Below are 57,671 nucleotides of genomic sequence, written 5' to 3'. Positions count from 1 at the left end.
TGAAAAAGAAGACCGGCTGGGCGATTTTAAATCCGCTGCTGGTTGCAATTATAGTTGTGATTGCATTTTTATCTGTTTTTCATATAGAATATAAGGAGTATAACCGCGGTGCGGTGTATCTGGGCTATTTCCTGACACCGGCGACGGTCTGTCTGGCGATTCCGCTGTATAAGCAGCTGGAGCTTTTGCGCCAGCACCTGATTGCGGTTGCTTCTGCAATCGTGGCAGGGGTAGCGGGAAGTGTCGGCAGTATCTATGTGATGTGCCGTTTCTTTCAGCTGGAGCATACGCACTATGTGACATTGCTTCCAAAGTCCATTACGACGGCGATTGGCATGGGCGTCAGCGAAGAAGCGGGCGGTATCGTGACGCTGACGGTTATCAGCATTATAATTACAGGAATTTTGGGAAATATTATAGCCGACTGGCTGTTTCAGATATTTAAAATTGAAGAGCCAATCGCGAAGGGTCTGGCACTTGGAACGGCAGCTCATGCGATTGGAACGGCAAAGGCGCTGGAATTAGGCGAGATCGAGGGTGCGATGAGCAGCTTGTCAATTGCGGTCGCCGGTCTTTTGACCGTAGTGGTAGTACCACTGATGTCGGGACTGATTTAAAGGTGGTGCTGAAACGGTCAGAATTTGTATAGAAATTGGAATGCACATAGAGAGGCAGAGAAAAAGATACTGCGGGTCATGCGCATGATAACGGCAGCAAAAAGATAGGAGGGGAGCAGGTATGATGAATTTGTATGAGGCGATAGGATGTCGCCATTCAGTTCGAAAATACACCGATCGGGAGGTCACGGAGAAGCTGCGTGGGCAGATCCTGTCCTATTTTGATAAGACCTCCCGGTTAAATGACCGGATCCGGGTTGAGGCAGTGATATTCGACAATACAAAGAAAAAAGCCGATGTCCACGGACTCTGGAAGGTGGATGCTCCCTACTATCTGGCGATCTATTCGGACCAGGAGGAAGGCTGCGAGCGCAATGCCGGTTATCTGATGGAGCAGATGGTGCTCTATATGACGGCAAAAGGGCTTGGAACCTGCTATTTGGGCAGCGTGCAGCCGGCGCAGAAGGTGCGCGGCGGCAAACGCTGCCTGATGATGGTCGCATTCGGCTACCCGGAGGGCAAGCTCTACCGTGAAAGCCCGCTGGCAAAGCGCCTCCCGCTCAATGAACTCTGTATTTTCAAGGAAGAAGCCGGAGAGCAGATGAAGACGATTCTCCGTGCGGCGCGTCTCGCACCGTCCGCGATGAACACCCAGCCGTGGCGCTTCATCGTCTATTCCGACCGAATCTATGTGTTCGCCCTAAAAACCCGCTTTCCGGGCAAGAGCTTCCATGCGATGCGCGAATTCAGCATCGGCATCATGCTCTCCCACATTATGCTCGCCGCCGAAGAACTCTGGATGGAACTTCAGACGGAGACGGAGGAACATTTTGCGGCTAAAAGTTACAAAAATGGAGATTATGTGGCGACGTTGACGCTGCATTAGATGCATTGATTCATTGTATTAAATGTTGAAATAGTTTATATTTGAGCAAGAAAAACTAATTTTGCAATTTTAAAACCAATTATTCAAAGAAACGATACACTCAAGAAAGAAGCGCGCCAGCCGTCCGATGCCGTGACAGCTGGCGCGCTTCTTTCGGGGCAATCAAAAGGGCATAAGCAAAAACCCTTTTTTCCTTGCTCCGTGCCCTTGAAAGCGCCCTCCACTTATGATAAAATAAGTTGATTATTTATGAGAGATACTCTGGAGGAGAACGTGATGGTTAGTAAATTGATTGAGAAGATTCAGAAGACAAAGGCACCGATCTGTGTAGGACTGGATCCGATGCTTGGATATATTCCGGAGCACGTGAAGGAAAAAGCATTTGCGGAGTTCGGAGAGACCCTGGAAGGAGCGGCAGAGGCGATCTGGCAGTTTAACTGTGCGATCGTGGATGCGACGGCTGATCTGATTCCGGCGGTCAAACCGCAGATTGCGATGTATGAGCAGTTTGGCATCGAAGGCCTGAAAGCGTATGACCGGACTGTCAAATACTGCCAGCAGAAGGGTTTAATTGTCATCGGAGACATCAAGCGCGGCGACATCGGTTCCACATCGGCTGCCTACGCAACCGGTCATCTCGGCAGCGTGAAGGTTGGAAATACGACCTGTTCCGCGTTCAATACCGAGTATGTGACGGTCAATCCGTATCTGGGAACCGACGGCGTGAAACCATTTGTGGACGAGTGCAACGCATCCGACCGCGGTATCTTTGTACTGGTAAAGACTTCTAACCCATCCAGTGGCGAGTTCCAGGATCGTCTGGTGGACGGCCGCCCGCTTTATGAGCTGGTAGCGGAGAAGGTCGTTGAGTGGGGGGAGGCTTCCATGGATGGCGACTACAGTAATGTAGGCGCAGTTGTGGGCGCAACTTACCCGGAGATGAGCAAGATTCTGCGTAAGCTGATGCCGAAGACTTACTTTCTGGTTCCGGGTTATGGCGCACAGGGCGGTACGGCAGAAGACTTAAAATACTGCTTCAACGAGGATGGACTGGGCGCGATCGTCAATTCTTCCCGCGGTATCATCGCAGCATACAAGAAAGACGCATACGCCAAATTCGGTCCGGAGCATTTTGCGGACGCATCGAGACAGGCTGTCATTGATATGATTGCGGACATCGGACGCGTACTGTAAGGAGGAGCTCATGGCACAGAAGAAAGAGACAGCAGTTGTATATAGTCAGGAAGAACTGGCACCTGGCATTTTCAGTATGTGGATCGTGACGGACATAGCGGACGAGGCAAGACCGGGACAGTTTATCTCGGTCTACAGCCAGGACGGTTCCAGACTTCTTCCGCGCCCGATCAGTATCTGCGAGGCAGATCCGGATGAAGGACGCCTGCGGATCGTATACCGGATTGCCGGTAAAGGAACGGATGAATTTTCCAAATATGTTTCCGGAGACTCGATCGACATCATGGGACCTCTGGGAAATGGTTTCCCGCAGGAGGGCGAAAATGTATTTCTGATCGGCGGCGGTATCGGTGTTCCGCCGATGCTTGAGATGGCGAAACAGTTAAACTGCGAAAAACAGATCATTTTAGGATACCGGGATGAAAATCTCTTCCTCCGGGATGAATTTGAGGCATATGGAGAAGTCTTTGTGGCGACCGAGGACGGAAGCGTCGGCACGAAGGGCAATGTCCTGGACGCGATCCGGGAGCAGAACCTGACGGCGGATGTGATCTACGCCTGCGGACCGACCCCGATGCTGCGCGCCATCAAGGAGTATGCGGCAGAAAAGGGAATCAAGTGCTATATTTCCCTGGAGGAGAAGATGGCATGTGGAATCGGCGCCTGTCTGGCATGTGTCTGCCAGTCGAAGGATGTAGACCACCACAGCAATGTACACAACAAGCGGATCTGCAAGGATGGTCCCGTATTTTTAGCCGAGGAGGTAGAATTATGAGACAGATGGCAGTCAATCTTGCGGGTGTAGAGCTTAAAAACCCGGTCATGACGGCATCCGGAACCTTTGGTTCAGGGGCAGAGTACGGCGAGATGGTCGATCTGAACAAGCTCGGCGCGGTTGTGACCAAGGGTGTGGCAAATGTGCCGTGGCCAGGCAATCCGACCCCGCGTATTGCGGAGGTGTACGGCGGCATGATCAACGCGATCGGCTTACAGAATCCGGGGTATGATTTATTTGCATCGAGGATATCCCGTTTTTACGTCAGTATGATACGAAGATTATCGTCAATGTATGTGGAAAAACGACGGAAGATTACGTCGATGTAGTGGAAAAACTGGCGAGCCAGCCGGTCGATATGCTGGAGATCAACATTTCCTGCCCGAACGTCAAGGAGGGCGGCATCGCATTTGGACAGGATCCGAAAGCAGTGGAGGCGATCACCCGCGAGGTAAAACGCCATGCGAAACAGCCGATTATCATGAAGCTCAGCCCGAATGTTACCGACATCACGGAGATGGCGAAGGCAGCCGAGGCAGGCGGTGCGGATGTGCTGTCCCTGATCAACACACTGACTGGCATGAAGATCGATATTAACCGGAGAACCTTTGCGGTAGCCAACCGTACCGGCGGTCTGTCCGGTCCGGCAGTGAAACCAGTGGCAGTCCGCATGGTTTACCAGGTGGCGCAGGCGGTCAAGCTTCCGATCATCGGCATGGGCGGTATCATGAATGCGGACGATGCGATCGAATTTATTCTGGCAGGCGCAAGCGCGGTGGCAGTCGGTACGGCGAATTTCCATAATCCGTATGCGACGGAGGAGATCGTGAAGGGCATCGACGCCTACATGGAAAAATATGGCATTGAAGATATACATGAACTGATTGGTGCGGTTCGGTAAGATAGGAGAGTATGATGGAACAGTATAAGCAGGAATTTATCAATTTCATGGTAGAGAGCGAAGTGCTCAAGTTTGGCGAATTTACCCTAAAGAGCGGACGTAAATCTCCGTTCTTCATGAACGCGGGTGCATATGTAACCGGTACGCAGCTGCGCCGTCTGGGCGAGTATTACGCAAAGGCGATTCATGACAACTATGGTCTGGATTTCGATGTCCTGTTTGGACCGGCTTACAAGGGAATCCCGCTGGCAGTTGCCACCTCGATGGCGATCAGTGAGCTGTACGGCAAAGAAGTACGTTACTGCTCCAACCGGAAAGAGGTCAAGGATCACGGCGATACCGGCATCCTTCTGGGAAGCAAGTTAAAGGACGGCGACCGCGTCGTTATCATCGAGGATGTAACCACTTCCGGTAAATCCATCGAGGAGACCTTCCCGATCCTCAAATCCCAGGCAGATGTGGAGATCAAAGGCCTGATGGTATCTTTAAACCGTATGGAGCGCGGCAAGGGAGAAAAGTGTGCGCTGGATGAGATCAAGGAACTGTACGGCTTCCCGACCGCAGCGATCGTATCGATGTCAGATGTCGTAGAGTGCCTGTACAACAAGGAGTGCCAGGGCAAGGTCGTGATCGACGATACACTGAAAGCAGCGATCGACGCATACTATGAGCAGTACGGTGCAAAATAGAGATTTGGTTCACGGAGCGGCATGCTTGAAATGGGAAATGCCATGCGACGGAGTGTAAGAAGGAGCGGATCGATATGGAAAAGATCTACAAAACGATGCAGGGAACCGGTGTGATTAATATCGTGATTGGAAGTGTGATCATCACGGTAGGGCTGGCAGCCGGTGTGATGGCGATCGTCAGCGGTGCGTTTTTACTGAAACGCAAATCAGATATTACATTCTAAAAATTGGATTTGAAACAGGGCAGATATGCCCAGTCGAAAGAGAAAAACCGTATGACCGGGGACGGTGTACGGTTTTTCTCATTTCTGGCAGTTTATGTGGGGAATTATGTGGAAACGGACAAAAACGCATCAGAAGGTGTGCTGGATATTCTTTGTCGCATACCTGGTGCTTCTTATATATTTTATGTTTTTTTCGGACGGATTCGGGCGCGCGCCGCATGTGGAGTATGCCTATAATCTCGTTTTATTTAAGGAAATCAAACGGTTTTATATTTATCGTGATATAGTGGGGACGGAAGCGTTCCTGTTAAATACGGCTGGCAACGTGGTGTGCTTCATGCCGTTTGGATTTTTCCTGCCGATCATCAGTTCGAGATTTGGAAAATGGTACCTGATGTTGATTCTGAGCTTCCTTCTGACTTTGAGCATCGAGACGATTCAGCTCGTATTCAAGGTGGGAAGTTTTGATGTGGATGATATGTTTTTAAATACGTTAGGTGGAATTGCTGGCTACCTCTGCCAGTGGATTACACGTGCAATTGGGAGGTGTCTGCATGGGACGTCAAACAGATAACCGGATTTCTTATATCCGCAAGCCGATGGCAGAACACGGCTATCTCTGTCTGGGACTGGCGGGAGTCGGTCTGCTGCTGTGCGTGGCAGGGATGGCATTCAGTGTCCGCAGCCAGGGCAATACGCCGGTCGGCGCGCTGTCGATGTGCTTTTCGAGCATATTATTTTCCGTGGCGTCGCTGATGTACGGATGGAAATCTTTTAAAGAAGAAGAAAAAAATTATATATTCGCGAAAATTGGTACGATTTTGTCGGGGCTTCTGGTCATCTGGTGGATTGTGACGATTTTGATTGGCATCCGGGGCTAAGAATGAATGGTTTTTATGCGTGGCTTGCCTGGAATGCCGGACCAATGGAACGCCGGTAAGAGCCTTTGCGGCGGGCGTGGTTTGAAAGTGAAATTTGGCGATGGCAGAAGGAGGGAAATATCTGAACATGAAATATTGGGAACTTTTGAAAGAAGAAAATGAGGCGGTTGCGGAGCGCCATGAGCTCGCGATGGAGCGCATCGGCCATATGAAAGAAGAAGCGACGGTTGGCGAGCCATACCGGGCATTTTTTGAGCGCACCGTCCAGTTTATCGAGCTGATAGAAGAAACCTTCCAGAAACAGATGGATGGGACGCTGGCGGCGATGAGCCAGGAAGAGGCGGCAGAATTTAACCGGACACTTTATGCGGATATACTTCCAGGGGCGTATGGGAAGAGCTTTGCGAACCCGGACTATGCGGCAAAAGAGCTGGGAGAGAACTATGGTCCGTGGCTGTCATTTCTCTATACGGAGATCCGCAGCGCGATCGTTTACGCCTATGAAAGCCGTCTGGTGGATGTGACGGTGTTGGAGGAACTGTTTATTGAGGTTTACAATCTGTTTGAGGGCGGGACGCCGGAGCTGGCGGAGCTTCGCGAGCCGCTTTATTATTTTGTCAGCGATTACTGTGACCGGATGCTTCCGTGGCGGGTGCGTGAGACGCTGGATCCGTCGCTGGATTTTGGAAAATCGATCATCATGGACAGTGATTTAAACGATCTGCGTTATCTGTACCGGTTTGGCGAATATATCTCGGAGACAGAGCTTGCGACGGCACGTTTTATGAATGAGCTGCCGGAGGAGACGGTACGCCGGATGGCAGATACCTACACAGAAGGCTACCGCAAGGGATTTGCGGCGACCGGACGCAGCTATGAGGGCAAGAAAACGGTGCAGATCCGTTACCACATCGGATTTGAGCGCATGATCCGGATGGCAGTGGAAAATTTCCGCGAACTCGGTCTGGAGCCGATCATTGCCCGCGCCTCCATCGGCACGGTGAACCGGATGGCGGCGCGCACGAACGGTTACTATGGCACACCGGCAAACCGCCAGTACGAGTATGATCACCGCTACGACAATGCGGTTTACCTGGACAAGGCCTTTCGTGAGCGGAAACTGTCTATTTTGAAGGTGGCATATGAGACATACAAGGATCTGGCGTCGGTATATGCCGGTCCGGCAGTGGTGGAAACCTTCGGCGAGGCCGGATTTGAGCCGGTCAATGCAGCAGCAGCCTTTTCTTTAAGTGAAAAACAGGAGAAACTGCTGTTATCCTACAGCAATGAGGCGATGCAGATTGTGGACGCGTATATTCCGGGAACGGAGACGAGCTTCACAATCATTGCATTCCCGCTTCCGGAGATCGGAGCGGAGTTTGAGGCGATTTTTAAGGAGACGATCCGCATCAATACGCTGGACTATGAGCTGTACCGCGACATCCAGCAGATCATGATCAACGAACTGGATCAGGCATCGCAAGTCCACATCAGCGGACGCGGCGGCAACCGTACCGATCTGACCGTACAGCTTCACACGCTTGCTGAGCCGACGAAACAGTCGAATTTCGAAAACTGTGTGGCGGATGTAAATATTCCGGTTGGAGAAGTCTTTACCTCCCCGCAGCTTGCTGGGACAAACGGGCTTCTGCATGTCGGCAGCGTCTATATTGGGGAATTTCAGTTCAAAGATCTGGAAATCCGGTTTGAAAATGGTATCGCTGTCTCCTATACCTGCAAAAACTTTGAGACGGAAGAGGAAAATAAGGCGTTAGTGAAACAGATGATCCTCAAAAACCATGAGACGCTGCCGATGGGCGAGTTTGCGATTGGCACCAACACAACTGCGTATGAGGTAGCGCTGCGCTACGGCATTCTCGACAAATTCCCGATTCTGATTGCCGAGAAGATGGGACCGCACTTTGCGGTAGGCGATACCTGCTACAGCTGGATGGAGGACTGCCCGGTCTTCAACCCGGATGGACGCGAGATGGTGGCGCGTGAGAATGAGATTTCAGCAAAACGCAAAGAAAACCCGCAGGAGGCATATTTTGGCTGCCATACAGACATTACAATCCCGTACTCCGAGCTGGATACGATCGAGGCGATTCATCCAGATGGAACGAGTGTAAAGATCATCGCGGGCGGACGGTTTGCGCTGCCGGGGACGGAGAAGCTGAATGAGCCGCTGGAAAAATAAAAAGAAAAAGTCATAGAAAACAGGTTTATTCTCATATAATCTCCTGAAAAGGGATTCCGGAGCAGCCGGATGGGAGATAGAATCAGAAAATGGATAGCCGTTCTGCTGGCAGGAAGTATACTGGCGATGATTCAGTTGGTTCCGGCCGGCGGGGCGGTTTTTGTTCGTGAAAACATAGAAAATAAAGAGATTCTGGGAGAGAAAGAGACTTCTCTACAACAGACCCTTCACGCCCGCGCCTGGGTTCTCATGGATGCGGACAGTGGGCGTATTCTGGCGGAGAAAGATGCGGATACCGCTTATCCGATGGCAAGCACGACGAAGATTCTGACCTGCATTCTCGCACTGGAACAGGGAAATCCCGATGACTGGGTCGGGGTATCAGAGAAAGCGGCCTCCATGCCGGATGTCCAGCTCAATATGCGGGCGGGGGAGCGGTACCGCCTATCGGATCTACTCTATTCCCTGATGCTGGAATCCCACAACGACAGCGCCGTGGCGGTGGCGGAGCACATCGGGGGAAGCGTGGAAGAATTTGCGGAGAAAATGAACCGGAAAGCGCGGGAGATAGGATGTAAGAATGTTTGTTTCGTGACACCGAACGGTCTGGACGTTGCGGATGCGGATGGAAACGAACACAGCGCTTCGGCGGCGGATATGGCGCGGATCATGCGCTACTGCGCGTTCCAGTCGCCGTGCCGCGAAACATTTCTGGAAATTACCCGTACGGCATCACGGACGATTCAGGATGAGTCGGGAAACCGTTCATTTTACCTGGCAAACCACAACGCGCTTTTAAGCCAGTGCGCGGAGGTGCTGTCGGGCAAGACAGGATTTACCGGGAAAGCCGGGTACTGTTATGTAGCGGCGTTAAAAAAAGAAGGAAAAGCATTTACGGTGGCGCTTCTCGGCTGCGGGTGGCCGCCGCACAAGACGTACAAATGGGCGGATATGCGGAAACTCGATCAGTATGCATTTGATACATATAACTGGTATGATATATTTGACCGGGAGAAAACATTTCCGGAGGTGGAGGTGAGGCGGGGCGTGAAAGGAACGACGGCGCTCACACTGAATCTGCCATCGGAAAAACAGACGTTTCTGATGCTTCTGCGCGCGGACGAGAAGCCAGACATCCGTTATGAGTACCCGACCGAGCTGGAAGCACCGGTTCATGAAGGACAGGAGGTCGGGCAGGCATCCTATTATATTAATGACGAGCAGGTGGCTGCTTATCCGATCTATGCGGCAGAAACAGTGGAGAAGATTGATTATGGGTGGTGTTTAAGACGATGCGTAACTTATTTTGAAAGAGAATTTCAGTCAATGTGGAAGACGTGGGGAGTTTGAGTTGTTATTACTGGGCACGTATGCGTGAACAGCAACGACTTGTTCACAATACGTTTACAAAAATCTGCTTTATTTTGCTGGTTAATTTTGTTATAACTATAGATAGTGTGAATTACTGAGAATCTTGAAAAGAATGTATTTTTTGCACAGAAAAATATTTCCAATCAGGACTCAAACAAGGATCTGGACACGGAAACGTGGAAAGAGAAAGAGAGGCACGGAGGATGAAACAGACATCACTGAGCAGAGAACAGGGGCTTGCGCTCCTTCGCAAGTATAATAAAGAACCATTTCATATTTTACATGGATTGACCGTGGAAGGCGTCATGGAGTGGTATGCCGAGCAGCTGGGATACGGGGACGAAAAAGCATTCTGGGGCATGGCAGGACTGCTGCATGACATTGATTTTGAACTTTATCCGGAAGAACACTGCGAGCGGGCACCGGAGCTTCTGCGCGACGGAGGCGCAGAGGAAGATTTAGTCCATGCGGTTGTCAGCCACGGCTACGGCATACGGGTGGATGTGGCTCCGGAACATGAGATGGAAAAGGTGTTGTTTGCAGCCGATGAGCTGACAGGGCTTATCTGGGCGGCGGCGAAGATGCGCCCGTCCAAGAGCACCAAGGACATGGAGCTTTCAAGTCTTAAGAAGAAATTTAAGGACAAGAAATTTGCGGCTGGATGTTCCAGAGATGTGATCCGCCGCGGGGCTGATCAGCTTGGCTGGGAATTAGACAAACTGATGGAACAGACGATTCTCGCCATGCGCTCCTGTGAGGATCGGGTCAAAAAAGAGATGGAGGAACTGGAGTTTTGAGAGAAAATAAACCAATGAAACTGTTGTCGGTAGCGATTCCGTGCTACAATTCGGCGGCATATATGCGTAACTGCATCGAATCCCTGCTGCCGGGCGGCGATGAGGTGGAGATCCTGATCGTGGATGACGGTTCCACAAAAGATAATACGGCGGAGATTGCCGATGAGTATGAGAGAAACTATCCGGGGATTTGCCGGGCGATTCATCAGGAAAACGGTGGTCACGGCGAGGCCGTCAATGCGGGACTGCGCAATGCGACGGGCGTCTATTATAAGGTCGTGGACAGCGACGACTGGGTCAACGAAGAAGCGTACATGGAGGTCCTGGACACGCTGCGCAAATTCGTCCATGATAATGTGACGCTGGATATGCTGATCACGAATTTTGTCTATGAAAAACAGGGCGCGAAGCACAAAAAAGTTATGAACTACAACATGGCGCTCCCAAAACGCCAGCTCATCGACTGGAACGGTGCAAGAGGCTTCCGTCTGGGACAGTATATCCTGATGCATTCGGTCATTTACCGTGTGGAAATGCTTCGGAACTGCGGCTTGGAACTGCCAAAGCATACGTTCTACGTGGATAATATTTTTGTATATCAGCCGCTTCCACACGTAAAATCCATGTACTACCTGGATGTGAATTTCTACCGCTATTTCATCGGACGCGACGATCAGTCGGTCAATGAAAAAGTCATGATCAGCCGTATTGATCAGCAGATACTCGTCACGAAGCTGATGCTGGGATATTACGATGTGACCAAGATCAAGAATCCAAAGCTGCGCCACTACATGGTCCGCTATCTGGAGATCATGATGACAGTTACTTCAATTCTGGCGATTCGCTCGGAGACAGAGGAGAATCTGAAGAAGAAAAAAGAACTGTGGCAGTATCTGAAACAGCAGAATTTCACGCTGTATATGCGCCTGCGCTGGGGCTTCCTCGGACAGGGCGTAAACCTGCCGGGAAAAGGCGGACGGAAGGTGTCGATCGCCTGCTATAAGATTTCGCAGAAGTTTTATGGGTTTAACTAGAAATTCATTATAAAAATTGAAATAATATGGATTAGAAAACGAAATCAAATCTATCATAAAAGTGAAATTAAAAGATCCGATCGTCTGGAAAGTCGAGTGTTTCCAGATGGTCGGATTTTCTGATTCTATGTCAATCATTAGATATGATTCGATAAGGGATTACCACGTGATGAATGTTAGAGACCTAGTTTTCGTAATGGCTGCGGCAGGGGGGATTTATCGCAGATAAAAAGCTGGCACCTGTCATACTTTGGCGCCAGCTTATGTTTACTTGTCTTGAGAAATCCTTTAGCGAATATATTCTGGTTCGTTCTCTGTCTCTTCCTGCGTGCTTCCCGCATATACTAACGGATAGATAGCTGCGCTTAAAAGAATCGCGCCTGCGACGTCCAGAACCGAGTGCTGTTTCAGCGAGACAGTTGCCATGCAGATAGCGACCATCAGGATACCGGAAAGAATCCGGATTACTTTGTGCTTTTTCAGAGACTCACTCTTCATGACCGCGATGTGGGTTCCGATGGAATTGTACACGTGGATGCTTGGAAATACATTCGTGTTCGTGTCAGCCTGGTGGAGCATATAGACCAGACGGGAACAGAGGTTCTTGTCCGGGTTTACGGCGGTCCGCAGGTCAGTTCCATTCGGGAACAGGGTGCAGATTAAGAGTGACAGCGTCATACCGGTAAATAAAAATGCACATAACCGGTAATATTCTTCCTTGTTCTTGAAGAACAGGTATGCAATCGCAGCGGTCACATAGGCGAACCACAGTAAATATGGGATGACGAAGTATTCATTAAACGGAATCATATCATCCAGCGATGAGTGCATGATATGGTAATTGGAGGTCACGGTTTTTTCCAGATGCATAAACCACGGAAGATAGATAAATCCGTATCCCAGAATCCATATATGCCCGTATTTCTTCAGGAGTTCCTTCAGAAAATGTTTCATATCAATCAACCTCGATTTTCTTTTTATCATAAATAAATTAACATTATTTTAACATCTCTCCAAGTTCGTCTGATTATAGCACACTCACCCGCCAACTTCAAGGCTAAATAGGGATTGTTATAAATATTAAGAAAAAGGTTATGGAATGTGAAATTTGTTAAACAAAAATTTTATGGATGGACAGGGACTTTGGATTTATATATTTTATGCGGCTGTATATATGTGTCAACCGTGAGGGTATATGCGCTATCGCCTTTCACATAGGAAGTTAGTTTTAGAGTGAATTTAGGCAAAATAAAAACAGCTTGCTCAACTGCAAGCTGCTTCATCAATAGCGAGAGGGGGATTCGAACCCTCGACACCGCGGGTATGAACCGCGTGCTCTAGCCAACTGAGCTATCTCGCCATATTAAATTTTAAAAAGTGGGACCTACAGGGCTCGAACCTGTGACCCTCTGCTTGTAAGGCAGATGCTCTCCCAGCTGAGCTAAGATCCCAGATAAAATAGCGAGAGGGGGATTCGAACCCTCGACACCGCGGGTATGAACCGCGTGCTCTAGCCAACTGAGCTATCTCGCCATATTAAATTTAGAAAAGTGGGACCTACAGGGCTCGAACCTGTGACCCTCTGCTTGTAAGGCAGATGCTCTCCCAGCTGAGCTAAGATCCCGCTGACACTCGCACAAATCACGACTGCTTTGCAAGTATAATATAAATTTTCAAGATTGTCAACACTTTTGAGAAAATAATTTATAGAAATTTTCTTATCATTTAAAAGGAAGTATGGTATACTTATCTCATGCAAAATTGTAATGGCGCTGTATCCTGTGACAGGTATTCTGGCAGGGTAAAAGATAAAATATAACGCCCCGGCAGGGGAGTTTCTGTATTTTCGGAAAGCAGGGGACGTTATGGCAAAATATGAGGATGGAGTAATGTATTATTTCATTATTAATCCCGCTTCACAGAGTGGCCGCGGCTATAAGATATGGAAGAAAATAGAGCAGCGGCTTGTGCGGGACGGGGTTGAGTATCAGCATATTTGACAGAATATGCGGGGCAGGCGACAGAGTATGCAAAGAAGCTGACGTCCCACTGCAAGGAGGCACGGGTGATTGTGGTCGTGGGCGGTGACGGGACGATGAATGAGGTCGTGGACGGAATCGTTTCCTGCGACATGGTGACGCTGGGCTATATTCCGGTGGGGACAGGCAGTGATCTGGCGCGCGGGCTCCGGCTTTCGAGAAGACCGATGCGCGGACTGCGCCGGATTTTTAAGGCGCGGCGGATCCGGCAGATCGATTATGGTGTGATTGCATACGGCGATGATGTGCTCCGACATCGGCGTTTTATCGTCAGCGCGGGGATCGGGCTGGATGCGGAAGTGTGCCAGCATATGCAGCGTTCGGCGATCAAAAATATCTGCAACCGGATTCATCTGCGGCGATTGTCGTACCGGATACTGGGATTTATACAGTATTTGAAGGCGAAACCGATCCGGGGGTATATTTTGCTCGATGGAACGCGCCGGGTGGAATTTAATTATATTTATTTTATCAGTGCACAGATTCAACCCTGCGAGGGCGGCGGATTCTGGTTTGCGCCGAAGGCGGACAGCAGCGACGGCAACCTGGAGGTCTGCATTGTCAGCCATGCCTCGAAGCGGCAGGTGCTTGGAACCCTGCTCCGGGCGTTGTTCCGGCGCTCCCACAACCGGGGGCTTCGGTGCTTCAGCTGCCGGGAGGTCCAGATCTACACGGAACGCCCGATGGCAGTTCACGTGGACGGCGAGGGCTGTCAGTACCAGAGCAATCTGGAAGTCCGCTGTATTGAGCGTAAATTAAAAATTGTTGGATAAGTGTATATTTTTCAAAAGTATAAAATAATTCATCAAATAAAGTAACTGCGGGCAGTCCGGACAGTTACAAAATGATCAAGAAAGGAACTGGAATACGATGAGAATAGGACAGGGATATGATGTGCATAAACTTGTTCCGGATCGGGAACTGATTTTAGGCGGCGTGACGATCCCGTATGAGAAGGGGCTGTTAGGACATTCGGATGCGGATGTGCTGGTGCATGCGGTGATGGATGCGCTCTTAGGGGCGGCGGCACTGGGCGACATCGGACAGCATTTTCCGGACACGGATCCGGAATATGAGGGTGCGTCGAGCATCGAGCTTCTGAAAAAGGTAGGGAAACTTCTGCAGGAACGCGGCTATGTGATTGAAAATATCGATGCCACGATCATTGCGCAGCGCCCGAAGCTGGCTGCATACCGCCCACAGATGGCAGAAAATATTGCAGATGCGCTGGGGCTTCCGGTCAGCCGCGTGAGTGTCAAGGCGACGACCGAGGAAGGGCTTGGTTTTACAGGCAGCGGCGAGGGCATTTCCTCACAGGCGATTACCCTGTTGACGGAAGTGGAGAATTACTGTTATGATAGTGAAATGATGACGCAGGCAGCGGCTTGCGGTGGATGCGGCGGCTGTGGCGGCTGTCAGGCAGCACCGGAAGCAGATTTAAAATAGAAGAGGAGTAATGAGGTTATGAAAATTTTCAACACATTGTCCCGCAGAAAAGAGGAGTTTGTGCCGATCGAACCGGGCAAGGTTAAGATGTATGTGTGCGGACCGACCGTTTACAATTTTATTCATATTGGAAATGCAAGACCGATGATCGTATTTGATACGGTCCGCCGGTATTTTGAGTACAAAGGATACGAAGTAAACTATGTATCTAACTTTACTGATGTGGATGACAAGATCATCAGGAAAGCCATCGAGGAGGGCGTGGATGCGGAGACGATCTCCAAGCGCTATATCGCAGAGTGCAAAAAAGATATGGAGATGATGAACGTCAAACCGGCGACGAAGAATCCGCAGGCGACTCAGGAGATCGGCGGTATGATCGAGATGATCAATACGTTGATCGAAAAAGGACATGCGTATGTGGCAGCTGACGGCACGGTTTATTTCCGCACCAAATCCTTTAAAGAGTACGGAAAACTGTCCCATAAAAATCTGGACGATCTGCAGTCCGGCTTCCGTGAGATCAAGGTAACCGGCGAGGAAGGCAAGGAAGATCCGACCGATTTCGTTCTCTGGAAACCGAAAAAAGAAGGAGAGCCGTTCTGGGAGTCTCCGTGGTGCCAGGGCCGTCCAGGCTGGCATATCGAGTGCTCCGAGATGTCCAAGAAATACCTTGGCGAGTCCATCGATATCCATGCAGGCGGAGAGGATCTGATCTTCCCGCACCATGAAAATGAGATCGCGCAGAGCGAGTGCGCGAACGGCAAGACCTTTGCCAACTACTGGATGCACAACGCATTCTTAAATATTGATAACCGCAAGATGTCCAAATCTCTTGGAAACTTCTTTACCGTGCGTGAGATCAGTGAGAAATACGATTTGCAGGTTCTGCGTCTCTTCATGCTGAGCGCCCAGTACCGCAGCCCGCTCAATTTCAGCGCGGATTTGATGGAAGCTTCGAAAAACAGCTTAGAGCGCATCCGCACTGCGGCAGAGCATCAGGCAGACTGCCTGAAAGCAGCGAAAGAGGGCGAGATGACGGCAGAGGAGAAGCAGAATCAGGCAGCAGTCGAGGAGTTGGTTCAGAAGTTCGAGACGGCGATGGACGATGATTTCAACACCGCAGATGCGATTTCAGCTATTTTTGAGATTGTACGCCTGAGCAACTCCACGATTTCGGAAGCATCGACGAAGGCATATGTTTCTTATGTCAAAGAGACGATGGACAAACTCTGCGATGTGCTCGGTATTATCACGGAGAAGAAGGAAGAGATTCTGGACAGCGAAGTAGAAGACTTGATCGCAAAACGCCAGCAGGCGAGAAAAGACAAGAATTTCGCACTGGCGGATGAGATCCGTGGACAGCTTCTCGATATGGGAATTATTCTGGAAGATACGAGAGAGGGCGTCAAATGGAAACGGGCTTAAATGCGTTTAAGGAAGCGCTGCATTTAAAACATGTTGAGGCGGGGGAGTATTCCCCGCTGGCGCTGGCGTATATCGGCGATGCGGTCTATGAGCTGGCGATCCGCACCCTTGTCATGAACCGCGGCAATATGCAGGTCAACAAGATGCACAAGAAGACGGCGAACCTGGTCAAGGCGGACGCACAGGCACATTTTTATCTGCTTTTGGAGGAAGAGCTGACGGATGCGGAGAAGGCGGCATACCGACGCGGACGCAATGCGAAATCTTTTACGATGCCGAAGCACGCGACGATGAAGGATTACCGGATGGCGACCGGATTTGAGGCGCTGATGGGCTATCTCTATCTGACCGAGCAGTTTGACAGGATGGCAGAACTTCTGGGAAAAGGGCTGGAACAGATGGGAGAATTAATATCGTTATAAATCATGATGAGGAAAATAGATGGAACAGGAAAATAAGCAGGAAAATAGATTTGAAGAGACGATGATCGAAGGCAGAAACGCCGTTTTAGAGGCATTCCGTTCGGGCAAGACGGTGGATAAGCTGTTTGTGCTGGATGGCTGCCAGGATGGACCGGTCAAGACGATCACGAGAGAGGCAAAAAAGCAGAATACGATCATCCACTATGTGGCGAAGGAGAGACTCGACCAGCTTTCTGAGACCGGCAAGCATCAGGGCGTGATTGCACAGGCAGCGGCATACCGCTATGCAGAGGTGGAAGATATGCTAAAGCTGGCAGAAGAGAAAGGTGAGCCGCCGTTTCTCTTTATTCTGGATGGCATTGAGGATCCGCACAATCTGGGTGCGATCATCCGTACTGCCAATCTGGCAGGCGCACATGGCGTGATCATCCCGAAACGCCGCGCAGTGGGACTGACATCGACGGTTGCGAAGACCTCGGCGGGAGCGCTGAATTATACGCCGGTGGCGAAGGTAACCAATATTTCAGCCACGATCGAGGAGCTGAAAGAGAGAGGACTCTGGTTTGTCTGTGCCGATATGGGAGGAGAGAGCATGTACCGCCTCGACTTAAAAGGACCGATCGGTCTGGTGATTGGCAATGAGGGCGAAGGTGTCAGCCGTCTGGTGCGGGAAAAATGTGATTTCATCGCATCGATCCCGATGAAGGGAGATATCGACTCCCTGAACGCATCGGTGGCAGCTGGCGTGCTGGCATATGAGATTGTGCGTCAGAGAATGATGTAGGGTAAGTGAAAGGTATCGGGCAACCGATTCCGCTGCTCCCCTCCCCGTTGGAATCATATAGAAATATGAAAAGATAGGAAATGAGAATCGGATGTCTGCGAATGAAAACGGAGGCATCCGATGAAAAAAACGGGAAATTTAAAAAAATAAAAAAAATTCAAAAAAACCGTTGACAAAACGATTGTATCATGATAAACTAATCGAGCTTAGAGATGAGCCGAAAACAAAAAGATGCTGCTGTAGCACAGTCGGTAGTGCGTCGCATTGGTAGTGCGGAGGTCACGGGTCCGATTCCCGTCAGCAGCTCTGCTAGAAAAGAACGGAAGCCTTTGATTTACAAGGGTTTCCGTTTTTTTTATTCTCTACTTGCAATTCATTCCAGTTGTGCTATAATGATAACAGTTTGGACGGGGACATAGCTCAGCTGGGAGAGCGTTGCGTTCGCAACGCAAAGGTCGCGGGTTCGAATCCCGTTGTCTCCATGATAGAGAAAGCCTTGAAAACACTGGTTTTTCCTTTGTTTTCAAGGCTTTTTTGTGTTTTTAAGATTTCAAGCGGAACAAAATATTCCGTTATAGGTACACACGTTTCGGTGCAAGGATTACACGAAAGATTACACGGACTTTCAGTATCGATGAATTTGCCGCACATTTTTTCTAAAAGAACTTTCGAAAAAATTCAAAAAAATAAAAAAAACTCTTCCATTTTGAACTACCCTATGTTATAATAAACTCACTTGTGAGTCAGAAAGACAAGCAAGCGGGCATGGCGGAATTGGCAGACGCGCCAGATTTAGGTTCTGGTACGAGAGTGTGCAGGTTCAAGTCCTGTTGCCCGCACTAGAAATTACGCAGAAGTGGCGGAATTGGCAGACGCGCACGGTTCAGGTCCGTGTGATGGCAACATCATGAGGGTTCAAGTCCCTTCTTCTGCATGATTAGCTGTAGAACCTGAGTGCAGCGTGGAACTCCCAGAGATGATTTCTCCGGGAGTTTTTCTTTTTCTATAAAAGGAATCAAAAAGGGGCAGACGCGCAAGCGAAAGCCCCTTTTGTGATTCGGATTTGTAATATAAATCAAAAAATTAGAATTTCTGAAATTCTTCTACATTTATTACAAAAACGGTTGCTCCGCCGACTTTCATGTTCATCGGAACGGTCATATTGACGGTCGGGCAGCAGTTTCCGGCCATGGTCGGCGGCGTGTATACAAGCTGCTCGCGGGCACCGGACATTTTTTTGATGATGGAAATGGCGTCCTCGACGCGTTCATCTTCGACACCGAGCATCAGGGTTGTACTTTTCTTTTTCAGAAAGCCGCCCATCGTGGAAAGCTTGGTGACAAAGAAGGAGTGCTGGTTTAATTCATATACTAAATCATCGGCGTCCTCACTGCCAATGATTGCGATAATCATTTTCATAAGCGGTACCTCCTGAAAAATTTTCTATTATTGTACCATTAATTTATGAAAATGGAAATAAAAAAATGAGAAATTTATGTTAAAATATAAATGATTATGATTGCTTGCAGGTGAGAATTTTTTGGACTGAAAATTCCATCTGACGCAGGAATGGCGGCAGATTTGCGGGAATAGAGAAAGGCAGAAGTATGATTCGAAATATAGTATTTGATATGGGAATGGTTTTACTGGAGTATGATCCGGTCAAGGTGTGCTGGGAGTACACAGATAATCCGGAGGATGTGGAGTGGATGCGCCGCGAATTGTTTGATTCGAAGGAGTGGTCGCTTTTAGACGAGGGAACGCTGACGGATGCACAGGCGCTGGAGCGGGTTCAGAAACGCCTGCCAAATGAACATTTGCGCTGGCTGGCGAAGGAAAGTCTGGAACACTGGCATGAGTACAACATCTGGCAAAGCCGGGGATGGGAGAGCTGGTGAAGGAACTGAAAGAAAAGGGCTGCGGCATCTACCTCTGCTCGAATTGTTCCGTGCGCCTGCGTGTGTTCGAGCAGGAGATTCCGGGCATTGAATATTTTGATGGCACGCTTGTCTCAGCGGAGGAGAAGCTGGCGAAGCCGAATCCGGCGATCTATGAGAGATTGTTTGAAAAATTTCATCTCAAAGCGGAAGAATGCTTTTTCATCGATGACCGTCAGGATAACATCGACAGCGCGAAGGGCTGCGGCATGGATGGTTACTGTTTTGCGGACGGGAATGTGGAGAGGCTACGGGCGTACATGGGGAAGATGGAAATATTATAGAAAAGCAGTGCAAGGTGCCCGATAAAAAGATTATTTTCCTAAAAAACACCGGGAGAGTCATAAGCTGATGAAAAGAAAGTGAAAAGGTTTTGGAATCAGGTACTTATGGTCTAAAAAAAATACAAAATCAGAAAGAAATTTGATTGATAATAATATCACAATATGAGATAATGAAGAAGAATGGGGAAAGATGCATTTTTAGTAAATTCCCCTGGAAGATGCATGTGAACAGGCAGTTTTTTGACCGGGAATCTCCGGTGAAAGGCTGCGTCTGTTTTATAACGGATAGTGAGGAGGTCATTATATGAGAGTATCGATTTGTATCGGAAGTGCCTGTCATCTGAAAGGATCCCGCGAGGTAATCCAGAAGCTGCAGAAGCTGGTTTCAGAGAATCATCTGGACAGTGAGGTGGATTTAAATGGAGATTTCTGCAGCGGCAACTGCCGTAAAGGTGTCTGTGTGACGGTAGATGGAGAACTGTATTCCGTAAAACCGGAGACAACTGAAGAATTTTTCCAGAAGGAGATTCTGGGACGCCTGAACGCGTAATCGTTTACATATAACGGCAAAAAGAGAGGGAGAGTCTATGCCGATTATTGATTTTAAGGCGACGATGTGTAAGCATTGTTATAAATGTGTGCGGGGCTGCGAAGTGAAATCAATCATGATCCGGGATGGTCATGCATATATCATGCCAAATCGCTGTATTCTCTGTGGGCAGTGCCTTTTGAACTGCCCGCAGTCGGCAAAACGTGTTCCGAGCGAACTTTCCAAGGTCAAAAAGCTGATTGAGAGCGGCGCACCGGTTATTGCATCGCTGTCGTCTTCCTATATGGGGGTTCTGCCGTATAAAAAGCGGGGGCAGGTCAAGTCAGCATTAAAAAAGCTGGGATTTACGAATGTTTGTGATGCGGCGGAGGGCGCCGCGCTGGCGACGGAAGAGTATGTCCGTTTATTAGAGCAGGGCGAGATGAAAAATATCATCACAACTGCCTGTCCGAGTATCGTGAACCTGATTGAGATTCATTATCCGGAACTGATCAAATATCTGGCACCGGTGCTGATTCCGTCGGGGATCCATACGCGCATGCTGCACGCGGAGTTCGGCGAGGCGGCGAAGGTAGTCGTGATCGGACCGTGTATCGCGGAAAAAGAGAAAAACAGGGTTGTGAAGCCCGATGCAGTCCTCACATTTGAGGATTTAAAACAGTGGCTGTCAGAGGAACAGATCGAGATCGAAGCATGTGAGGAAGAACCGTTCGAAGATCGTGAACCGGGCGCGAACCTGCGTTATCCGGTCAGCGGCGGACTGCTTACGGCGGTGACGGCGACCCAGAAGAAACCGGACAAGTACCGCAAGTTCTACGTCAGCGGCGTTAAGGACTGCCTGGATGTCTGTGAGGCGATGAAAACCGGCGAGGTGGCTGGCTGTTTCATCGAGATGAACGCTTGTCATGGAGGCTGTGTCAATGGACCGTCCACGGCGACCTCAGTGTCGAGTTTTAAAGTTAAGCTGGATCTGGAAGCGATGCTTCCGAAGGAACCGGCAGATCTATCCCTGATGCATGAGGCGGCGCGCCAGGTGGAGATTCACCGGACGTTTGTGGATCGTTCCCAGAAGGAGCGGATTCCGACCGAGGAAGAGATCCGGGAGATCTTGAAAAAGACGGGCAAGATGACGCCGGAGCAGGAATTAAACTGTGGTGCGTGCGGTTATCCGACCTGCCGGGAGAAGGCAATCGCTGTTTTCCAGAAAAAGGCGGAGGTCGATATGTGTATTCCGTACCTGCATGACCGGGCGCAGTCACTGTCTCATCTGGTGATGGATACGTCCCCGAACCTGATCATGATCATCGACGATGATATGCGGATCCAGGAGTGTTCGGTGGCGGCAGAAATGTATTTCGGCGTCAAACCGGAGGCGATCAAGGGAAAACCGCTGGAGGACTTTATCAACGCCGAGGATGTACGCGAGGTATTCCGGACGCACACAAGCGTCCACAGCCGGAAAGTGATCTATCCGGATCGGAATCTTGTGACGCTTCAAAACATTGCGTATATCGATGACGGCAATTTTGTCATTGCCACGATCATTGATGTGACGCGCGAGGAAAAACAGGCAAAACAGGAATATGCCAAGAAAAAGGCGACCATTGATCTGGCACAGAATGTCATTTACAAACAGATGATGGTTGCACAGAATATTGCCGGACTCCTGGGTGAGACGACGGCGGAGACGAAGACAACCCTGATGAAGCTTTGTTCCCTGATTGACGATGAGAGCGAAAGTGAGGTCCGATAAATGGGAGTAACCGTAGATGTCACGTTTAAAAGTCTGAATAAGTATTCAGAGATCCTGTGCGGCGATACGGTAGAGTGCCTGAAAACGGAAGATTCGGACGTTATCATTCTGGCGGACGGCATGGGAAGCGGCGTCAAGGCGAATATTCTTTCGACGCTGACGGCAAAGATTCTGGGTACGATGTTTTTAAATGGAGCCACGCTGGAGGAATGTGTGGAGACGATTGTGCAGACGCTTCCGATCTGTCAGACGAGACAGGTGGCGTATGCGACGTTCTCGATTCTCCAGATTTTCAACAACGGCGAGGTATATTTAGTTGAATATGATAACCCGCGATGCATTTTTTTGCGCTGTGGTCATGTGGTGGAGCTGCAGAAATACAAGCGTCTCGTCAAGGACAAGGAGATCAGCGAGTGCCGGTTCCAGGTTCAGAAGGGTGATGCGCTGGTACTTGTCAGCGACGGCGTGACGCACGCGGGAGTCGGAAAGAGCGGCAAATATAAATTTGGCTGGCCGTGGGAGTCGGTGGCAGAGTTTGTTTCGGAACAATGTCTGACCTCTCTTTCGTCGGCACGTATGGCGGCGGCACTCTGTGCGGAATGCAGCCAGATTTACGAGGGAAAACCGGGCGATGATACGACGGTTGTGGTAGCTCGGATCATTGACCGGAAACCGGTCAACCTGATGACGGGACCGCCGCTCGACCGCAATGACGATGAGACGATCACGGCGGATTTTATGAAAGATGAGTCGGCAAAGCACATTGTATCGGGCGGAACCAGCGCGACGATCCTGTCGCGGGAGCTGGGACGACCGCTGCGGGTATCAATGGATTACAGCGACCCGGATATTCCGCCGATCGCTTTTATGGAAGGCATCGATCTGGTGACGGAGGGAGTCCTGACGCTGCGGAAAGCGATCGAACTTCTGAAACGCTATCTGATCGAATGCGATTTAAGTTCTGAGTTTTTCAGCGAGTTGGACAAGAAAAATGGTGCGTCCATGATCGCGAAGATTTTGATAGAAGACTGCACGGAATTACATATGTTTGTGGGAACGGCGGCGAACAGCGCCTACCAGAATCCAGGGATGGCGTTTGATCTGGGAATCCGCCAGAACCTGGTCAAACAGCTAAAAGAAGCAGTCGAAGGTATGGGAAAGAAAGTTACGGTAACGTATTATTAATAAGGAGGATAAACCATGGTAACGAATGACGCGACAATTCTGCGCATCAAACATGAGATACTTTATGAGGTAGCAAAGCTTGCCTGGAATGATCAGTTAGAGGACGGAAGAGACGATATTCCGTACAAAATCAGCCCTGGTCCGCAGGCACAGTACCGCTGCTGTGTATACAAGGAGAGAGAGATTGTCCGCCAGAGAATCCGTCTGGCAGAAGGTAAATGTCCGTCTGACCGCAATACAAACAACGTCGTACAGGTTATCAATGCAGCCTGTGAGGAGTGCCCGATTGCGTCCTACACAGTCACCGATAACTGCCGTAAATGTATGGGTAAAGCCTGCCAGAACTCCTGTCCGTTTGGAGCGATCAGCATGGGAAATACCAAGGCGCACATCGACCCAGATAAATGCCGCGAGTGCGGAAAGTGTTCCCAGGCATGCCCATACAATGCGATTGCCCATCTGGAGCGCCCGTGTAAGAAGGTCTGCCCAGTGGATGCGATTACCTACGATGAGTATGGTATATGTGTGATCGATGAGAAAAAATGTATCCAGTGTGGCGCCTGCATCCATTCCTGCCCGTTCGGTGCGATCGGTTCCAAGACCTTCATGGTCGATGTGATCCGCCTGATCAACGCAGGCAAAAAGGTCGTAGCGATGCTGGCACCGGCGACCGAAGGCCAGTTTGGACCAGACATCACGTTTGCAAGCTGGAAAACAGCTTTAAAGAAGATTGGATTTGCAGATATGATCGAGGTTGGTCTGGGCGGCGATATGACCGCGGCAGCCGAGGCAGAAGAGTGGGCGGAAGCTTACAAAGAGGGCAAGAAGATGACGACCTCCTGCTGTCCGGCATTTGTCAACATGATCAAACAGCATTTCCCACAGCTGCTTGACAATATGTCTACGACGGTTTCCCCGATGTGTGCGATCTCACGTATGCTGAAGGCGCAGGATCCGGAGGTTGTCACCGTCTTTATCGGACCGTGTATCGCGAAGAAGAGCGAGACGCTGGATCTGAATATCCAGGGCAATGCGGACTATGCGATGACCTACGGAGAGATCCGTGCGATGATGCGGGCGAAAGACGTAAATCTGGAGCCGGAAGAGAACAGTATTCAGGAAGCCAGTGTATTTGGAAAACGCTTCGGCAACGGCGGCGGCGTAACAGCGGCGGTATTAGAATGTCTGAAGGAGTCTGGTGAGAATACCGATATCAAGGTAGCACGCTGCAACGGTGCGGCTGAGTGTAAGAAGGCCCTTCTTCTTCTGAAAGTGGGACGTCTGCCGGAGGACTTCATCGAGGGTATGGCGTGCGTCGGCGGCTGTGTCGGCGGACCGAGCAAGCACAAAGCCGAGCTGGAGGCGAAGAAGTCGAGAGACAAACTCATCGCCGAGGCAGATGCAAGAGAAGTACATGAGAACCTGAAGGCGTATGATATGTCGTCGTTCTCGATGCATCGGCATTGATGTGGGATACCCTTGGGAGAATGTGGCTGAGATAAAATAAATAGGAATTTATATATGAGTTAGTGGGAAAGTGTCTGCTCTGGAAAATGAAATTTGGGATATGAATTTTATTTTCTGGGGCGGGCGTTTTTCGTTGTGAAAATTCCAAAAGAGTTCTTGCATTTAGAGAATAGATGTGTTAAACTCAATATATCTTATCGAAATGAACTGCGGTCGCAGGTGGTTTCGTTCTAATTTATCTTTTTATTCTGGTAATTTGTGAGGTGCGTTTCGCACAGAATTCGATGATTTAGGAAAATTTGGGAGAATCGGATAACTGTATCGTTATAAAAAATGTGCAATATATTATATGATATATGCAATGCAAAATGAAAGCTTTTTATAGACGGAAAGAACCGCTGTCTGACTCAGAGTGAGAGTGTGTTTTGAATCAAATTAGAACTTATATAGTTACTGTTCACAGGTAGGCACTTTTGGAACCGAAAGTGCCGTAAGAAAACGTGGTGGCAGCAGGAATTTGCCGTATTTAAATGCGAAGCCACGGCAAATTCCGTTACTGGGCACGTATGCGTGAACAGTAACCTTATATAACTTGCGAAAGAGGATAAGAAAAGGGATGTGAAAAAGATTTGAGGGGGGAGGTTTGAGTTGTTAAAAATAAACATGGGGGCTCATAAAGGGTGTCGCTGCCGGAATGGTACCATTTTGGGAATATCACTGATATTGATATTTTCATCCGGTAGAATGGCGCTGGCAGCTGAAAATGCAGTGAAACAGGCAGAAAAAGCTGTCATAGTCGGCTACAGCGTTTCATTTATAGATGCTGAGAATGCAAATCATCTTATATTTCATACGCAGACGGGCAAAGTTTTGGAAGGAACTTCCCTGAACGTATCTTTCCCAGAGCAAATCATAGGGAGCGACGGGCATATCTGGAAATCAGCGGTACAGTCACCGCAAATATTTGAACTGTATGGAACAGGAACTGAAAAAATTTATATCAAATATGAAAGAGGCGGCAAGGTTCCAGAAATGGGAGCAGAGGAGGATGCCGCCATGCTGGCGCTTCGGAAACGCCTGGAACGATGGAAACAGAGTGCATGGGAGGCGGAGTGCGCCATATTTGGGCGCGAGGATGCGGCGGTATCGGGCAGCGGTTCCGGTCTGACCGTTCAAAATCAGTCGGAAAATGATGCCAGGATCCGGAATCTGGTATCTGCGATCGGGGATGCAGCGTGGCATGAATTTTATCTGATTGGTCAGGATTTTACACCGTCGGCAAAAACAATCGGGGTGGAATACGACGCAGTTTATTCTGAGGTAGAAGAGGATTCCTTTTCGGTGGATGGAAAGGAATATATCATCACGCGCATCCGGGTGCGGAGAAACTGGGATGACCGTACTTGTACGCATCAGTGGAGCCAATGGGAGTGGGAGGAAAATGATTGCTTAAAGAATGGGCGGGCAGTGTATGTCTGCGGACGATGTCAGAAAGAAAAGATAGAGCGCCTTCCGGCGCTGGGGCACCTGGATGAAAACGGGGATCAAATCTGTGACCGCTGTGGAAGCGTGGATTGGAGTGAAAGTGAAATGCCCGAAAAAGTGATCTGGAAGGAGGGCGATGTCCAGATGCGCGAGGTGGGCGGAGAGATTTTGTCATTTACCTGTATCGACGACGATTACCATGACTGGCAGAATGAACACCGGAAAGCAGCGCTGTTTCTCTGTGACCGCGTGATCCGGGCGGATGTGGACACGGCACCGGGAAAAAAGATGAAGATTTTCTCGTTTGGCAAAGACAATAATTATAAAACTTCGCAGGTGCGCGCATGGCTGCAGAAAAACAGTCAGAACAGCAGTTTCTGTCTGGAACCGATCCATACGGGAATCCAGACCGCGTACACGGGAAGCACGGCGGCTGGTGCATTTTCGCAGACGTCCGGGCGGGAACTGGCGCGTCATGATATTGGTTTTCAGTTTATGAACGACCAGCTTTTCTGCCTGTCATTGGAAGAGGCACTTGCGTACCGGGAATATCTATGGCGGTTTGATTCCGGGGATGATAACCCACAAAGTCAGGTCAGTGCCTATTCACAGGGATATTATCTGCGGACGCCTTTTTATTTGCAGGATGAAAACGGGAAATTCATTTATAATCAGCAGATTTATGGCGTTGATCTGGTAAATGGCTGTCTGCGTCCGGTGAGGACGGACAGTGAGACATATGGAGTACGTCCGGCATTTGCACTGTCACAGATGTAAAAAAGAATACTTGTTGAGCTTGGAAAGCGGGAGTGAAGCTGTTTGGCAGTTTGATTAGGAGAAAAGATTGGACAAGGGGAAATCAATCTAATGTTTGGGGAAAGAGGGGAACGTGTATGGGGAAAAAGAAGATGAAAAAAGTGATTCCATTTGCGGTGATGACGACGATGCTTTTGTCGGCGACGCTGCCGGCGTTTGCGGCGAGCGGGTTTGTGTTTGAGGATTGGGATTTGGGGATTGTTTCGGAAAGGAAGGAAAAGTTGGATGATACAGACGATGCCATAAAAAGGCGGAAAGAATGGCAGAAACGGGCTGCATCGTCCAGTGAGCTTATGAATGCGGATGTGAGGGCAACTCCTTCTGAATTACGTTCTTCCAAAGTCATAGAGGCAACTCCTTCACAATTAATCATGCCGCGCGTTAGCGTCAGCGCCAGCCTCGGAAATCTCTGGGAAAACTGGGATGTGGCGGATTTGAGCTTTCTGGATGGAACACATGGACTTGGAACGAAACAAAAACCGTATCAGATACGCACGAAACATCAGCTGATGGGACTTAGCTTCCTGGCGGCGTTTGGCATGCAGCCGGATTACGGCGAGGTGGAAGAAGAGATCGTGGGGGATTACCGGGGCGCATGGTTTGAGCTGACGGCGAACATCGATCTGGGAGGAATGGACTGGAATCCGATCGGTTATTACCGGGATGATTCGGAATTTTCAGGGGAGGTGACGCACCCGTTTACGGCAAATCTGGATGGAAACGGTTATAAGATTTCAAATTTCCGGTTTGCAGGAGGCAGTTCGCCGAATGTTGGATTCTTTGGAGCGCTGGAAGGGGCGGAGATCCGAAATCTAACGCTGGAACCAGGAAAGCCGGTCAAAGGAGTGCGTCAGGTGGGAATTTTGGCAGGAAATGCGAAGGATTCCAAGATTTTTAATTGTCAGGTAAAAGGCGATGTGGGAGGAACCGGAGCGGTCGGTGGAATGATCGGGCACATGGAAGGCAGCACGGTGGAAAACGGAATGGCACAGGTAACCGTCCGAACGACGGGACGTGCAGCCGGAGCGCAGGCACTTGCGGGCGGAATCGCCGGGGAAGCGGCGGATGATTCTCGTATCATTGACTGCCAGGTCCGCACCGGGGATAACAGTACCTCGCGGATTCAGGGAACGGATGCGACTGTCGGCGGAATCGTGGGGCTTCAGAATGGGGCGGCTCTCTACAATACCTATGTAAATGGCACGATCGGCGGTTCTGGCAGCCAGAATGTCGGAGGACTCGTTGGAGAACGAATCAGCGGAGACTTGAAAGTGGGGCGGTTTGAGGGAATGATCGGTCAGTCGGGAACCGGGGCTGCCGGACACAGAGGAACCTTCATCGGATACCGCGCACCAGCTAATTATTTTAAATATGGGGATGACATCGCGTACCTGTTTGCGGATACGGAGGCGAAAATCGCAAACAATGTCTGTGGAAGCGGCATTTCAGATGATAATCAGTATACATATGCGGCGCACATCGGATATTCCCACGCGAAGGACAATTTCTTCACGCTGGTATCCGGCGGTGTCACGCGGGATGTGGACGAGCGATATTTTTATGAAGAACTGGAACAGGGGATTCTCTCGATTGTGGATGAAGAGCTAGGCGGGGAGATGGATGCGGAGTCGGTGGGATATGATCTTGACCATTTTGCACCAAATGATGCGGGACGCCCGGTCCGTGGTTATCTGATTACGATTCCGCAGATCGATACCGTCTCCAATGGAACGAATTATTACGATGTGGCAGTGCTGGAAGCACGGGGAAATGGCGCGTATTACCGGACACTCGATAAAAAACACCGAGGTGCGGTGGCACCGGGAAAGACGGTGACGGTCAGCACCTCGGCAAAGCAGGCGGAAAAAGCGCGCTTTCAGATGGAGGGAGTTCCGACGTATACGCGTGGGAAGAGCAGGAAAGATACTACTTATGTAAATGGTGGCGAGTATTGTTTTACGATGCCGGAGGAAAATACGCAGGTGTCGGCGGTTTATAAAAAGGTGGCAGTTTCGGTCGGGCTGACGCCGGGCGTGACGAAATTCCAGGTGGTGCAGGAGCGGACCGGAAACCGGAAACATCCGACGAAAGTCACACGCGTGATGGATGGAAATGGAAAATTAATTGCGACGTACATCCATGGAAATCTGCAGGCGGGAACACAGGTGCAGCCGGTGACGGTGCAGGCGATTGTGGATCGGAATAATGATGTGGCGGATGCATCGGTGCGCTGGAGTATCGATGATTCAGATTTGATTACGTTACTTCCAAATGACGATGAGGAAAATGGTTATACGAAAAAGAGCGCGTCAGTCCAGGTAAATTTAAATAGTTCGTTTATCACTGATATAGTCCGGAAACTGGAAAAAGAGCAGGCAGACCGCGGATACCAGTATGCGATCGGAAGCGACATATACGGAGCAGGGTATCAGAACGGCGGCGTAGCGGTGCTGACGGCAGAGACGAAACCGGCGGCGAGCTTTGATGGGAAGCCGTGCCGGGGAAATGCGCGGATTGAGGTTACGTTCCAGATCAAGGATCAGACCTATGTAGCCAATGAGGGTGCGGCACTAAATCAGGATCAGTTGAAATTTGAGGTGGTGCGGACATTAAACGGAAATCGGAAACATCCAGATGAAACGATCCGGGTTACGGCACCGCAGGTCTTGAGTGCGTCTTTTACACCCGATTATTTTGACCGGAAAGATATATCGTGGACTGTCGGTGACGCAGCACTGATTTCGGTGGACGGAGAGGACAAGTCTGCCGGTGTGCAGGCGAAAAAGGATGCAAAATGGATCCGGGATCTGATCGCGGCAGATCAGGGCAGACATGTGAATACACCGTATGAAATACAGACAGCTTCCGGCAGCCGCACGACGAAGGTGACAGTGATCGGCGATGATATGCTTGGAAACCGGCAGACGGCATCGTGCAGAGTACAGGTGGATTTCCGGACAGTGGACGAATCGAAGATTTGTGTGGAAGGCATCAGCCTTATACCGAAAACGCTGCAATACGAGATCAAACGCACCCGGACGGGGGCAGGTTATCGTCCGGTGGAGGCATGGACGGGAACCGGTGCGAAAAAGCTGGCAGTGTCGGTATTTCCGGCGCAGGCGTTTAACCAGAAAGTGACATATCAGGCAAGTGATGATTCGCTGTATGTATCATCGGATGGAACCGTGACGGTCAATACGACGGCTTCCTGGATACAGGAGCTTGACCGTCAATACTTAAAATCAGGCAGCCATACGGCATATGTGACCGTGAAAACCGAGGATGGTGGCTTCACGGACCGTGCGGCAGTCACAATTCAGTATGAGGCGGTCGATCAGACATACAGCGGAGGTTCCCATTCGGGCGGAGGTTCTCATTCGGGCGGCGGCTTGGGTGGAGGCTCTTCTTCTGGAAAGGGGGCAGCGGCAGGAAGCAGTGCAGCGAATGCAACCGGACCGGCATCGGGGTTCAGTGGTTTGACAGGAGCGGGTATTGGAAATCTGACAGAAGGACAGGCATGCCCCGGGCAGAATGCGGATGCGGCAGCCATACCGGAATATGTAGTAGCTGGAAACTGGCGGAAGAATGCAGATGGAAGCTGGCAGTTTGAAGCGGGCGGTAGAAGCTATGCTTCTGAGTGGGCGGCTGTCCACAATCCATATGCCGATCCGGCAAAGGGGCAGAGTACGTTTGACTGGTTCCGATTTGATGCAGATGGCAGGATGGTGAACGGCTGGTATACGGATGTGGATGGAAACACATATTATCTCTGGAAGGAAATGGATGGAACACAGGGGCGTATGCTGACTGGCTGGAACTGGCTGCCGGGAAGCGATGGAGTGTTTCATTGTTACTATTTTCAGGAAAAATCTGATGGAATGAGGGGACGTTTGTATCGAAATATGCACACCCCCGATGGGAATTTAGTCAATGCGGATGGTTCCTGGGTGCTGGACGGAATAGTACAGACGAGAAGCTGAGAGAGGAGGAGAGAAAAAAACAGAGGCAAACAGGAAAATGAAGTGGAATGACACGAAAAGAATAAAAAATGGGGGTATAAAAATGAAACAGGATAAGAAAACAACCAATAAATCGGGATGTACAGCCGTACTGGCAGCAGCCATGATCGCAGCCGGAGGTTTCAGCGCTTATGCGGGCAATCAGGGGACGCATGGCGGTGAATGGAAGGACACAGAGAGTCTGAGATGGGAGTGGCAGAATGGAGAGATGAGTTTTTATGGAAATGGAAGTATTTTTTCAGAGCAGCACCCAGAGATCAGTGATCCGGAATATTACCTGAAAGAGGCAGTCCGTTATCCGGGGGAAGCAAATCCAGGGTGGAATACGAAGGGAGAACCGAAAGCAAATTATAGCTGGGCTTCGGTCGAAGAACTGCAGAAATTTGTCAATAGTTTTGACTGGATTCATTTGGATGAAAAAACGCGTCTTCTGTATGTGCATAACCGGATTGCAAACGGAGAGGGAGGTTTTAACCAGAATCATTACGGTTCGCCGGAAGAGGCAAAGGATTTCCCGGTTTTGGAAGGAGGCGTTGGCGTCTGCCGGGATTTCGCGGAAGAATTTCAGTTCCTATGCCAGATCGTAGGGCTGGAGTGTGTGACCTACACGCCGGAATATCTCCATGATGCGTGCCTGGTGCGGATCGGCACGCAGTGGTATGCGACGGATCCGACCTCCAGCCTGCCGCTATTTTCAAATGCGAAAACATATCCGGTTGACTTTGAGACGGAGTTTTACCGCTATGAGAATAAGGAGCGGGAGCAGAGAAGAAAGGAGTATGAAGCGGATCCGGACAGTCTTGCCAATGTGCTGGCGCTGACCTTGAGTATGCGGGGAGAAGGGACGATTTCCGAGGCTGCCTGGGAGAAAATACAGGCACCGATGGGGCAGATAGAAGAACAGTGGGGACGACAGGAAATATCAAGACAGGAGTATGAAAAGGGGATTATCTCGCTGCTGAAATCAGTTTGGGGAACTGAAAAATAAAGAAAACGAGGGACTGCCGGTGTTAAGGGGCGCGGGGCAGTAAAAACGAGGAGGAAGTTTATGGGGGAGTATCGGTACAGAGAGAATGCGAAACGGGGGATGGCGTTTGTACTGGCAATTATATTGGGAGGAATGGCTTTTTTGCCAGGATTCCCGGTTTTTCCGGTGAAAGCAGCACCTGCGAGCGGTCAGCAGACAACACTGACGACAGCCCATGGCGATACGCTGCTGGGACACAAGCTTTATTGTATCGATAAGGGCGGTTATGCGATCTGGGGAATTGCAGAAAAAGGGGATCTCTATGAAGCACACCGTCCCTCCCAGGCATCTGTTCCGCTGAGCAGTCAGGAACAGAAATATGTATTTTGGGCGATGCTCTCGCTCAGAGCAGCGCTGGGGGATGAAAAGGCAAATACATTTATCCGGGCGATCAATGTGGCAGCAAAAGCACAGGGAAAACCGGAAATTATCAAGATGGTGTCCGAGGAAGATCTGAAAACAATCCTCTATGTTCCAGCTGTGCGGGCAAAATATCCGTGGCTGGAGGCAGCTGCGTCAAATAGTGAGGCGTACATGCAAATGGGAGGAATGCTGTCTGGCGGAGGCAGCGGAAAGGAAAATACCGGTGTCGGCGGCGGAAAGATTCCTAATGTGATAGCTTCCAGCACCTCGCTGGGAACGGCAAAACAGGTAGATGCGGCGACTCTGACGCTGTCGTTTGCGCCGGATGGCTCGGATTGGGATTTTATCCGTTCTGTACCGCTTGAATTTTCAAACAATGACGGTGTTTCATTCAGCCCGGTTCCGACCGATGGATGGACGTATACAAAAACCGACTCGCAGATCATATTTAAAAATCCAAATCCAAAACCGTCGAAAGCCCTGATTCGTTTCCGGGTGGAAGGAACCCCATACGCTTTGGGCGGCGGGGGATATGCTTCGGCGGAGGAGGCGATTGACCAGTCGCTTCAAATCTGGGAGTGTGTGACCTGTTCGGGGACACACGGAGGCGGAACGCCTGCCAAAAGTGATCCGTGGATTCATCAGCGGATGGCATGGATGGAGCTCGGAATGGTTCCGGTCAATTATTTTGCTGAATTGGCGGGCGATCCAACCCCGGTACCGGAGCAGGGAGGCATTCAGTTTGAGGTATTTAGGCATGAAGAGGATTTTACTTCCACCTATAATCTGCAGATGTATAAATACGATCATGAGACAGGGAAAGCGCTGGAAGGGGCGCGGTTTGGCTTCTTTGAGCGCTTTGACGATAAGAACAGGGTAAATACTGAGCGGGATGGAGCTGCCGAATTGTATGAGGGCGGAGAACCATATGCCAGTCATTATCAGGATGAGCCGGTTCTCTGGGATGGTTTCAGACAAGTGGGTTCGGCGGTAACGGATGGCGATGGCTACGCCTCCCAGACGGTGGAGCATGGTTATCACTATGACAAGACGTTCTGTGACGGTCATCCGGCACCGACCTTTGTACCAGTTCCAGAGGACGAGGAGGACGAAGAGGGAGAAGTCATCAATGAGGATGAGATTGAGGCGGCGCAGGCAGAAAATATCCGCCTGGCAAATAGCTGGCTTTTGTGCGAAGAGGAATGTGAAGGAAAGGCGGGCGGAGACTTTGAGGGCGTCCATTTTCACTGGATGATGGAGGAGGTCGATGCAGGGGAGATAGAAGGTATCGCGTCAGACGGCGGCTCCGAGGGAGAAACACCCGATGCGGGACCGACGACAGGGGCAGACGGGGAAACTTCGTATGCAAAGTCTGGCTGCCAAGAGGACTGTGGGCAGACGTATGAGAAGTTCATTTCCATGAAGTACAGTTATACCTGGAAAGAATTTAAAGCGCGGGATGGATATATTCTGCATGATGAACATGCAGATGACCTGCCAATTGAGATTATCACAACCGATGCATCTGAGCATGGGGCAAATGCAGCCTTTGGAGGCGGATATTCGCGTGATGTGGTGCTGGGAACGAAGAGTGTGAGAAGGAGTCAGGGCATCGGAGAGGCTTCCGGAAATCAGAATGGAGAAAGTGAGGCGAAGGCAGGAATTTCTGGAAAAAATGGCTGGGAGCGTCGAAGTGCGTCTGGCTGGACGATCCGGGAAAATTTAGCGGCTTTTCTGGGGGAGAGTCCTGTATTTCCAGGGCCGCTAAAAATGCGTGTTTTGCCGCAGAGGGTGGTTCTGTTTACGGCATTGGATGCAGCGCTTCTGGGGAAAGCGACACCGTCGGAGGCGGAGATAGGAGAAAAATCGCAAGATACAGGAAACAAAGCGGGGAGAAAGAGGAATAAGACAAGTGAAAACGAACAGGACATAAATGAAAAAGACAGAAAATTGACACAGGAGAAGAAGGAAGCAACTGCCTCGGAGATGAAAGTATCTATTTCGGACCATCTGGTAAATCGTGTCCAGAAAGGGTTTGTGTTTATTGATGAAGCGGATGATGATTTAGAAGAAGCAGAAAAAGCGGAACGTGAAAGTATTCGGCGATATATGGCAACCGGCTCAGATTTATTGACAACCGAGGCAGGTTTTTATACAAGCTGGCATTCACCTTCTTTGTTGTATCAAAATCCGCAGTTGTCACAAAGAACGGAAACACTGGCGGGTGCGGCAGCAGAGTCACTATTTTTCCCTGCCTATGAATCGGCGCTTGTTTCCGCGAGTGTGGGTTCAGTGATAGAGCCGGGAAGTGCTGGCAATTTCAGCCATTGCAATGGGGCAGACGGCGAGAAAGATGCCTGGAGGATCTATGATCACCGGACAGAGGGCGAGGTACATATCAATAAAAAGGATCTGGATCTGAAAAAGGGCGAAAATGAGTCTTACAATGCGCTTGGGGACTCACAGGGGGATGCAACGCTGGAAGGTGCAGTGTATGGCTTGTTTGCAGCAGAAGATCTGCTGCATCCGGATGGGAAAACAGGGGTAGTTTACCGGGCCAATCATCTGGTGGCGGTGGCGACGACAGACAAAAATGGAGATGCCTCGTTTCTGGCATGTACAGAGGCGCCGGGGCGAACCTATGATTATTCGAAAGGGTCGATTGTGGATGCAGCAGATGGATGGCGAAAGAAAGCGCCGGGAAATCTGTATACACAAGATGCGGCGATCGATGATTATACGGCAGATAAAGCCTGGGAGCGGATTTATTATAACAATACGTCAAAGAATGGGAATGCCTGGATTGGACGCCCACTTCTGATGGGGGAATATTATGTTAAGGAATTAAGCCGATCCGAGGGCTTTGAACTTTCGATTGGAAATAAACTTCACGCAGTTACAAACCTGGGACAGGATCTGGAGGCGGCGGTCCTGGAACCGGGAGAAGGATATGCCCATATTTCCATGCAGATGTATGGGGAAGAGCAGGCAGGCGATGGCGGAGCTGATACGAATGAAATTTTCTTTTCGGCAGAGTCAAAGGACACGAAAGAGGGAGTTTATGAGATTGTGGTGTCAGGGCTGCCGGAGGGCGTGAGCTTTTATCGAAAAGACGAGGGAAAAGGAACGGTTTCGGTGGAAGCTGGGACAGGTGAGTATGAAAAAGTTTATACCGGGGAACTGGCAGTGGCAGAGAACAACTATCAGTATCCAAAGTACAATGCGGATGGCACGCCGATGAATAAAAAGGTTCCGATTGAGTATGCGGCGGGGTGGATGCGCCAGGTCCGGGTGCAGGAACTTGTGCCGGAGACAGTGGAAGCAGTTCTTTTGCAGGCAGAAACGGGAATGACCGAGGAAGAAAATGCGGACAAGCTGGCAAAGATATTTGATGTGGATGACTTTTGTTATTTGAAAGGGAAAGCCGAGCGGGTACTCCGCAGACATGCGAAAATAACACCGAGGACACCGGGAGCAGGAGAAAATGCATATTCCAGTATCTATACCGGCGTATTTGACCGGGGCGTCCGGGAAGGAGAGCGGGACGTGTACGGCGTCAGCGGTGTGACACCGGGAGAAAAGGCAGAAAAAACGGTGTATGGTTCGCCGGTCCAGACGATTGCGGTGCCGAAAACAAAAGATGGAATCTCAATGACAGTGGGAGACGTGATCACTTCCGTTCTGGATTTTTATCATACCCATCCATATATCAGCTATGGCGGTCTGGACGCGGTGCAAGAGTTTTCGGATTCGTTTGAATTTACGGTATATGCAGGAATTTTAGGAATACCGGAGAATTTCATGGTACTGGGAAGTGATCCGGAGAAAGACAGCCTGATTTTTCACCGGGCAGAGTGGCTGCCGGAGAATATGGAAATGTGTCCGCGTTATGTGTATATACCATATTCAAATAATCGAGGGCGGGACGCATTTGGAACGTATACTGATTATAGGGAACTACCGTTGGAAATCAGGTGATGGCATCGGCACTTTTGCAGACAGATGCTGTGATTGAGGGAGATGGTACGATTGTTCCGAAGGAAAATGAGGTAAATGTCTATTACAAAACCGGGGAAATTCCGTATGATGCGGATGGGCAGCCGATCCAGGTGGTTGTTTACCGGGAAAAGACAGAAACACAGCAGCGGGAGGTAACGGAGACAAAATGGGTTCATCAGGCAGCAGACCGGAATGCAGATGGGAGATACATACTGCGGGTCAACGCGAATTTTACCGACAGTTTTGGCGTGAAAAAAACAAATGCAGGCGTGCTGGAAGAGCTAGGATTTAAGGCGGTATTGAAAGAGAAGAAGGTTACACTGAACGAGGAAGAAGCCGCAATGCTGGGAAATGGTTTCTTTGCCGGCCACCAGATGAACAGTTCCAGCTATTACACGTGGATAAAACAGGCGCGGGCAAAGGCATATGTCGATTCTGGACGTTCCGGCTTGACAGGGGATGATTCCTATGTGGTCCCGGTGGCACTGGCGTACCCGGGGCAGGAGACCACCTATCAGGATGCCGGGACAAGGAAAGAACCGCTGGGTGTACTGGAGCGAGTGATCCGCCAGAAGATAAAAATCGTCAAAAATATAGCGACGACACCGGTGGGCACCTATGCACATAACACTTATGCGGAAAGTGGGCACACCGATCCGTTTACGGAAAAAGAGGGAGGAAACGAAAATGTCGCTTCAGCACTGCCAAATTTCCGCTTTAAGCTCTATTTGAAATCCAATCTGGAACGTCTGTACCGGAATACGGATGGCGAAATCGTGTGGATGAACCGGGATGGGGAAGTCGTCTCGTTGCCGGAGGTAAAAAAGAATTTTCCACTGCTTAGAGAATCCTTTGCTCCGGTTCAGAAAATTTTCACGCAGGTAATTCATAAAAAAGATTCCCAGACGGCTGGTTCCGTCAATAACAATGTCTGGGGCAGCGCAGTGACGGCAAAGGAACGTCTGTACGAATATGGAAAAGACGGGCAGATCGCGGATTCGAAAGAGGTCAGTCAGGGATATACAAGACTTCTTGAGACGGTCATGCGGACCAAGGAAGATGAAGCGGGAGCGGTACGGGAAGTTTCCGGCTATCAGTATGAGAAATTTTTCGATGCGATGGCGGTGGCGAACCGGGATAAATGGCAGCGGGCAGATGCAGCAGATACATCCTTTAAGCCGTTTGCGTGGATCCGTATGGGCATTTTTGGAACCGGTGGCGGAGAAATAAAAGATCCGGCGCATCATAACAATGCGGCGATACAGAATCAGAGCCGTACGTCGGAAGCAGCCATAGAAAATGCAAAACGGTCGGATGCTGTCCGTCAGTTTGCGATGGACTGGTATTTGAAGGATGAGGTAAAGAAGCAGAACATTCAAGCATCGGGCGGACAGGAAGGCTACCCGGATTATATCTATGATGAAGCATTACATCAGGCAATTTTAAAAGCAGAGGAATATTTGAAGCCGTTTTTCTCCTATGATTTGGACGATTTATACGCGATTGAGTGGGACAGCGCGGAAAATGGAGGTTCCGATCGGGACAAAACAACGTTGTCAGCAGAAAAATTAAAAAAATCCGAGGAAGGTTATTATTATGGCATTTCGAAATACCTTCCTTACGGAACCTATGTGGCAGTCGAGCAGCAGCCGTATTCGGGAGCACTGGAAGATTTCAAAAACCAGCATTATCGGATCGACCAGCCGAAAGAAATAGAAGTCCCGTCGGTTTATGAGGCAGGTGGAAACCTCGTATCTCCGGAAAAAAAGTCAGCGGATTATCAATATGACGCCTCGGCATCGCCGGAAACGCTGGCGGCGAACTATCAGATCCGGATGAATGAAGAGTGGGGAGATACAAATCAGGCGGATTTGAGGAAATATGTGATCCGCGCACATGGACAAGATGGAACTTATGAGATTTATAAGTATGGTCTGGATGCGGATAAACGGCAGGGAACGATCTCCTATCCAGGCGGAAGCTATGACTACAGCGGATTTTCGCCCGCTCAGAGGGAAATGGCGCCGTACAAGGACATTTATCGGTCTGAAAATGCAAACAGCCGGTACCGGAGCAACGAGAAGGTAGAAAGCTATTACCGTTATGGTTCGATCTCAGAGCAGGCAGGGTGGGCAGATTCAGTGGAATATCCGTATGGAGAGAAGACGGATGATAACAATCCGGCGGGATTTTATCTGAAAGATCATGTCAGGACAATCACCGGGGCGCTGACCGGGTTTGACGGGCGGTATTTTCAGGGATTGGTGCCTTACAGTGTGACAGAACCGGCGGCGGAGTCCGCCTATGATGCGTTGGGATTTACCGGCTACGCGGATGGAAAATATCGGAATACGTTTTATGCTGCAAAGCTTCGGATTGAAAAACTAGATTCGGAGACGGGAGAGAATATTCTGCATGATGATGCAGTGTTCGCTATTTATGCCGCCAGCCGGGATACGTCGAAATACAGCGAGGGGGAGGTGCAGTTTTATGAAAAAGATACACAGGTGACAGCCAGCCGGGAATTTTTGGAGGCAATGGGGGCAAAGAAAATCGCGCCGGTTGATTTGAAAACGCTAATTCCGTCAAAATACCCCTGGAAAGCACCTTATACAGGAAAATATACAGGCATAATCCCGGCAGGAACTCCGATTTGCAGTGAAACCGATCAGGTGGTGATGCAGGATGCCTTTGGGACGCGGACGGGCACATTCCGGGTTTATTCGACGCTGCAGGATTTTGGTGGTTTGGGGGAAACTCTGCCGTCCAACCAGAATACAGGATATCTGATCACGCCGCAGCCGCTGGGAGCAGGAGCCTATGTGTTGTGTGAATTATCTGCACCGGAAGGATACGTGAGAACGAAACCGATAGCGGTGGAAGTGTATTCGGATGAAGTGACGTATTATCGGGACGGAGAGCGCGGTCAGCGGGTGGCAGCTGCCGTGTATAGAGAAATGGTAACCCGGATAAGCAGCAACGGAGAAGCAGTCCAGAATCCGGATGGAACGAAGCCAAATGGCAATAAGCCGCAGGACCGGGGGGATGTGGCGCGGATTTATGTAGGAAATACGCCGATCCGGCTGGAAATCGCGAAAGTAAAACAGGAGGAAACGGAGATTCTGTTTGAGTTGAGCGATCGACGAGAGGGAACTTTGACCGAGCTTTCGAACCGTTATGGTCTTGAAAATCTGGAACTGGCGTACAATGCGTCGGGAACGTTCCTTGGGTATGGGTGGTCAAAGGGCTGGCTGGATAGTCTGAGGGCAAAACAGGAAGCCGGGGAGTGGATTGACCTGATTTATGAGGATCAGGTTTTTACTGGAAAGGCGATCTGGCATCGGGTTCCAGATACGGCGCACGCACTCAACCGCTATCTTCCAGGTGCATCAATGTGCCTGTATGATGCGATCGAGGTAAAGAAGAACGGGGACAGTGAGGACCGGGCGTATGCCGGTGTCAATGTGGTGCGCGATTCGTTTGGAAATGTGATCCGGATGTATGTGCAGAAAGGTTATGCGGGAAACCGGCTTCTGTATGTGAAGGATAAAGAACAAGAGGGGGAAGATAACAAAGGAGAAAATAACAATTATACACGATATACGCAGGATGACCGGTTCAACGACCAGGGGAAAGGCAGATGGATTCTCAAGTGGGTTGAACGTGAAGATACAGACATTTTATATTACGATCTCGGGGCTCTGGAGGTATTTACGACACTCCGGGGCGTGCGGTATGCCTATAACGAAAAGGGCGAGACGGTGCGTCCCAAAGACGGCGAACCGATCTATGCGATGAAAGACGGCGTTCCATTTCTGGAAATTGTAAGCCCCAGCTATGAAGAACTGGCGTACAGCCGGAAAGAAAGGCGGTTTGAATACGTTCCGTCCGGGACAAAATTCTATCATCTGGCGTCAGACGGAAGCCGGGACAGCGAGGTAGAACCGTACACGGGAATGGCATATGTGACGGAGGAGAAAACCGGCAAAACATTGGTGTGGGTGGTCCGGGTATCGAAGGATCGCTATGAAAATGTGATTGCCAGGGATAAGATAAAGACTGGCCGCGTGGCAACGATGTATGCTGATACGGAACAGGAATACACGATTGGGACATATGACGGAGGTCTGCTGCAGCCCCATGTCAATCCGGTTTTGAATGAAAATGGGCTGCCGGTTTATTACCAGCGTTCCGATCAGACCTATATCAAAGGATATCCCGTTTATGATCGGGATGGCGATTATGTGCGTTACCGATACAGCGATCTTCTCAGAGCTTACAATGCCAATGCATGGGATCTGCAGTTGAAAGCAGCGCTCTATGATATTGGAAATGATCCGGAAAAACGGGAAGATGACCGACCACTGTACCATCGTCAGGGTGAGGCGTATCTGATGGAAAACAGCTGGATAACCGGGGATGAAATGCCAAACGATCCGTTCCATACACGGATCAGAGATGGGCAGGTGGACGTTTTAAAACGCGTCCCGGTGGGAACGTATATTTTAGAGGAGACGCGTGCCCCATCCGGCTATGCGAAACGGATGCCGGCAGGTCTTACGGTAGAGGAAACCTGTGAGGTACAGGAGCTGTACCTTACTAACCGCCCGATCACGGTGCAGATCGAAAAGATCGACGCGCCAGAACAATATCAGCAGCCAGTCCGGGACTATGATCGCATTTTGAACGAATCGGATTCTAAGACCTGGGAGGAAGGAAAAGGGGGGTATACGTTTTCAAGTGTGGAAGGAGCCGTGTTAGCGCTCTATCCGGCAAAAAGAGTTGCGAGTGATGATTTGGAAGCACATCCGTCCGGGTATTATCTGGAAAAGAAAGGGGAACTTCCGGCGAACTGGACGGTACTAGATGAGAGAAACCAGAAAAAGACAGTGACTGCGAAATGGACCGTCGGAAAGACGCCAATGGCATGGGAGGGGATTCCGGCAGGCGATTATATTCTCGGGGAGATAGAGACGCCTCCGGGATATCTGACAAATCAAATAGAGGTGGAAATCCAGGAAACTTCTAAGCTGCAGATCATCACGATGCAGGAGGATCATATAAAAACCGCCTTTTTCAAATATGAGGAGAAGGATGGAAAAAAAGAATGTCTGCCGAATGCATATGCGGCGGAGCTGACCCTGTACGAGGCAGTGACAGATGAAAATGGAATTGTCATGGAAGCGGATGGAACACCGCGCTATGACCGGGAAAAACGGGTGACGAGCTGGAAGACCGAAGATGCGAAAGCTACAGCCAAGGAAGCGACAGCTTTGCAGCCCGCTATCAGAAGCTGTATGCAGAATATCACACAAGGTTTAACACGGTTGCATGGTGTGGATATACCGCTGAAAAACAGGAAGAAACGGCGACAGAACAGGGCGAATCAGTGCGTCAGCTCTGGAATCTGGGAAATGGTTCGCAGGTGCTTGTTCAGGTAACGAAAAATCTGCAGCCGGATGGAAAAGCAGGCTACAGCTATGATTTCCGCTGGAATTACCAGATGGAGGAGACTCTGGTCAGTTATGATACCTCCGATGGGATTCACCGGATTGATTATTTACCGCTGAATCCGACGAAAAATGATTTGGCTTCGAACAGAAAGAAAGGCTATTACGTTCTGGTGGAGACGAAAACACCAAGCGGCTATCAGAAAGCAGCACCGAAGCCGGTGATTGTCGAAGAAACTGCTGAAATTCAGCTTTACGGGCTGGAAAATAGGGCAAAGTCTGTCTATATTTCCAAGCTGGGAAGCTCAGGAGAGGCATCCGAAGAGGCAATTTATCTGGCAGGCGCAGAACTTGCTGTTTTCCGGGCGGCACAGGATGGAAGCCTGATGCAGGAAAAAGAATATTTAGTGGAACGCTGGATTTCTGGATCGGATGGAAAATTTACAGAGGAAGAAGCAGAAAAACAGGAGATTCCGGCAGGATGGAAGGCAGGGGACTGGAAGCCGCATCGGATTTCTCCGATTGCCTATGGAGTGTATTATCTGGTGGAACTTTCGGCACCGGCAGGTTATCGCCTCATGGAACCTAAGAAATTTACGGTGGCGGCTGCTTCGGGGGAGACAATCGAAGCGGTTAATACGTTGAAACAGGGACGGGTTCGGGTTGAAAAGGTGGATGAGAGAAAGCCAGAGGAAAAACTGGCAGGTGCGGTGTTTGAAGTGAAAAACAGAGAGACGGGAGAAAAGGTTCAGATGGAGACAGACGAGAGCGGTCAGGCGGAAAGCCCGTTTCTGCCAATCGGAACGATAGGGGAGAATGGAAGCTGGATTCCGTACCATTACGAAGTCCGTGAGACGATGCCGCCGGATGGATATCAACTTATTCCGCGCGTGTACGAGGTGCTGATAGAAGATCAGAAGGAATGCGAGGTGCTAACGTATGATCTGACGGTGCCGAATGAAACAACGAAAATCAAAATTTCCAAGCTGGATTTCGATACGGGTCTCTTTGTGTCAGGAGCAAAGCTGGCAGTGTATGAAGCGGGATTTTTGGATGGTGTGTACACTGAAGCGGGTGAGGCATTGGAAACCTGGATCTGCGATGGGAAAACACACGTGATAGAAGGAAAGCTGATTGCCGGGCACACGTATCTTCTGAAAGAACTGGAAGCGCCGGATGGATACACTGTGCAGAAACCGATGATTTTCACGGTGTCAGATACAGGCAGGGGGATTAACGCAGCCAGAGATGGTGCAAATGCGCTGGAGATAGAGACAGCAGACGGTTTATTTGACAGCATAACGTCTCTGCAGGTGCAGGGAAGAAAAGCGCTTCGTCTGGTGAGAACTCTGTGGGATTTGGACAGTGGGGAAGAATTTGTACTTGCTTCACTGATGGAAGCTTCTGTGCCTTATCTGGAACGAGAAAAATGTGAAAAAGAGGGGGTGGCGGAAGGACATCGTTTCGAACTGCGGGAGATCATTGAGTTCAGTGACGGCAGCCGCCGGACGATAGAAAAAAATACATTCCGTCTGAATTGGGATGAGAACGGACATTATCCGCTGACGCTTAGAACATTAAAAGGAACGAGGTATCGTCTGGAAGAATATCATCAGAAAGAGACAGATGGCAGGGAAGTGGAAAGCTGGATCCCGGAAAACAGAGATGGCTTGGGATATATCCATGAAATACGAAATCCGGAATACAGCGACCCTTGTGGCATCCGCGCCGTTTCCCCGATTGGAAAAGACGGAGCAGCGGTGCTGCCGGGAAGTGTAATTGTATATGAAATTACATATCGGAATCAGTCAGATAAAAAAGAAAATATGAAGATTGGACTGGAAATTCCAGCTGGGTGTGAACTAATGACAGCGGCTTCGATGGGCGGAGCGGAACAAATAGGTGAATCCTGGTATTGGAATATAGAGAATGTGGCAGCCGGATCAGGAGGCATTTTGCGGGTGGCTGTTCTGGTTGGAGAGCATATAAATGAAAACGGACAGGAAAATCATTCTGGTATGACGGTAACGGCAACGATATGGGGAAAAACGGGCAAAAGCTATGAATCCTTCCATCCAATTCTATCTCCGGGCGCAATTGCTATCGCCGGGCGGGTGACGGGAACTGCCGCGGCGTTGTTAAGGCAGATAGATATAACATATACGTTATACTTAAAGAATGCGGAGGGAAAAGAGCTTCCAGGCTTGATTTCGTACACAGGTTCTAAATCGGGAACGCTGCGAAGTGGAGGAAGCCTGACGCTTTCTTGTGGCGAATCGGTTGTTTTGACAGGAATGCCGTGGGGAACCAACTATGAGGTTCGGGCACAAGTTCCGGCACAGACTCCGGATGGACTGCCGATCGAGTGGAAGAGTACAGGAAGCACGGGACGGACCTCCCGGCAGGGAAATACAGTGCTCTGGGAATTTCATCAGAATGATCGGTCGGTGCGTGAAGTGCTCAAACGTGGGAATAGATACCGCCTGGTTGAACTGCTGGAACTGGACGGTGGAAAAACGGAAGAGGTGGAGTCGAATCAGATGATTTTTTCTCTGGGGGACGATGCACAGATAGATGGAATTGGAATGATAGATTCCCCGACAAAGCTGGTCTTTTCAAAGACAGATCTGGGCGGAACGGAGCTTCCGGGTGCTCAGATAGAGATTCTGGATCAGTCTGGAAATGTAATCGAATCATGGATTTCTGCGGATCATCCTCATGAGATAATTGGAACGTTGACACCGGGAAAGAGTTATATAATGCGCGAGACGGGAGCGCCGGATGGATTTGCGTATGCGGAAGAGATTCCATTTACTGTTTCCGAGGATGGAATGGTCGAGCGGATTTCCATGCAGGACAAGCCGACGCACGTGGAAATCACAAAATACAGTGTGACGGGAGAAAAGGAACTGCCGGGGGCGCGGATGGAACTCTGGGAGGAGAAGGAAGGCGGAACCTTGGTTGATTCGTGGGTATCTGATCGGGGCGCCCATGTGATAAAAGGTAAGTTAAACGCTGGAAAAAACTATGTGCTGGTAGAAAAAACAGCGCCGGATGGGTACTGGAAAGCAGAAAAAGTGACATTTACGGTATCACTGGACGGTCGAGTCGATCAGGTGAAGATGTATGACAGACCGACGGAAGTGCAGGTGGAGAAGCGGAAATGGAGGGAGCAGAAAGGAGATAGCGAATTTGTAAAAGGTGCCCACCTGAGGATTTCGGATGAGACTGGAAAGGTAATATTGGAATGGATTTCTGAAGAAAAGGAGAAATGTATACAGGGCATTTTAAAGGAGGGCTGCCGCTATATTCTGGAAGAGCTGAAAGCGCCGGAGGGCTACGAAAAAGCCGAACCAGTTTCATTTACGGTTTCAGAGGGCGGAACGGTGACGGTTGTGCAGATGTATGACCGTTTGAAGCCGGAGAAGCCGGGGCGACCGGGGCACGGTCAGCCGGAACATCCAAAGAAAGTGATAGAAGAGCTGAAAGAGGGCTATTTAACAGTTCACGTGCCAGAGTCGATCTGTGGAGAGGGGAAAATTGTTCTCGACGGCAGACAGATGAAGCCGCTTCCGAAGATGGGATATGGAGAATCAGCCACCTGGGAAGTAGAAGGTGCTTATCAGATCGAGGACGAAAAAGAGCGTCTGAATGAAGCAATTTCACTGATTTGGAAGTGGAAACTGGTGATTGGACTGATATGTATGAGCGCTGGGGCAGGACTGGCGCTCGCAGAGCGGCGAAGAAAGGAGGAAAATATAAAAAAGAATATGGAGAGGAATGATAAGGGCAAGGAGGAGTAAAAAATAAGAGAAAAATCAAAATCGATCAGATGGCAGAAAAAGGGAAGGGAGGGATTTTATGGATCAGATGGCGAAAGGGCTGCTCTTCGGAGCAGCCGTACTGAGCCAGGCGGCTGCGGGATGTTTCCCCGCTGCCGCGGCATCCATCGATCGGGTCAGGATTCGGCTGTCAGCAGAAGAGCTGGATGAAATGGGAATGCCTGTTTTGGAGGCGGAAAGCCGGGACAGGGCATATAGCGTCACTGGTGTGGAACGAATCTCCGGTGATCCGGCAAGCGGACCGGCGATGGATAGGGCAGAGGTGGGAAAAAAGGAAAATGAACAATATAAAGGGAGCAGACAAGCCGACTCTGAAAATATAGGTACCAAAGAAGTGTCTTTAGAAGAACGAAAGATAGAAGAAATCCATGCAGAAGAACCTGCTCCGGAAATTCTATACGAAATAGAACTGGAATCCGATGCAGATGATTCTTTTTCCGTCCTTCGCCAGGAGGACATCCAGTTTTCAGGGCTTGGCGCGGTATGCAGCAAGGCAGTTCGGAAAGATAATGGCACTACGTTGCTTTTGACGATCGAATTACAGGATGCCGGAGAGATAATAGGAACGGTGGATGCAGCAGTCTGGGCGGAAAGAGGAATTGGCAGGTGGAAGAAAGCGCCGGGGGCTTCGGCATATTTGGTGATGCTTTACCGGGATGCGAAGCGTGTCGGACATCCGCATCGGACGAGTGCTGAACAGTACGATTTTGTACCGTTGATGCAGACTGCGGGCGTATATCATTTTAAAGTGATTCCTCTGACAAAGCAGGGAAAGCGTGGTCAGGCAGCAGAATCGGCATGGAGGAACGTGACGGAGGCAGAGGCAGCTCAAAACCGAGAAGAATGGGGAAGGAAAAAGCCGGGATGGCAGCCAGAAGGGGAAATTCCATCGTATATTTTAAAAGACGGTGCATACCCGCAGATGGATTCTCTTTTGATTGGGGAAAAGTATGAGCAGTTTAATGAAAAGGGGGAAAACGTGTCGCGAACCGTAATATTTTGAGGATTTTCGTATAATTTATAAAAATCAGTTGAAAAAGCAGAAGAAATGTGATAGCATACCTCACATAAGTTCGTTCCTGTTTACTGAACCGTCCTGACGAGTGATCGAAGGTCAGTCAGGCAGGGACACTCTGGAGAGTCTCCAAGAAGGAGCGCCGAAGGTGTAAGACGGATGCACGTCCATGGTATTCGTTGATCTCTCAGGCAAAAGGACAGGGCATACAACCAATCACAATGGAACCAGGGGATGAGTTCTATTGTATGCATATGTTCTACTCTTTGGAGAGCTGATTTGTATCAGCTCTTATTTTATTACTCGATCCCGGATTTATAAAAGAGCCGGAATCGTAACGAAAACATAGAGGAGGATAAAAAATGGACACGATTTTGACACTGGTAAACAAAGGCAATGATTTTCTGTGGAGTTTTCTTCTGCTGATTCTGCTGTGTGGAACGGGCATCTATTACACGATTCGTCTCAAATTCATCCAGGTAAGAAAATTTGGCGAGGGCTGCAAGCATGTGTTTGGACATTTCAGCCTGAACGGAGAAAAACATGAAAAAGGGGAAATGAGCCCGTTTCAGTCGATCATGACGGCGATCGCAGCACAGGTTGGTACTGGTAACCTGGCAGGTGCGGCGACAGCTCTGTTTGGCGGCGGTCCGGGTGCAATCTTCTGGATGTGGCTGAGCGCGTTCTTCGGAATGGCGACCATCTACTCCGAGGCGGTTCTGGCACAGACCTACAAGACAGAGGTAAATGGTGAGGTGACAGGCGGACCTGTCTACTACATCAAGGCGGCATTTAAAGGTAATTTTGGAAAGGTATTATCCACTCTGTTTGCTATCTTTATTGTTTTAGCACTTGGGTTTATGGGCAATATGGTACAGTCCAACTCGATCGGTGCTGCGTTTACAGAGGTATTTCAGGTATATGGAATCAATATTCCGCCGATCACGATCGGCCTTGTGCTGGCAGTACTGGCAGGATTCATTTTCATTGGTGGAACCAAACGTCTGGCAGCTGTGGTAGAGAAGGTTGTGCCAGTTATGGCAGGCGTTTACATTGTAGGAAGCCTGATTCTGATTTGCCTTCATATCAATCACGTGCCGACAGCATTTATGATGATCATCAAGGGCGCGTTTGATCCGAAAGCGGTAATGGGCGCTGGTGCTGGTATCACCGTCCGCGAAGCAATCCGTTTTGGTGTAGCGAGAGGACTTTTCTCCAATGAGGCAGGTATGGGTTCCACACCGCATGCTCACGCACGTGCGAAAGCAGAAAGCCCGCATCATCAGGGGCTTTGTGCGATGATCAGTGTCTTTATTGATACATTTGTTATTTTAAATCTGACCGTATTTGCAGTCCTGACAACGGATGCGATGAGCTCCGGCAAGGATGGTACAGCGCTGACACAGGCGGCATTCATGCAGAGTTTTGGAAACTTTGGTTCTATTTTTATTGCGATCTGCCTGCTGTTCTTCGCATTTTCGACGATTCTGGGATGGCATTTCTTTGGCCTGACGAATGCGAAATATCTGTTCGGCGAGGGCGCGGCAAAGGTTTATTCCTTCATCGTTGTGATTTGTATTGTCATTGGTTCTATGTTAAAGGTAAATTTAGTATGGGCTTTGGCAGATTTCTTCAACGCGCTGATGGTTATTCCGAACGTTTTGGCATTACTTGCATTGAGTCATGTGGTTGTGGCGGCTGACCGGAAAGCGGAAGCGATCACGAAAAATGTGACACAGGCATATCAGATTGCGGAAGAAAAGTAAGAGCAAATAAAAAGAAGATAAAAGGTAACTGTTCAGTAGGTCTGCGCGTGACTGTGAAGGTACTGAACAGTTACGATAAAAGTGAATTGTAAGCGTAAAAAGCGAGCGTTAAACAATCATTCAAAAAAAGACCTGCTTATGTAGTGAAATACATAGGCGGGTCTTTTTTAAACATAGGAAACTTCGTTCTATGACAAAGAACGCTCCGCGGGATGCGCACTCGCGCGAAGAAAAAATATGTCGCAAGCGACCGAGCGAGACGCCCGAATGTGCCAAGGCACATTCTTTATTCTTGAAAATGAAAACAAATAAAAAACCAAAAGTCCCTAAACAGCTGCCATTACCTTCCGCTCTCTGTAAAAATAAGGAGTCTCTTTCTTTGCTGTCTGCTTTTTAAGCGTTTCATCGGTCAATTTGCGGACAGACTGCAAAATCCTCAGATGCGTCTCCAGAGGGAGTGCATCAACGGTCAGTTCCGCTTTTTTCGTGCATCCATCCACACCGCCTGCTGCCACAACCCGGCGGAGCAATTCTGTCTCGGTGCGGTCAGAGGGGAGAAGATTCCGTCCTAATTCCAGGGAGAGCAGGGAGGCAATGCCCCAGCCCCACCAGTTGGAAACGCCGCTTGCCAGCGTCAGGTCTGCTGCTTCTGCGGTGCAGATAAGTTCGCCGTGTGGAACACCTGCGAGAATTTCACGGCGGAAGGTCCCCATTCCCATCTCGTTGCCGCCATCTCCGATGGAAATGACCGTGGCACCAGCTTCTCTGGCAGCAGACAGGAAAAGAGCCGAATCCGTGATCATGTCATCGAGCTGTTCACCGCGCATGCTGTGATAATGTCCGTTTTCAGCTTTACCTGGGCGCTCCAGGCTGATCAGATGGGTCGGTTTTGCATCACGGATAAAGGTGCGGATAAAGTTATCCGTATTCTGTTCCGGCAGACGGATCAAGGTTGCCTGCGGAGCGCGGAAGCGGAGAGCCGCTTCCAGATGCGGATAAGAAGACCAGTCGGTTACGACTGACACGCCGCAGCCAGCTGCCGTCAGCGCTGCTGCGAGGTTGGCAGTTCCGGAAGGTCCATCCGTCTCGCCGGTAATAGAACCGTCTGGCATTCGAACCGGGAAACCGGTCAGAAGAACGGCCCTTTTCGCATGGGCGAGAGAAGCAGACACAGCCGCAAGTGGGGAAGCAGGCAGAGATGCTAAAAGTCCGCGACCGCCAAAATCCTGTTTCATAATTGAATCTAAAGTTTCATAAAAAGTCATGGTATCAATCCTCCAGGTATACTGCATTGTGCAGAAATTGACAGGGGATTTTCTATCTGGATGATTCGAGCGCTTATTTACTGGATAATTTCCAAATCAAAAAAGATTGGCAGCAATCCGGTATGGTAGCTGTATCGGAATCATGTGCAATAAAAAAAGACCCACGTATCCTGTAAGATTCATGGCTCTTATTTACGAAGGGAGCATCCGGGCAGGAGTCCCGATAAATAAAAGAATCTGTTTTGTTATGATTATATTGTAAATGAAAAATATCAGACTGTCAATTCCAAATTCATTTTACGGCTGACAGAATGCAAAATTTGGAATATAATAAAAAAATAGGCATATAAACAAGCTCAGAAATAAAAGCAGACAAGAAAATGGATAGAGAGAATGAAACGAGAATCAAATGAGATAAAAAAAGAAAATGACCGCGCCGCATCGTTCATGCGCTTCTGCGAGGTAGTCCGCCATCTCCGTGCCGAGGACGGCTGTCCGTGGGATCGGGCGCAGACGCATACATCGCTGAAACCGTACTGCATTGAAGAAGCGGCAGAGGTGATTGGCGGTATCAATATCTGGGAGGCGACCGGCGATGCGGAGAACCTGAAAGAAGAACTGGGGGATTTAATGCTGCAGATTCTTCTTCACGCGCAGATCGCGGAGGAAGAAGGACTATTTACGATACGGGAGGTCATGGATGGCGCCAGCGAAAAAATGATCCGCCGCCATCCGCACGTGTTTGGTAAGTCGATGCTGTCCGAACAGGGAGAACCGGTCACGGATTGGGATGCAATCAAGAAGCAGGAAAAAGCCGGAAAAGAGTGGACGGAAGCGTATCTTCCGGGAGCGCTGGAAGAGGCGGAGAAACTGCTCGAGCGGGCAAAAGAACGGAAAGGCATCAAAAAATAACATTTGAGATGCTTCAATACTGAAATAAATAGAAAAATCTACATATAAAAAGGCATTCGGTCAAACTGGAATGCCTTCGTTCATTTATAAATGCTAATTCGTACTTTTTGGCAAAGACGGACTTTCCTTTACCAGATCTTCTAAAGTAATATTATAGAAGAAATTGTGTACAACCTGATCAAAGCGTTTCCACATCGGCAGGGTCACACAGCTTGTCTGACGTTCGCACGGCGGCGCATCCGGTGCAAGGCAGGCAACGGAAGAGAGAGAGCCTTCGGTCAGTTCCAGAATCTCTCCGGCGGTATATTCATTAATCGGACGGGTCAGACGGTAACCGCCGCCTTTGCCGCGCTGTCCTTCCAGTAATTTATTTTTGACCAGAACCTTCAAGATGATTTCCAGATACTTTTCAGAAATCTGCTGACGGGTGGCAATTTCATTCAGTGGTATATATCCAGCAGAATTTTGTTCCGCCAGATCGATCATAACGCGCAGGGCGTATCTTCCTTTTGTTGATATCATTCGGTAACCTCCTTACTATTAACCAATTATAACGCAAGGTAATAGGACTTTCAAGGAGAAAAGCGTGGAAAACAAAGAAAAAAAGTTTTTTCCTAATACCTATTGACAAAGTTGGTTTATAAGAGTATCATTAAGCCATCGAGTTCGGAAAGAACATGAAAATGAAAAGGAGGCAGATACAATGGCAAGACAGAATATTGTATGGAACGGAAATCTGATGTGTTGTTGTCGAATGTGTAATTCCCGGGCATTTTATATGGTCAGGTAAATTTGCATATCTGCCGTTCAAGAGAATGACAACGATTTAAGATGCAAGCCATTTGCCCGGGAGCTTAAAGAAGATTAAGCGGTCCGGCTTTTTATTTATCCAAAAAGCCAAATATACATTTGCATAAGCAAATATAGTAATGCGGAAAAGCAATTATTTTATAGAAAGCTTGAAAATAAATGGAAAAACGCTTGCTCAAATAAAAAAATGAATATAGAATAAAAACGAATTTACATACTAGGAAATAAACTCCCAGAAAAAGAAAGAGAGGTATTTTGAGATGGGAAATTATAGATTTGAGACTCTTCAGTTACACGTAGGTCAGGAGCAGCCGGATCCGGCAACCGATTCCAGAGCCGTTCCGATTTATCAGACCACTTCTTATGTATTTAAAAATTCCGCCCATGCGGCAGCACGTTTTGGCCTGGCAGATGCCGGTAACATTTACGGACGTCTGACCAACTCCACACAGGATGTATTTGAGAAGAGAATCGCAGCACTGGAGGGCGGCGTTGCAGCACTGGCAACCGCATCCGGCGCAGCTGCTATTACATATACAATCGAGGCACTGGCAGCAGACGGCGGTCACATCGTAGCACAGAAGACCATCTACGGCGGCAGCTATAACCTTTTAGAGCATACACTTTCCCATTTCGGTGTATCTACAACTTTCGTAGATGCTCATAATCTGGAAGCGGTAGAAGGTGCAATTCAGGAAAATACCCGTGCTATCTATCTGGAGACTCTCGGAAATCCGAATAGTGATATTCCGGACATCGACGCGATTGCTGAAATTGCACACAAACACGGACTTCCGTTAGTCATTGACAATACATTTGGCACACCGTACCTGATTCGCCCGATCGAGCATGGCGCAGATATTGTCGTACATTCCGCTACCAAGTTCATCGGCGGACACGGAACCACTCTGGGCGGCATTATCGTAGATTCCGGTAAATTTGACTGGAAAGCAAGCGGCAAATACCCGGCAATCGCAGATCCGAATCCGAGCTATCACGGCGTATCTTTCGTAGAGGCAGCAGGTCCGACAGCATTCGTCACCTACATCCGTGCTATCCTTCTGCGTGATATGGGCGCTACGATTTCCCCGTTCAACGCATTCCTGCTTCTTCAGGGAACTGAGACACTGTCTCTGCGTATCGACCGTCATGTAGAAAATACCAAGAAGGTTGTTGAGTACCTGTCAAAACATCCGTTAGTAGAGCACGTTAATCATCCGTCTCTGCCGAATCATCCGGATCATGCACTGTATGAGAAATATTTCCCGAACGGCGGCGCTTCTATATTCACCTTTGAGATCAAGGGCGGACAGGCAGAAGCTCATAAGTTCATCGACAACCTGCAGCTCTTCTCCCTGTTAGCAAACGTAGCAGATGTAAAGAGTCTGGTTATCCATCCAGCAACAACAACCCACTCCCAGCTGACTGACGAGGAGCTGGCAGATCAGGGCATTAAGCAGAACACCATCCGTCTGTCCATTGGTACCGAGCATATCGACGATATCATCGAGGATCTGGAGCGTGGATTTGCAGCTCTGAAATAAGCAAGAGTGTGTCGGGCTGAGAATCCGAGCATATACATAATAAATGGTAAATTGATAAAATGCGGTGTCATCTGCCAACTCTTCTTTAAGCAGGGAAGAACGGCAGATAACGCTGCATTTTTATTATTCCATTTTGGAAGAAAACGGCGTAGAAAAATTCATACCAAACCGCCTTCCACAGGGTAAAATGCTGAATTGTTGGGATTTAAGGAGGAAACGGGGAGGCGAGTCTTGACAATAAGGGCGGGTAAGTGGTAATTTATCAGATAGAAGGATACAGAGCTGTACATTTGTGATATAGGGGGGCTCTGGATTCCACCATAAAATTTAAGAATGAGGTGCAAAAAATGCAGGAGATGAAACCGATTAAAGAAGGAAAAGTCCGTGAAATCTATGACAATGGAGACAGCCTGATTATGGTTGCAACGGATCGTATCAGTTGCTTTGATGTTATCTTACATAATGAAGTGACAAACAAAGGCAAGGTACTGACACAGATGTCCAAGTTCTGGTTTGACCTGACGAAAGACATTATCCCGAATCACATGATTTCCGTAGATGTAAAAGACATGCCGGAATTCTTCCAGCAGGAGAAATTCGAAGGAAAGAGCATGATGTGCCGTAAGCTTGAGATGCTTCCGATTGAGTGCATCGTCCGCGGTTATATCACAGGAAGCGGCTGGGCAAGCTACCAGAAGACCGGAAAGGTTTGTGGAATTGAACTGCCGGAAGGCTTAAAAGAGTCTGACAAACTGCCGGAGCCGATCTACACACCGTCCACTAAGGCAGAGATTGGCGATCATGATGAAAACATCTCCTATGAGCAGAGCGTAGATCATCTGGAAAAATACTTCCCGGGCAAGGGAAAGGAGTATGCAGATAAGCTGCGTGAATACACGATTGCACTTTACAAAAAATGTGCGGAGTACGCACTGGAAAAAGGTATCATTATCGCAGATACCAAGTTTGAGTTCGGTCTGGATGAGAATGGCAACATCGTTCTTGGTGATGAGATGCTGACTCCGGACAGCTCCCGTTTCTGGCCGGCACAGGGCTACGAGGCAGGACATTCCCAGCCGTCCTTCGACAAGCAGTTTGCACGCGATTGGCTGACCGCTCATCCGGGCAATGACTGGACACTCCCGCAGGAGATTGTGGACAAGACCATTGAAAAATATCTTCAGAGCTATGAGATGCTGACCGGCGAAAAGCTGGCATAAGCGGATCGCTCGATGCAGCCAGTCAGGCAGTGGAAGAAAATGCATTGAATAAAAGTAAAAAAGCTGCTGTGAAAAGAATGAAATTCTTGTTTCACGGCAGCTTTTATATATGGAAATAAAAAACAAATATATCGCTAGTTCGTAATCTGCAGCAGAGGGGCTGTTTACAGATGTGTGCTTTTGAAAGGGAAAATAAAAGATGCGCGATTTTATGGATTTATTTAGCTTAAAGGGGAAAAAAGCGATCGTCACGGGCGGAACCAGAGGACTCGGCTATGGCATGGCAGAGGGACTGTGCAGAGCTGGGGCGGAGGTTACTATTTTGGGAACAAGTGAGAAGGTGCGGGAGAGCGCTGATGCGCTTGCACGGACAACCGGTGTGGTGGTTCACGGAATAGTGGGAGATCTGGTAAGAGAAGAGGAGGTTCCGAATATCTATAAGCGTCTGGTGGAAAGCCTTGATGGTCAGGCGGATATACTGGTAAACTGTGCGGGAGTTCAGCACCGGTGCGTGGCAGAAGATTTTCCGATGGAAGAGTGGAATCGGATTCTGCGAGTAAATTTAGGTGCTATGTTCCAGATGTCTCAGCTGGCGGCGCGGGATATGCTGCAGCGTGGATACGGCAGAATTATTAATGTGGCATCGATGACCTCCTTCTTCGGAAGTGTGATGATACCGGCATACGCGGCAAGTAAGGGCGGTGTGGCGCAGCTCACGAAAGCCTGCTCCAATGAATGGTCATCGCGTGGTGTGACCGTCAATGCGATCGCACCTGGTTATATGGAGACAAAGCTCACATCGGATATGAAAGCCAAAAATCCGGATCAGTATGAAGAGGTAACGGCGCGGATCCCGATGCACCGCTGGGGGAAGGCGGAGGATCTGGCAGGAATTACCGTGTTTTTAGCGAGTGACGCGGCAGAATATATAACGGGAGCGGTAATCCCGGTGGATGGCGGCTACCTGGCGAAGTAAACGAGAGAAAAGGAAAGAAATATGAATCTATTTGATATAGTAGGTCCGGTGATGGTCGGACCGTCCAGTTCCCACACAGCGGGCGCGGTTCGGATTGGATTTGTGGCGCAGAAGCTTCTTGGGGAACCGGTTAAGCGGGCAAGGATTGGTCTGTACGGCTCATTTCTGGCAACGGGAACCGGACACGGAACCCAGAAAGCGCTGATTGCGGGACTTTTAGGAATGGTGCCGGACGACATGCGGATTCCGGACAGCTTTCACCTGGCAGAGGAGAAAGGAATTGAGTTTTCCTTTGAGGAAGCTAATTTAAAAGAGGCGCATCCAAATTCGGCGGAACTGGAGCTTGAGGGCATTTCTGGGCGCAGTCTGACGGTAGTAGGTGAATCACTGGGCGGTTCCCGGATCAATATTGCGAAGGTCGATGGGATTGAAGCCAATTTTTCCGGTAGTTATCCAACCTTGGTTGTCCACAACGACGATCAGCCGGGACATGTGGCGGATGTGACGGCGATGCTGGCGCACAAATCGATCAATATTGCGACGATGCAGCTCTACCGTGCGGCGCGCGGCGGCATGGCAGTGATGGTTATTGAGTGCGATCAAGAGATTCCGGAAGAAGGGCTTGTGTGGCTGCGCCGTCAGGAGGGTATCCGAAAGGTAACATATTTAAGTCTTCGATAGGAAAGGTTCATATAAGAAAAGGAATGGAACGGGAAAATGGAAATGTTATATCATTCAGTGAGTGATCTGGTCCGCTTAGCGAACGAACATCAAATTCCGCTCTGGAAGGTGGTTCTTCTGGCAGATGTGCAGGAACGCCAGGTGACGGTGGAAGAATCGTTTGAAACAATGCGGCAGATGTATCAGGCGATGCGCCAGGCAGATCAGGAATACGACGGCTCGATCGTCTCGGCAAGTGGAATGGCGGGCGGCGACGGAGAAAAACTGCACGCATACAATGCCTCCGGTCGCAGCCTGGCGGGCGAATACATGGGGCTTGTGATGGAAAAAGCGGTGAAAATGGGAGAGTCCAACGCCTGTATGAAACGAATCGTGGCGGCTCCGACGGCGGGCGCATGCGGGGTGATTCCGGCGGTATTTTTGTCGTATGAGGAATATTGTAAGGAAACGGAGAACCGGATGGTCGAGGCGCTCTTTGTCAGTGCAGGAATCGGTGCGGTTATTGCAGAAAATGCGAGCATCGCCGGTGCATCGGGTGGATGCCAGGCGGAGATTGGTTCAGCAAGTGCGATGGCAGCAGGAGGGCTGGCATATCTGCAGGGCGGCGATGCGGAGTGTATCGCGAATGCAGCGGCATTTGCCCTCAAAAATATGTTGGGACTAACCTGTGATCCGGTCTGCGGTCTGGTTGAAGTTCCGTGTATCAAGCGGAATTCCGCCGGCGCCGTCAATGCGGCGGTCAGCGCGCAGATGGCAATGGCGGGAATCAAGAGCGCGATCCCGGCAGACGAGGTCGTCGATTCCATGCGCCGGATCGGCAATGCGCTTCCGGCTGCTTTACGCGAGACGAGTGAAGGCGGTCTGGCCGTGACCGAGAGCGCCAGAAAGATAGCAGAACGGATGGGAAAGAAGGAACACATTGCGTAGAAAACCCGGGAAGGCAATGAAAATCAATAGAGCCAGACAGCACGCGATTGCAGAACCTGTCAGAACTGTTCCAGCTGCTGATTAGAAAATAAAATTGTAGAAGAAAGAACAGCAATATAGAAATAGCTCTGTTTAAATGATGCCAGAATATTCTTAAAAATCACAAAAAAACATATAAAATAGCAAATTTAGAAAAATGCTTGACTTTCCGGGAATGCTCTGGTATCATAACATACGTCCTCGAGACAAGGACAAAAACAAAACACGAAACGAAAGAAATGATTTGAAGATTCTTGATGAACTCAGAAAAATTTCAAAAAAACGTGAATTTGTAAAAAATAAAAAAGTGTTGACAAAAGCAAAAACTTTTGATAAACTATAAAAGTTGCTGCTGAGACAACAACAAAGAACCTTGAAAACTGAACAGTATGTAAAACCCTGAAAATTCTAAGAACAAAGGCTTTTGGTTAAGCCTTGAAGTTCAAGAGAACATTCAGAACATTCGCGATAAAAATGAGTCCATGACTGCTTGCAGGCATGAGCGAGTTGAACGCGATGAGCAAAATGCAAATTTTGCGAAGAACCAAAACAACAGTAATAACGGTTAAAATTAGCCAAGCGAATTTTGACTGGAATCAAAACTTTAACATGAGAGTTTGATCCTGGCTCAGGATGAACGCTGGCGGCGTG

At 49.4% G+C, this 57,671-nt stretch carries 43 protein-coding genes, 8 tRNA genes, 1 pseudogene and 1 riboswitch (1 of these 53 running past the window's edge); of the genes and pseudogenes, 43 read left to right on the top strand and 9 right to left on the bottom strand.

Features of this window, described 5'->3' with window-relative positions; translation table 11 throughout:
• The 13 genes and pseudogenes from DWX91_RS00245 to DWX91_RS00190 all read left to right on the top strand — a co-directional run.
• On the top strand, window positions 1-617 hold the 3' portion of the coding sequence (locus tag DWX91_RS00245; RefSeq protein ID WP_107000487.1) for an LrgB family protein. It extends 76 nt beyond the left edge of the window; the window shows 617 of its 693 coding nt (coding positions 77-693); its start codon lies off the left edge, out of view; it ends in the stop codon at window positions 615-617.
• A 121-nt stretch (window positions 618-738) separates the two neighbouring features.
• A complete protein-coding gene (locus DWX91_RS00240; RefSeq protein ID WP_333489839.1) occupies window positions 739-1,503 on the top strand; it encodes a nitroreductase family protein in 765 nt (254 codons plus the stop codon).
• Between the two features lie 276 nt (window positions 1,504-1,779).
• Window positions 1,780-2,697, top strand: a complete 918-nt coding sequence (gene pyrF, locus DWX91_RS00235; protein WP_022359361.1) for an orotidine-5'-phosphate decarboxylase — start codon at window positions 1,780-1,782, stop codon at window positions 2,695-2,697.
• Window positions 2,698-2,707: 10 nt separating this feature from the next.
• Window positions 2,708-3,472 carry a dihydroorotate dehydrogenase electron transfer subunit gene (locus DWX91_RS00230; protein ID WP_118491581.1) on the top strand — a complete coding sequence of 255 codons (765 nt, stop codon included), beginning with the start codon at window positions 2,708-2,710 and terminating at the stop codon, window positions 3,470-3,472.
• A pseudogene (locus DWX91_RS00225) lies at window positions 3,469-4,373 on the top strand (dihydroorotate dehydrogenase). Before DWX91_RS00230 ends, DWX91_RS00225 begins: the two are co-directional and overlap by 4 nt.
• A gap of 14 nt (window positions 4,374-4,387) precedes the next feature.
• Complete coding sequence (gene pyrE / locus DWX91_RS00220) at window positions 4,388-5,062, top strand: orotate phosphoribosyltransferase (protein ID WP_107000484.1); 675 nt, start codon at window positions 4,388-4,390, stop codon at window positions 5,060-5,062.
• 74 nt (window positions 5,063-5,136) lie between these two features.
• On the top strand, window positions 5,137-5,286 hold the full coding sequence (locus tag DWX91_RS16495) for a hypothetical protein (RefSeq protein ID WP_022359365.1): 150 nt from the start codon (window positions 5,137-5,139) through the stop codon (window positions 5,284-5,286).
• Window positions 5,287-5,392: 106 nt separating this feature from the next.
• A complete protein-coding gene (locus DWX91_RS00215; protein ID WP_118538196.1) occupies window positions 5,393-5,860 on the top strand; it encodes a VanZ family protein in 468 nt (155 codons plus the stop codon).
• Entirely contained in the window at window positions 5,841-6,167 is a 327-nt protein-coding gene (locus DWX91_RS00210) for a hypothetical protein (RefSeq protein WP_107000483.1), read from the top strand. The genes DWX91_RS00215 and DWX91_RS00210 overlap by 20 nt, the downstream gene beginning before the upstream one ends.
• 127 nt (window positions 6,168-6,294) lie before the next feature.
• Window positions 6,295-8,367 carry an aminopeptidase gene (locus tag DWX91_RS00205; protein ID WP_118538148.1) on the top strand — a complete coding sequence of 691 codons (2,073 nt, stop codon included), beginning with the start codon at window positions 6,295-6,297 and terminating at the stop codon, window positions 8,365-8,367.
• Between the two features lie 69 nt (window positions 8,368-8,436).
• Window positions 8,437-9,717: a D-alanyl-D-alanine carboxypeptidase family protein gene (locus DWX91_RS00200; protein ID WP_118538146.1), complete on the top strand. Its 1,281-nt coding sequence runs from the start codon at window positions 8,437-8,439 to the stop codon at window positions 9,715-9,717.
• A 224-nt stretch (window positions 9,718-9,941) separates the two neighbouring features.
• Window positions 9,942-10,535: a hydrolase gene (locus DWX91_RS00195; protein WP_118491577.1), complete on the top strand. Its 594-nt coding sequence runs from the start codon at window positions 9,942-9,944 to the stop codon at window positions 10,533-10,535.
• 14 nt (window positions 10,536-10,549) lie between these two features.
• On the top strand, window positions 10,550-11,569 hold the full coding sequence (locus tag DWX91_RS00190; RefSeq protein WP_107000480.1) for a glycosyltransferase family 2 protein: 1,020 nt from the start codon (window positions 10,550-10,552) through the stop codon (window positions 11,567-11,569).
• Between the two features lie 288 nt (window positions 11,570-11,857).
• Here DWX91_RS00190 and DWX91_RS00185 read toward each other — a convergent pair whose 3' ends face one another.
• The 5 genes from DWX91_RS00185 to DWX91_RS00165 all read right to left on the bottom strand — a co-directional run bounded on the left by DWX91_RS00185 (window position 11,858) and on the right by DWX91_RS00165 (window position 13,193).
• Window positions 11,858-12,523: a phosphatase PAP2 family protein gene (locus DWX91_RS00185; protein WP_107000973.1), complete on the bottom strand. Its 666-nt coding sequence runs from the start codon at window positions 12,521-12,523 to the stop codon at window positions 11,858-11,860.
• Window positions 12,524-12,855: 332 nt separating this feature from the next.
• Window positions 12,856-12,929: transfer RNA gene (locus DWX91_RS00180), tRNA-Met, on the bottom strand.
• 18 nt (window positions 12,930-12,947) lie between these two features.
• A tRNA-Val gene (locus tag DWX91_RS00175) sits at window positions 12,948-13,020 on the bottom strand.
• Window positions 13,021-13,028: 8 nt separating this feature from the next.
• Window positions 13,029-13,102: transfer RNA gene (locus tag DWX91_RS00170), tRNA-Met, on the bottom strand.
• An 18-nt stretch (window positions 13,103-13,120) separates the two neighbouring features.
• Window positions 13,121-13,193: transfer RNA gene (locus DWX91_RS00165), tRNA-Val, on the bottom strand.
• A gap of 241 nt (window positions 13,194-13,434) precedes the next feature.
• On the opposite strand from DWX91_RS00165, the gene DWX91_RS17690 reads away from it, so the two are divergent.
• From DWX91_RS17690 to DWX91_RS00120, 10 genes are all read left to right on the top strand, one after another.
• Window positions 13,435-13,569 carry a hypothetical protein gene (locus DWX91_RS17690; protein WP_412693784.1) on the top strand — a complete coding sequence of 45 codons (135 nt, stop codon included), beginning with the start codon at window positions 13,435-13,437 and terminating at the stop codon, window positions 13,567-13,569.
• Window positions 13,566-14,381 carry a diacylglycerol kinase family protein gene (locus tag DWX91_RS00160; protein ID WP_243098932.1) on the top strand — a complete coding sequence of 272 codons (816 nt, stop codon included), beginning with the start codon at window positions 13,566-13,568 and terminating at the stop codon, window positions 14,379-14,381. Before DWX91_RS17690 ends, DWX91_RS00160 begins: the two co-directional genes overlap by 4 nt.
• Window positions 14,382-14,478: 97 nt before the next feature.
• Window positions 14,479-15,054, top strand: a complete 576-nt coding sequence (ispF, locus tag DWX91_RS00155; RefSeq protein WP_107000479.1) for a 2-C-methyl-D-erythritol 2,4-cyclodiphosphate synthase — start codon at window positions 14,479-14,481, stop codon at window positions 15,052-15,054.
• An 18-nt stretch (window positions 15,055-15,072) separates the two neighbouring features.
• Complete coding sequence (gene cysS / locus DWX91_RS00150; RefSeq protein ID WP_107000478.1) at window positions 15,073-16,482, top strand: cysteine--tRNA ligase; 1,410 nt, start codon at window positions 15,073-15,075, stop codon at window positions 16,480-16,482.
• On the top strand, window positions 16,467-16,904 hold the full coding sequence (locus tag DWX91_RS00145; RefSeq protein ID WP_107000477.1) for a Mini-ribonuclease 3: 438 nt from the start codon (window positions 16,467-16,469) through the stop codon (window positions 16,902-16,904). Before cysS ends, DWX91_RS00145 begins: the two co-directional genes overlap by 16 nt.
• Before the next feature lie 19 nt (window positions 16,905-16,923).
• Window positions 16,924-17,688, top strand: coding sequence for a 23S rRNA (guanosine(2251)-2'-O)-methyltransferase RlmB (rlmB, locus tag DWX91_RS00140; protein ID WP_022358985.1), 765 nt, complete (start codon window positions 16,924-16,926; stop codon window positions 17,686-17,688).
• A 233-nt stretch (window positions 17,689-17,921) separates the two neighbouring features.
• Window positions 17,922-17,994 (top strand) — tRNA-Thr (locus DWX91_RS00135).
• A 103-nt stretch (window positions 17,995-18,097) separates the two neighbouring features.
• Window positions 18,098-18,170: transfer RNA gene (locus DWX91_RS00130), tRNA-Ala, on the top strand.
• Between the two features lie 277 nt (window positions 18,171-18,447).
• Window positions 18,448-18,527: transfer RNA gene (locus DWX91_RS00125), tRNA-Leu, on the top strand.
• Between the two features lie 11 nt (window positions 18,528-18,538).
• Window positions 18,539-18,622, top strand: a tRNA-Leu gene (locus tag DWX91_RS00120).
• A 149-nt stretch (window positions 18,623-18,771) separates the two neighbouring features.
• Here the strand turns inward: DWX91_RS00120 and DWX91_RS00115 are convergent.
• Window positions 18,772-19,107, bottom strand: a complete 336-nt coding sequence (locus DWX91_RS00115) for a cyclic-di-AMP receptor (protein WP_022358984.1) — start codon at window positions 19,105-19,107, stop codon at window positions 18,772-18,774.
• Between the two features lie 188 nt (window positions 19,108-19,295).
• On the opposite strand from DWX91_RS00115, the gene DWX91_RS17685 reads away from it, so the two are divergent.
• From DWX91_RS17685 to DWX91_RS00050, 14 genes are all read left to right on the top strand, one after another.
• A complete protein-coding gene (locus tag DWX91_RS17685; RefSeq protein ID WP_243024609.1) occupies window positions 19,296-19,586 on the top strand; it encodes a hypothetical protein in 291 nt (96 codons plus the stop codon).
• Window positions 19,583-19,909, top strand: a complete 327-nt coding sequence (locus DWX91_RS17680) for an HAD-IA family hydrolase (RefSeq protein ID WP_412693783.1) — start codon at window positions 19,583-19,585, stop codon at window positions 19,907-19,909. The genes DWX91_RS17685 and DWX91_RS17680 overlap by 4 nt, the downstream gene beginning before the upstream one ends.
• A gap of 304 nt (window positions 19,910-20,213) precedes the next feature.
• Window positions 20,214-20,459, top strand: a complete 246-nt coding sequence (locus tag DWX91_RS00105; protein ID WP_022358982.1) for a (2Fe-2S) ferredoxin domain-containing protein — start codon at window positions 20,214-20,216, stop codon at window positions 20,457-20,459.
• Between the two features lie 37 nt (window positions 20,460-20,496).
• The gene (locus tag DWX91_RS00100) at window positions 20,497-22,212 is read left to right on the top strand and encodes a [Fe-Fe] hydrogenase large subunit C-terminal domain-containing protein (RefSeq protein ID WP_118472151.1); all 1,716 of its coding nucleotides are present in this window, start codon (window positions 20,497-20,499) and stop codon (window positions 22,210-22,212) included.
• Window positions 22,213-23,397, top strand: coding sequence for a SpoIIE family protein phosphatase (locus DWX91_RS00095; RefSeq protein ID WP_022358980.1), 1,185 nt, complete (start codon window positions 22,213-22,215; stop codon window positions 23,395-23,397).
• A gap of 15 nt (window positions 23,398-23,412) precedes the next feature.
• Window positions 23,413-24,864 carry a 4Fe-4S dicluster domain-containing protein gene (locus DWX91_RS00090; RefSeq protein ID WP_118472150.1) on the top strand — a complete coding sequence of 484 codons (1,452 nt, stop codon included), beginning with the start codon at window positions 23,413-23,415 and terminating at the stop codon, window positions 24,862-24,864.
• Window positions 24,865-25,512: 648 nt separating this feature from the next.
• On the top strand, window positions 25,513-27,126 hold the full coding sequence (locus DWX91_RS00085) for a DUF6273 domain-containing protein (protein WP_147353127.1): 1,614 nt from the start codon (window positions 25,513-25,515) through the stop codon (window positions 27,124-27,126).
• Between the two features lie 116 nt (window positions 27,127-27,242).
• Complete coding sequence (locus DWX91_RS00080; RefSeq protein ID WP_118538144.1) at window positions 27,243-31,145, top strand: Ig-like domain-containing protein; 3,903 nt, start codon at window positions 27,243-27,245, stop codon at window positions 31,143-31,145.
• 82 nt (window positions 31,146-31,227) lie between these two features.
• Window positions 31,228-32,172 (top strand): hypothetical protein, encoded by a 945-nt coding sequence (locus DWX91_RS00075; RefSeq protein WP_022358976.1) that lies wholly within the window; start codon window positions 31,228-31,230, stop codon window positions 32,170-32,172.
• A gap of 60 nt (window positions 32,173-32,232) precedes the next feature.
• Window positions 32,233-36,552, top strand: a complete 4,320-nt coding sequence (locus DWX91_RS00070; protein WP_118538142.1) for a hypothetical protein — start codon at window positions 32,233-32,235, stop codon at window positions 36,550-36,552.
• The gene (locus tag DWX91_RS00065; RefSeq protein WP_118538140.1) at window positions 36,552-42,014 is read left to right on the top strand and encodes a collagen binding domain-containing protein; all 5,463 of its coding nucleotides are present in this window, start codon (window positions 36,552-36,554) and stop codon (window positions 42,012-42,014) included. The genes DWX91_RS00070 and DWX91_RS00065 overlap by 1 nt, the downstream gene beginning before the upstream one ends.
• Complete coding sequence (locus tag DWX91_RS00060; RefSeq protein ID WP_118538138.1) at window positions 41,963-45,826, top strand: SpaA isopeptide-forming pilin-related protein; 3,864 nt, start codon at window positions 41,963-41,965, stop codon at window positions 45,824-45,826. The genes DWX91_RS00065 and DWX91_RS00060 overlap by 52 nt, the downstream gene beginning before the upstream one ends.
• A 58-nt stretch (window positions 45,827-45,884) precedes the next feature.
• The gene (locus DWX91_RS00055; RefSeq protein WP_118472145.1) at window positions 45,885-46,868 is read left to right on the top strand and encodes a hypothetical protein; all 984 of its coding nucleotides are present in this window, start codon (window positions 45,885-45,887) and stop codon (window positions 46,866-46,868) included.
• 120 nt (window positions 46,869-46,988) lie between these two features.
• A riboswitch (glycine riboswitch) is annotated at window positions 46,989-47,093 on the top strand.
• Window positions 47,094-47,242: 149 nt separating this feature from the next.
• Complete coding sequence (locus DWX91_RS00050; protein ID WP_118472144.1) at window positions 47,243-48,646, top strand: alanine/glycine:cation symporter family protein; 1,404 nt, start codon at window positions 47,243-47,245, stop codon at window positions 48,644-48,646.
• 326 nt (window positions 48,647-48,972) lie between these two features.
• Here DWX91_RS00050 and DWX91_RS00045 read toward each other — a convergent pair whose 3' ends face one another.
• The gene (locus DWX91_RS00045; protein ID WP_118472143.1) at window positions 48,973-49,911 is read right to left on the bottom strand and encodes a DUF4392 domain-containing protein; all 939 of its coding nucleotides are present in this window, start codon (window positions 49,909-49,911) and stop codon (window positions 48,973-48,975) included.
• 393 nt (window positions 49,912-50,304) lie between these two features.
• Here DWX91_RS00045 and DWX91_RS00040 point away from each other — a divergent pair, with 393 nt between their 5' ends.
• Window positions 50,305-50,823, top strand: coding sequence for a MazG nucleotide pyrophosphohydrolase domain-containing protein (locus tag DWX91_RS00040; RefSeq protein WP_022359442.1), 519 nt, complete (start codon window positions 50,305-50,307; stop codon window positions 50,821-50,823).
• Between the two features lie 93 nt (window positions 50,824-50,916).
• On the opposite strand, the gene DWX91_RS00035 is transcribed toward DWX91_RS00040, so the two are convergent.
• The gene (locus DWX91_RS00035; RefSeq protein WP_118472142.1) at window positions 50,917-51,345 is read right to left on the bottom strand and encodes an RrF2 family transcriptional regulator; all 429 of its coding nucleotides are present in this window, start codon (window positions 51,343-51,345) and stop codon (window positions 50,917-50,919) included.
• A gap of 548 nt (window positions 51,346-51,893) precedes the next feature.
• Here DWX91_RS00035 and DWX91_RS00030 point away from each other — a divergent pair.
• The 5 genes from DWX91_RS00030 (at window position 51,894) to sdaAA (ending at window position 56,981) form a co-directional block, all read left to right on the top strand.
• On the top strand, window positions 51,894-53,177 hold the full coding sequence (locus tag DWX91_RS00030; RefSeq protein WP_118472141.1) for an O-acetylhomoserine aminocarboxypropyltransferase/cysteine synthase family protein: 1,284 nt from the start codon (window positions 51,894-51,896) through the stop codon (window positions 53,175-53,177).
• Between the two features lie 347 nt (window positions 53,178-53,524).
• Window positions 53,525-54,397, top strand: coding sequence for a phosphoribosylaminoimidazolesuccinocarboxamide synthase (locus DWX91_RS00025; protein ID WP_022359439.1), 873 nt, complete (start codon window positions 53,525-53,527; stop codon window positions 54,395-54,397).
• A gap of 199 nt (window positions 54,398-54,596) precedes the next feature.
• Window positions 54,597-55,373: an SDR family NAD(P)-dependent oxidoreductase gene (locus DWX91_RS00020; RefSeq protein WP_022359438.1), complete on the top strand. Its 777-nt coding sequence runs from the start codon at window positions 54,597-54,599 to the stop codon at window positions 55,371-55,373.
• Between the two features lie 21 nt (window positions 55,374-55,394).
• The gene (gene sdaAB / locus DWX91_RS00015) at window positions 55,395-56,054 is read left to right on the top strand and encodes an L-serine ammonia-lyase, iron-sulfur-dependent subunit beta (protein ID WP_107000463.1); all 660 of its coding nucleotides are present in this window, start codon (window positions 55,395-55,397) and stop codon (window positions 56,052-56,054) included.
• Between the two features lie 42 nt (window positions 56,055-56,096).
• Window positions 56,097-56,981 (top strand): L-serine ammonia-lyase, iron-sulfur-dependent, subunit alpha, encoded by an 885-nt coding sequence (sdaAA, locus tag DWX91_RS00010; protein ID WP_118472140.1) that lies wholly within the window; start codon window positions 56,097-56,099, stop codon window positions 56,979-56,981.
• Between the two features lie 447 nt (window positions 56,982-57,428).
• Here sdaAA and DWX91_RS16905 read toward each other — a convergent pair.
• Window positions 57,429-57,671 (bottom strand): hypothetical protein (locus DWX91_RS16905; RefSeq protein WP_207664023.1); only part of this gene is annotated, 243 nt, incomplete at its 5' end.

Source organism: Clostridium sp. AF22-10 (assembly GCF_003478725.1).
In the GTDB taxonomy this organism is placed as follows: Bacteria; Bacillota; Clostridia; order Lachnospirales; family Lachnospiraceae; genus Otoolea; species Otoolea fessa.
This window is presented reverse-complemented; position numbering and strand designations above follow the sequence as displayed.

Excerpts from the sequence above, each read along its gene's own strand:
- DWX91_RS00240 (WP_333489839.1), top strand. The coding sequence starts at position 739 with ATGATGAATTTGTATGAGGCGATAGGATGTCGCCATTCAGTTCGAAAA.
- pyrF (WP_022359361.1), top strand. The coding sequence starts at position 1,780 with ATGGTTAGTAAATTGATTGAGAAGATTCAGAAGACAAAGGCACCGATC.
- DWX91_RS00230 (WP_118491581.1), top strand. The coding sequence starts at position 2,708 with ATGGCACAGAAGAAAGAGACAGCAGTTGTATATAGTCAGGAAGAACTG.
- pyrE (WP_107000484.1), top strand. The coding sequence starts at position 4,388 with ATGGAACAGTATAAGCAGGAATTTATCAATTTCATGGTAGAGAGCGAA.
- DWX91_RS16495 (WP_022359365.1), top strand. The coding sequence starts at position 5,137 with ATGGAAAAGATCTACAAAACGATGCAGGGAACCGGTGTGATTAATATC.
- DWX91_RS00215 (WP_118538196.1), top strand. The coding sequence starts at position 5,393 with ATGTGGAAACGGACAAAAACGCATCAGAAGGTGTGCTGGATATTCTTT.
- DWX91_RS00210 (WP_107000483.1), top strand. The coding sequence starts at position 5,841 with ATGGGACGTCAAACAGATAACCGGATTTCTTATATCCGCAAGCCGATG.
- DWX91_RS00205 (WP_118538148.1), top strand. The coding sequence starts at position 6,295 with ATGAAATATTGGGAACTTTTGAAAGAAGAAAATGAGGCGGTTGCGGAG.
- DWX91_RS00200 (WP_118538146.1), top strand. The coding sequence starts at position 8,437 with ATGGGAGATAGAATCAGAAAATGGATAGCCGTTCTGCTGGCAGGAAGT.
- DWX91_RS00195 (WP_118491577.1), top strand. The coding sequence starts at position 9,942 with ATGAAACAGACATCACTGAGCAGAGAACAGGGGCTTGCGCTCCTTCGC.
- DWX91_RS00190 (WP_107000480.1), top strand. The coding sequence starts at position 10,550 with ATGAAACTGTTGTCGGTAGCGATTCCGTGCTACAATTCGGCGGCATAT.
- DWX91_RS00185 (WP_107000973.1), bottom strand. The coding sequence starts at position 12,523 with ATGAAACATTTTCTGAAGGAACTCCTGAAGAAATACGGGCATATATGG.
- DWX91_RS17690 (WP_412693784.1), top strand. The coding sequence starts at position 13,435 with ATGGCAAAATATGAGGATGGAGTAATGTATTATTTCATTATTAATCCC.
- ispF (WP_107000479.1), top strand. The coding sequence starts at position 14,479 with ATGAGAATAGGACAGGGATATGATGTGCATAAACTTGTTCCGGATCGG.
- cysS (WP_107000478.1), top strand. The coding sequence starts at position 15,073 with ATGAAAATTTTCAACACATTGTCCCGCAGAAAAGAGGAGTTTGTGCCG.
- DWX91_RS00145 (WP_107000477.1), top strand. The coding sequence starts at position 16,467 with ATGGAAACGGGCTTAAATGCGTTTAAGGAAGCGCTGCATTTAAAACAT.
- rlmB (WP_022358985.1), top strand. The coding sequence starts at position 16,924 with ATGGAACAGGAAAATAAGCAGGAAAATAGATTTGAAGAGACGATGATC.
- DWX91_RS00115 (WP_022358984.1), bottom strand. The coding sequence starts at position 19,107 with ATGAAAATGATTATCGCAATCATTGGCAGTGAGGACGCCGATGATTTA.
- DWX91_RS17685 (WP_243024609.1), top strand. The coding sequence starts at position 19,296 with ATGATTCGAAATATAGTATTTGATATGGGAATGGTTTTACTGGAGTAT.
- DWX91_RS00105 (WP_022358982.1), top strand. The coding sequence starts at position 20,214 with ATGAGAGTATCGATTTGTATCGGAAGTGCCTGTCATCTGAAAGGATCC.
- DWX91_RS00100 (WP_118472151.1), top strand. The coding sequence starts at position 20,497 with ATGCCGATTATTGATTTTAAGGCGACGATGTGTAAGCATTGTTATAAA.
- DWX91_RS00095 (WP_022358980.1), top strand. The coding sequence starts at position 22,213 with ATGGGAGTAACCGTAGATGTCACGTTTAAAAGTCTGAATAAGTATTCA.
- DWX91_RS00090 (WP_118472150.1), top strand. The coding sequence starts at position 23,413 with ATGGTAACGAATGACGCGACAATTCTGCGCATCAAACATGAGATACTT.
- DWX91_RS00080 (WP_118538144.1), top strand. The coding sequence starts at position 27,243 with ATGGGGAAAAAGAAGATGAAAAAAGTGATTCCATTTGCGGTGATGACG.
- DWX91_RS00075 (WP_022358976.1), top strand. The coding sequence starts at position 31,228 with ATGAAACAGGATAAGAAAACAACCAATAAATCGGGATGTACAGCCGTA.
- DWX91_RS00070 (WP_118538142.1), top strand. The coding sequence starts at position 32,233 with ATGGGGGAGTATCGGTACAGAGAGAATGCGAAACGGGGGATGGCGTTT.
- DWX91_RS00065 (WP_118538140.1), top strand. The coding sequence starts at position 36,552 with ATGGCATCGGCACTTTTGCAGACAGATGCTGTGATTGAGGGAGATGGT.
- DWX91_RS00055 (WP_118472145.1), top strand. The coding sequence starts at position 45,885 with ATGGATCAGATGGCGAAAGGGCTGCTCTTCGGAGCAGCCGTACTGAGC.
- DWX91_RS00050 (WP_118472144.1), top strand. The coding sequence starts at position 47,243 with ATGGACACGATTTTGACACTGGTAAACAAAGGCAATGATTTTCTGTGG.
- DWX91_RS00045 (WP_118472143.1), bottom strand. The coding sequence starts at position 49,911 with ATGACTTTTTATGAAACTTTAGATTCAATTATGAAACAGGATTTTGGC.
- DWX91_RS00040 (WP_022359442.1), top strand. The coding sequence starts at position 50,305 with ATGAAACGAGAATCAAATGAGATAAAAAAAGAAAATGACCGCGCCGCA.
- DWX91_RS00035 (WP_118472142.1), bottom strand. The coding sequence starts at position 51,345 with ATGATATCAACAAAAGGAAGATACGCCCTGCGCGTTATGATCGATCTG.
- DWX91_RS00030 (WP_118472141.1), top strand. The coding sequence starts at position 51,894 with ATGGGAAATTATAGATTTGAGACTCTTCAGTTACACGTAGGTCAGGAG.
- DWX91_RS00025 (WP_022359439.1), top strand. The coding sequence starts at position 53,525 with ATGCAGGAGATGAAACCGATTAAAGAAGGAAAAGTCCGTGAAATCTAT.
- DWX91_RS00020 (WP_022359438.1), top strand. The coding sequence starts at position 54,597 with ATGCGCGATTTTATGGATTTATTTAGCTTAAAGGGGAAAAAAGCGATC.
- sdaAB (WP_107000463.1), top strand. The coding sequence starts at position 55,395 with ATGAATCTATTTGATATAGTAGGTCCGGTGATGGTCGGACCGTCCAGT.
- sdaAA (WP_118472140.1), top strand. The coding sequence starts at position 56,097 with ATGTTATATCATTCAGTGAGTGATCTGGTCCGCTTAGCGAACGAACAT.